Annotated in this window: 31 protein-coding genes, 2 tRNA genes and 1 riboswitch (1 of these 34 running past the window's edge); of the genes, 10 read left to right on the top strand and 23 right to left on the bottom strand. The window is 65.1% G+C overall.

What is annotated here, in order from left to right:
* Positions 1-3: 3 nt before the first annotated feature.
* Positions 4-76: transfer RNA gene (locus CXR03_RS15145), tRNA-Asn, on the bottom strand.
* 318 nt (positions 77-394) lie between these two features.
* Here CXR03_RS15145 and CXR03_RS18725 point away from each other — a divergent pair.
* Complete coding sequence (locus tag CXR03_RS18725; protein ID WP_258073676.1) at positions 395-3,382, top strand: endo-1,4-beta-xylanase; 2,988 nt, start codon at positions 395-397, stop codon at positions 3,380-3,382.
* 68 nt (positions 3,383-3,450) lie between these two features.
* Here the strand turns inward: CXR03_RS18725 and CXR03_RS15135 are convergent.
* The 5 genes from CXR03_RS15135 to dusB form a co-directional block, all read right to left on the bottom strand.
* A tRNA-Asn gene (locus CXR03_RS15135) sits at positions 3,451-3,523 on the bottom strand.
* A 63-nt stretch (positions 3,524-3,586) separates the two neighbouring features.
* On the bottom strand, positions 3,587-5,596 hold the full coding sequence (dnaG, locus tag CXR03_RS15130) for a DNA primase (protein WP_104055334.1): 2,010 nt from the start codon (positions 5,594-5,596) through the stop codon (positions 3,587-3,589).
* A gap of 143 nt (positions 5,597-5,739) precedes the next feature.
* Positions 5,740-9,444 carry a thioester domain-containing protein gene (locus tag CXR03_RS15125; RefSeq protein ID WP_104104545.1) on the bottom strand — a complete coding sequence of 1,235 codons (3,705 nt, stop codon included), beginning with the start codon at positions 9,442-9,444 and terminating at the stop codon, positions 5,740-5,742.
* 155 nt (positions 9,445-9,599) lie between these two features.
* The gene (locus CXR03_RS15120) at positions 9,600-10,883 is read right to left on the bottom strand and encodes a deoxyguanosinetriphosphate triphosphohydrolase (protein ID WP_104104544.1); all 1,284 of its coding nucleotides are present in this window, start codon (positions 10,881-10,883) and stop codon (positions 9,600-9,602) included.
* A gap of 6 nt (positions 10,884-10,889) precedes the next feature.
* Positions 10,890-12,062, bottom strand: coding sequence for a tRNA dihydrouridine synthase DusB (gene dusB / locus CXR03_RS15115; protein ID WP_104055331.1), 1,173 nt, complete (start codon positions 12,060-12,062; stop codon positions 10,890-10,892).
* A 229-nt stretch (positions 12,063-12,291) separates the two neighbouring features.
* On the opposite strand from dusB, the gene CXR03_RS15110 reads away from it, so the two are divergent.
* Positions 12,292-13,746, top strand: coding sequence for a short-chain fatty acid transporter (locus tag CXR03_RS15110; protein WP_104104543.1), 1,455 nt, complete (start codon positions 12,292-12,294; stop codon positions 13,744-13,746).
* Positions 13,747-13,761: 15 nt separating this feature from the next.
* Here the strand turns inward: CXR03_RS15110 and CXR03_RS15105 are convergent, their stop codons facing one another.
* Complete coding sequence (locus CXR03_RS15105; protein ID WP_104104542.1) at positions 13,762-15,126, bottom strand: YibE/F family protein; 1,365 nt, start codon at positions 15,124-15,126, stop codon at positions 13,762-13,764.
* Between the two features lie 218 nt (positions 15,127-15,344).
* On the opposite strand from CXR03_RS15105, the gene CXR03_RS15100 reads away from it, so the two are divergent.
* Positions 15,345-15,917, top strand: a complete 573-nt coding sequence (locus tag CXR03_RS15100) for a TetR/AcrR family transcriptional regulator (RefSeq protein WP_104104541.1) — start codon at positions 15,345-15,347, stop codon at positions 15,915-15,917.
* 233 nt (positions 15,918-16,150) lie between these two features.
* Here the strand turns inward: CXR03_RS15100 and CXR03_RS15095 are convergent, their stop codons facing one another.
* Both CXR03_RS15095 and CXR03_RS15090 read right to left on the bottom strand, forming a co-directional pair.
* Entirely contained in the window at positions 16,151-17,059 is a 909-nt protein-coding gene (locus tag CXR03_RS15095) for a GNAT family N-acetyltransferase (RefSeq protein WP_104104540.1), read from the bottom strand.
* Positions 17,059-18,447, bottom strand: coding sequence for a glycine--tRNA ligase (locus CXR03_RS15090; RefSeq protein ID WP_104055326.1), 1,389 nt, complete (start codon positions 18,445-18,447; stop codon positions 17,059-17,061). Before CXR03_RS15090 ends, CXR03_RS15095 begins: the two co-directional genes overlap by 1 nt.
* Before the next feature lie 440 nt (positions 18,448-18,887).
* Between CXR03_RS15090 and CXR03_RS15085 the strand changes: the two genes are divergently transcribed.
* Positions 18,888-20,270: a hypothetical protein gene (locus tag CXR03_RS15085; RefSeq protein WP_104104539.1), complete on the top strand. Its 1,383-nt coding sequence runs from the start codon at positions 18,888-18,890 to the stop codon at positions 20,268-20,270.
* 22 nt (positions 20,271-20,292) lie between these two features.
* Positions 20,293-22,248: an FG-GAP-like repeat-containing protein gene (locus tag CXR03_RS15080; RefSeq protein WP_104104538.1), complete on the top strand. Its 1,956-nt coding sequence runs from the start codon at positions 20,293-20,295 to the stop codon at positions 22,246-22,248.
* 148 nt (positions 22,249-22,396) lie between these two features.
* Here the strand turns inward: CXR03_RS15080 and efeB are convergent, their stop codons facing one another.
* From efeB to CXR03_RS15060, 4 genes are all read right to left on the bottom strand, one after another.
* A complete protein-coding gene (gene efeB / locus CXR03_RS15075; protein WP_104104537.1) occupies positions 22,397-23,668 on the bottom strand; it encodes an iron uptake transporter deferrochelatase/peroxidase subunit in 1,272 nt (423 codons plus the stop codon).
* 12 nt (positions 23,669-23,680) lie between these two features.
* Positions 23,681-24,835, bottom strand: coding sequence for an iron uptake system protein EfeO (gene efeO / locus CXR03_RS15070; protein WP_104104536.1), 1,155 nt, complete (start codon positions 24,833-24,835; stop codon positions 23,681-23,683).
* 32 nt (positions 24,836-24,867) lie between these two features.
* On the bottom strand, positions 24,868-25,716 hold the full coding sequence (gene efeU / locus CXR03_RS15065; protein WP_104104535.1) for an iron uptake transporter permease EfeU: 849 nt from the start codon (positions 25,714-25,716) through the stop codon (positions 24,868-24,870).
* Between the two features lie 162 nt (positions 25,717-25,878).
* On the bottom strand, positions 25,879-26,850 hold the full coding sequence (locus tag CXR03_RS15060; protein WP_104104534.1) for a DMT family transporter: 972 nt from the start codon (positions 26,848-26,850) through the stop codon (positions 25,879-25,881).
* 70 nt (positions 26,851-26,920) lie between these two features.
* Here CXR03_RS15060 and CXR03_RS15055 point away from each other — a divergent pair, with 70 nt between their 5' ends.
* Positions 26,921-27,151, top strand: coding sequence for an RNA-binding S4 domain-containing protein (locus CXR03_RS15055; RefSeq protein WP_104055319.1), 231 nt, complete (start codon positions 26,921-26,923; stop codon positions 27,149-27,151).
* A 39-nt stretch (positions 27,152-27,190) separates the two neighbouring features.
* Here the strand turns inward: CXR03_RS15055 and CXR03_RS15050 are convergent, their stop codons facing one another.
* The gene (locus tag CXR03_RS15050; protein WP_104104710.1) at positions 27,191-27,841 is read right to left on the bottom strand and encodes an alpha/beta hydrolase; all 651 of its coding nucleotides are present in this window, start codon (positions 27,839-27,841) and stop codon (positions 27,191-27,193) included.
* A 188-nt stretch (positions 27,842-28,029) separates the two neighbouring features.
* Here CXR03_RS15050 and CXR03_RS15045 point away from each other — a divergent pair, with 188 nt between their 5' ends.
* Complete coding sequence (locus tag CXR03_RS15045) at positions 28,030-28,806, top strand: SGNH/GDSL hydrolase family protein (protein ID WP_258073704.1); 777 nt, start codon at positions 28,030-28,032, stop codon at positions 28,804-28,806.
* Between the two features lie 43 nt (positions 28,807-28,849).
* On the opposite strand, the gene CXR03_RS15040 is transcribed toward CXR03_RS15045, so the two are convergent.
* From CXR03_RS15040 to CXR03_RS15030, 3 genes are all read right to left on the bottom strand, one after another.
* The gene (locus CXR03_RS15040) at positions 28,850-29,281 is read right to left on the bottom strand and encodes an SRPBCC domain-containing protein (protein ID WP_104104533.1); all 432 of its coding nucleotides are present in this window, start codon (positions 29,279-29,281) and stop codon (positions 28,850-28,852) included.
* A gap of 56 nt (positions 29,282-29,337) precedes the next feature.
* The gene (locus tag CXR03_RS15035; protein ID WP_258073703.1) at positions 29,338-30,417 is read right to left on the bottom strand and encodes a homoserine O-acetyltransferase; all 1,080 of its coding nucleotides are present in this window, start codon (positions 30,415-30,417) and stop codon (positions 29,338-29,340) included.
* 89 nt (positions 30,418-30,506) lie between these two features.
* A complete protein-coding gene (locus CXR03_RS15030; protein WP_104104531.1) occupies positions 30,507-31,823 on the bottom strand; it encodes a bifunctional o-acetylhomoserine/o-acetylserine sulfhydrylase in 1,317 nt (438 codons plus the stop codon).
* A gap of 71 nt (positions 31,824-31,894) precedes the next feature.
* Positions 31,895-32,010: riboswitch (SAM riboswitch) on the bottom strand.
* Positions 32,011-32,178: 168 nt separating this feature from the next.
* Here CXR03_RS15030 and CXR03_RS15025 point away from each other — a divergent pair.
* On the top strand, positions 32,179-32,838 hold the full coding sequence (locus CXR03_RS15025) for a VOC family protein (RefSeq protein WP_258073675.1): 660 nt from the start codon (positions 32,179-32,181) through the stop codon (positions 32,836-32,838).
* A gap of 573 nt (positions 32,839-33,411) precedes the next feature.
* Entirely contained in the window at positions 33,412-34,389 is a 978-nt protein-coding gene (locus CXR03_RS15020; protein WP_104104530.1) for a hypothetical protein, read from the top strand.
* A 5-nt stretch (positions 34,390-34,394) separates the two neighbouring features.
* Here the strand turns inward: CXR03_RS15020 and CXR03_RS15015 are convergent, their stop codons facing one another.
* From CXR03_RS15015 to CXR03_RS15005, 3 genes are all read right to left on the bottom strand, one after another.
* Positions 34,395-36,188 carry a glycoside hydrolase family 2 protein gene (locus CXR03_RS15015; protein ID WP_104104529.1) on the bottom strand — a complete coding sequence of 598 codons (1,794 nt, stop codon included), beginning with the start codon at positions 36,186-36,188 and terminating at the stop codon, positions 34,395-34,397.
* A gap of 72 nt (positions 36,189-36,260) precedes the next feature.
* Positions 36,261-36,503, bottom strand: coding sequence for a hypothetical protein (locus CXR03_RS15010; RefSeq protein ID WP_146070539.1), 243 nt, complete (start codon positions 36,501-36,503; stop codon positions 36,261-36,263).
* Positions 36,500-36,859, bottom strand: coding sequence for a primase-like DNA-binding domain-containing protein (locus tag CXR03_RS15005; RefSeq protein WP_104104527.1), 360 nt, complete (start codon positions 36,857-36,859; stop codon positions 36,500-36,502). Before CXR03_RS15005 ends, CXR03_RS15010 begins: the two co-directional genes overlap by 4 nt.
* A 185-nt stretch (positions 36,860-37,044) precedes the next feature.
* Between CXR03_RS15005 and CXR03_RS15000 the strand changes: the two genes are divergently transcribed.
* On the top strand, positions 37,045-37,752 hold the full coding sequence (locus CXR03_RS15000) for a TetR/AcrR family transcriptional regulator C-terminal domain-containing protein (protein ID WP_104104526.1): 708 nt from the start codon (positions 37,045-37,047) through the stop codon (positions 37,750-37,752).
* A gap of 46 nt (positions 37,753-37,798) precedes the next feature.
* Here the strand turns inward: CXR03_RS15000 and CXR03_RS14995 are convergent, their stop codons facing one another.
* The 3 genes in view from CXR03_RS14995 to CXR03_RS14985 are tightly spaced (at most 55 nt apart) and all read right to left on the bottom strand, a layout consistent with a single transcriptional unit that may run on beyond the window.
* Positions 37,799-38,587: a CPBP family intramembrane glutamic endopeptidase gene (locus CXR03_RS14995; protein WP_104104525.1), complete on the bottom strand. Its 789-nt coding sequence runs from the start codon at positions 38,585-38,587 to the stop codon at positions 37,799-37,801.
* Between the two features lie 55 nt (positions 38,588-38,642).
* Complete coding sequence (gene hutI, locus CXR03_RS14990; protein ID WP_104104524.1) at positions 38,643-39,914, bottom strand: imidazolonepropionase; 1,272 nt, start codon at positions 39,912-39,914, stop codon at positions 38,643-38,645.
* Positions 39,911-40,704 carry the 3' portion of a formimidoylglutamate deiminase gene (locus CXR03_RS14985; RefSeq protein WP_258073674.1) on the bottom strand. Its footprint extends 631 nt past the window's final position, so the window shows 794 of its 1,425 coding nt (coding positions 632-1,425); its start codon lies beyond the right edge, outside the window — the gene reads right to left on this strand; its stop codon occupies positions 39,911-39,913. The genes hutI and CXR03_RS14985 overlap by 4 nt, the downstream gene beginning before the upstream one ends.

Genomic DNA, 40,704 nt, shown 5'->3' with positions numbered 1-40,704 from the left:
TTGCTCCTCCGACTGGACTTGAACCAGTAACCCTTCGATTAACAGTCGAATGCTCTGCCAATTGAGCTACGGAGGAAAGCGCGAGTTCTACTATACAGGGTTTTTGGTGTGTATATGCACATCCAGGTGTGTTCCGGATCTCATCACCCCGTTCCCCCGACCGGCGATCGACACTGCGCCCAAACACCGGCGCGGGCCAACAACCGCCATATCAGTCCCGCCGGTGGAAGTGCAATGGGAAGCCTGGATTTACCCGTCAACAGCAGCTATTGCTGTTGACCCCGTCCGGGGACGTTCATACCGTTCCCCACGCCGCTTCGGGCATGCTTCGAACCCAAGCGCCAACTTTGGCTGCCGTCTTGGTGGCCCCGCAATGTACTCAAGGGAGAGTTCCATGAAGGTACCGCGTTTACTCACCGCTCTTTTTCTGACCTCGGCGCTGGTCCTGCCGACGGTTCCGGCGGTGGCCGTGCAGCAGGATGGAAAGCGTCCACCGGGACAGTCCAAACAAGACACCCTGCGCCGAGCCGCACCGAAGGACTTCAACATTGGTTCAGCCGTTGCCGGCGGCGGTCACCACGAGACCCAGGACTACCCCGATCCCTTTACCTTCGACAAGGAATACCGCAGGCAGCTTGCCGCTGAGTTCAATTCAGTGTCACCGGAGAACCAGGCGAAGTGGGAATTCATCCATCCGGAAAAGGATGTCTACCGCTTCGCCGAAATGGATTCGATTGTTCGGTTCGCCCAAAAGAACAAGCAGGCAGTGCGCGGCCACACTCTCTTCTGGCACAGCCAGAATCCGGAGTGGCTGGAGCAGGGAAACTTTTCGAAAGAGGAGCTCCGCGGGATCCTCAAGGACCATGTGCAGACCGTGGTGGGCAGGTATGCCGGAAAAATCCAGCAATGGGACGTAGCCAATGAGATCTTCAACGACGACGGAACCCTGCGCACCACTGAAAACATCTGGCTCCGGGAGCTGGGACCGGACATCATTGCCGACGTCTTCCAATGGGCACATGAGGCCGACCCTTCGGCGAAGCTCTTCTTCAACGACTTCGGTGTCGAGGACATCAACCCGAAGAGCAACGCCTACCTTGAACTCATCCCCCGGCTGCAGGCACAGGGCGTGCAGGTTGACGGCTTCGCCATCCAGGGGCATCTAAGCACCCGGTACGGCTTCCCCGACGCCCTTCAGGCCAACCTGCAGCGCTTTGATGATTTGGGCCTCGAAACGGCCATTACGGAAATCGATGTCCGCATGGACATTGTTGCCGGCACCGAGCCAACCCCTGAGCAGCTCGCGCAGCAGGCGGACTACTACCAGCGTGCCCTCAAGGCCTGCCTGTCAGTCGAGGACTGCAACTCATTTACCATTTGGGGCTTCACGGACAAGTACTCCTGGGTTCCGGTGTTCTTCGCCGGTGAGGGTGAGGCAACAGTCATGGAGGAGGACTTCACGCGGAAGCCCGCGTACTATGCCCTGCGGAAAACCTTGAAGGATCCCTCTTCGGTCCCTGACGATGGAGGCGGGTCGCAGCCGCCGCCCACCGGCGAAACTCCCGGCGGCGTGTCATCCGGCTTCGAGACGGGGACCGACGGATGGGCGGCCCGCGGGGACGGCGTGCTGATTGAACAAGGCTCTGATGCCCGCACCGGGACCGGTAACCTGCTGGTCACGAACCGCTCCCAGGACTGGCACGGTGCCGCACTCGACGTCACCGGCGCCCTGCCTGTCGGCGCCGCCGTTCGGATCTCCGTGTGGGCCAAACTCGCCCCCGGACAGGAGCCGGCTTCGCTGAAGATCTCCGTTCAGCGTGACAACGGCGGCGGCAGCGCCTACGAGGGCGTTGCCGGCGCGTCCGCCTCTGTCACCGCCGACGGCTGGACCGAGCTCACGGGCACATACACCCTCGGTGCGGCTGCGGACAAAGCACAGGTGTACGTCGAAGGAACGGCCGGAGTGGATTATTTGCTCGATGACTTCAGTCTCGCTGAGGTTCCGGAGATCCCCATCCAAACCAATGTCCCCGCGTTGAAGGATGTCCTCGGTGCGCAGGGAATTGAACATGTGGGAGCAGCGATCGACGCGCGCGAGACAGCAGGCAGCGCAGCTAACCTCATGCGGAAGCATTTCAACGCCTTTACGCCCGAGAACGCCGGCAAGCCCGAGAGTGTGCAGCCCGTCGAAGGACAGTTCACCTTCACCCAACTTGACCAGCTGCTGGATTTCGCGGACGCCAACAATGTCCAGGTGTACGGGCATGTGCTGGTTTGGCATTCCCAAACCCCGGAATGGTTCTTCAAGGACGGTTCCCGGGACCTGACCGGCAATCCAGCCGACCGGGCCCTGTTGAAGGCGCGCATGGAGGCCCACATCAAGGGCATCGCGGATCACATCGACGCCCGCTACCCGAACGGGGACAGCCCCATCTGGGCCTGGGATGTTGTCAACGAGACGATCGCTGACGGTGACACCGCCAACCCGCACGATATGCGGGACAGCCGCTGGTTCCAGATCCTTGGGGAGCGCTATGTCGACGAGGCGTTCCGTCTCGCCGACCGGTACTTCCCGGAGGCCAAGCTCTTCATCAACGACTACAACACCGAAATGCCCGCAAAACGGGCGGACTATCTCGACCTGATCCGTGCATTGGAAGCCCGCGGCGTGCCCATCGACGGTGTGGGGCATCAGGCCCACGTCGACGTCGCCCGTCCGGTCCAGTGGCTCGAGGACTCAATACGGGCTGTTGAGAAGGTCAATCCGGACCTCCTTCAGGCGATCACTGAGCTCGACGTAAACGCCTCCACCGAGAACCAGGGCGCGGACGTCGGCGGAGCACCCGTGGACCCCTACAGTCCGGCTTTCGAGAACGACGCCGATGCCGCAGCCGAAGTGGGCTATTACTACCGCGACTTGTTCGCCATGCTGCGCAGGCAAAGTTCGGCGATCGATTCGGTAACGTTCTGGGGCATCAGCAACGCACGCAGCTGGCTGCGGACCTGGCCGATGGCCCGGCCGTGGGAGCAGCCGCTCCCGTTCGACGATGACCTGCAGGTCACACCGGCTTACTGGGGCATCGTGGATCCCGCGAAACTACCGGCTCGGCCCGCCGACGTCCTGGCTCCGCGGATCGCCGACCAGCCGGACGTGGTGGCTTACGCGAAGCGTGCCGGCCGGGTAAAAGTGTCCTACCCGCTGCCCTCGGCAATCGACACCCTTGACGGAAAGGTGCCGGTGAACTGCTCTCCGCGACGCGGCGGCTCCTTCGCCGTGGGGACAACCACGGTCACCTGCACAGCCACGGATGCAGCCGGGAACACGAGGACCAACAGCTTCGACGTGGTGGTGAAGAAGCACAGGCACTCCGGAAGGCACTGACCGCTGCATCACCCGCATAAAAAAATGAGGCCCGAACCGGTATTCCCGGTTCGGGCCTCATTCATTTGCTCCTCCGACTGGACTTGAACCAGTAACCCTTCGATTAACAGTCGAATGCTCTGCCAATTGAGCTACGGAGGAAAGCGCGAGTACTACTCTACAGAGGTTTTGCGGGGAAGCGAAATCGGTGCCTGTCAGGGGCCCTTACTGGTCTCCCCGCAACGCCCTGCGCTGCATTTCCAGCTCCATCAGCTCACGGTTCAACTGTTGGAACAGGGCCGGGTCCGCCGACGGATCGAGCCGCTGCAGCTGGCCCAGTTTCTCGGCTTTCAGATGTGTCACCTGAAGTTCGAACAGCCGGTTGAGGATGTCCCGGCAGTACCGCTGCAGGGCATCGTTGTCCCGGGCGTGCAGCGGTGTTACGGCAAGTTCGCTGACGAAGTCGCGGAGGGTGTCCGGCAGTTCCTGACGGACCTGTTCCACCCATTGTGCCGGGGCGGTGCCGGCATGCCCGGCGGCAATGATGGCGTTGTGCACGGCAAGGTAGGCCGGAACGGAGAAGCGGGCCGCCTTGAAGCGTTCCCACTGCCCCTCATCCAGCAGTCCCGGCTGCTGCAGGGCCACTTCCAATGCCTGCCGCTCCATGCGGGCGGCGGGATCCCTCGGGTCCGGCCGGGAAAAGACCGGTTCCTCCAGTACCGGTTCCGGCACGGACTGACCGTAACCGCCGCCGTTGTCCTGAGGCTGCTGGTAGCTTTGGCGGCTCCCCTGCTGGGCCTGTTGCTGGCCGCGGCGGTCCCGGGACTCGTGCTGGGAGCCGCGGGCGTCGTCGCGCCCACCAGCGGACGGAGCGGACTTGCCGTGCGTACCGCCTTCCCGCAGGCGTTTGGCAGCCGACGAGACGGCGCGCGTGACATCGTCGACGTCGGTGCCCAGCCAGCCGGCGAGCTCGCGGGCGTAGGCCGGGCGCATGGCGGGATCGCGGATTTCCGCCACCACCGGTGCTGCGGCACGCAGGGCCTGCACGCGGCCTTCAACTGTATTGAGATCGAATTTGCGCAGCGTGGAGCGGATGGAAAACTCGAACAGCGGCCGCCGGGAGCGGATAAGCTCGGCGACGGCGGTGTCTCCGTGTTTCTGCCGGATGTCGCAGGGGTCCATGCCCTCCGGGTCTACGGCCACATAGGTCTGTGCCGTGAAGCGCTGGTCCAGATCGAAGGCTTTCAGCGCAGCCTTCTGTCCCGCGGCGTCCCCGTCAAAGGTGAAGATCACCTCTCCCCCGGAACCGTCATCGGAGAGCAGCCTGCGGGCAATCTTGACGTGGTCCTCGCCAAAGGCGGTGCCGCAGGTGGCGACGGCGGTGGTGATGCCCGCGAGGTGGCAGGCCATAACGTCCGTATAGCCTTCGACGACGACGATCTGCCGGTCCTTGGCGATGGACCGCTTGGCCAGATCAATGCCGTAGAGGACCTGGGACTTCTTGTAGAGCGCGGTCTCGGGGGTGTTCAGGTATTTGGGTCCCTGGTCATCCTCGTAGAGTTTGCGGGCGCCGAACCCGATCACGGCTCCGGTCAGGTCGCGGATGGGCCAGATCAGCCGGCCGCGGAACCGGTCGTAGAAGCGGGAGGCGTCGGACCCGGTGGAGAACATGCCGGTGCCGGCCAGTTCCTCTCGGGTGAAGCCCTTGTCCGTGAGGTGTTTGAGCAGGGTGTCCCAGCCCTGCTGTGCATAGCCCACGCCGAAGTGGGCTGCGGCTGCCGGGTCAAAGCCGCGTTCCTGCAGGAAGTCCCGGGCGGCCTGCGCTCCGGGGGTGCGAAGCTGGGCGGCGAAAAACTCGGCGGCGATCTTGTGGGCATCGAGCAGGCGCTGCCGCTTGCCGACGTCTTCGCGGCGCGGTCCGGTTCCGCCGTCTTCATAGTGCAGTTCATAGCCGAGCCGCGCGGCGAGCTTCTCCACCGTCTCCGAGAACGTTCCGTGGTCCATCTTCTGGACAAAGGAGATAACGTCGCCGCTCTCGCCGCAGCCAAAGCAATGGTAGGTGCCCACCTGGGGCCGGACGTGGAAGGACGGCGAGCGCTCGTCGTGGAACGGGCACAGCCCCTTGTAGGATCCGATGCCGGCGGACTTCAACGTCACGTAGCCGTCAATCACGGCCTTGATGTCGGTGCGGGAGCGTACTTCGTCAATGTCTTCGCGTTTAATCAGGCCGGCCATGCCTCCAGTCTATTCTTCCTGCCCTAACCGCCGTGGCTGGTGACGCGCGGCACGCCCAGGGATCCAGTGCACCAAGGTCCCGCACACAGAGGATCCCGCCCGGCCATCGGCTGAGCGGGATCCTCTTGGATAACTACATCGGGTTACTGCTGATCCGTGCTGCCATCCTCCGCGCTGTCTGCCCTGCGGCGGCTGGCAGCCATTGCGAGGCCACCGACCAGGAGCAGTCCGGCCCCGGCGGCGAGGAAGCCGGCGGTTCCGTTGGCACCGGTGGAGGGCAGATCCGGACGGGCCGGCTTGACCGGTGCCGGGGTGGGTTTCGGCGTCGGAGCGACAACCGGGCTGTAGGTGTTGATGACGGTTGACTCAACTCCGCCGCCGGCCGGAATCATGACCGGTTCCGGAAGCTCCGCTGCCACGTTGACGGTACTGGTTCCGCCGCCGGCAGGTTCGGTCACCGTGCACTCGGTATCGGTGGGCAGGCCCTCGAATCCGGTGCTGACGTTTCCCGTGGTCCCTGCCGGGATACTCACCGTTTCATCCAGGACCGTGCCGTCCGGTCCGCACCGAACCCGCAGGACGACTTCGCCCTGTGCACCCGCCGCGTCGCCGGTAATGACCTTGGTGACCACCAGGGTTCCCGGCGTGAAGGAGTAGGTGTTGGCGACCGTGGCCGCAATGGAGCCGCCTGCCGGAACCGTCACCGGATCAGGAATCTCGGTAACCACGGAAACCTCAGTGGTAGCGCCGCTGGTAGGTTCAGTGACCGCGCATTCAGTCCCGGCCGGAAGGTCCTCAAACGTGGTGGTCACGTCATCCTGTGTCCCGGCCGGAATCGTCACCGTCTCATTGAGCACCGACCCGTCCGGACCGCACAGCACCTGCAGGACGACTTCGCCCTGCTGACCTGCCGCTTCACCCGCAATGGACTTGGTAACAGTCAAAGAGCCGGGAGCGACGGTGTAGGTGTTGGTTACCGCCGCTTCGGTCCCTCCGCCGGCAGGAACAGTCACCGGATCCGGCAGGACCGTGCTGACCTGGACCGTCTCCGTAGCACCTGTTGTGGGCTCCGTGATCGTGCACTCCGTACCGGCAGGCAGATCCTCGAAGACTGCAGGCTCCGGAACAACCGTCCCTGCCGGGATCGTCACCGTCTCATCCAGCACCGACCCGTCCGGTCCGCACTGGACCTGCAGGACAATCTCTCCGTGCTCAAGCGCAGCCTCCCCGTCGATGATCTTTGTGACCGTCAACGTCCCAGGAGCGAAGGTATAGGTGTTGGTCAGAGTGGAGTCAACAGTCTCACCGGCAAGAATCGTCACCGGGTCCGGCAGGATGGTTTCCACCAGGACTGACTCGGTTTCGCCGGTCTGAGGCTCCGTAACGTCGCAGGACGCTCCGGCGGGAATGTTGGTGTACCTGCCCGAGCCCTGTCCGGTGGCTCCGGCAGGTGCCTGGAACACCTCGTCCAGTACCGTAGCCCCCTCCGAGGTGCAGATGACACGGACCTGGATTACGTCCTGGTTGCCGGCTGCTTCGCCCCCGATCACCTTGGTGACTACCAATATGCCGGGCTTCAGCGAGTAGGTATTGGTCACCGTTGCCGTGGCCGTGGCCCCTGCCGCAATGACGACGGCGGTGGGCAAGTCAACGGAGACCTCTATGGTCTCGGTCTCTCCGGTGACGGGTTCCGTGACGGCGCAGGTGCTGCCTTCCGGAATGTCGATAATGGGGGTGGCGATGGTGCCGGTGGCCTGCGCATCGATGGTGACAGTCTGCTCCACGGTGGTGGCGCCGTCCAGGGTGCAGGTCACGAGAATCTCCACCTGGCCCTGCTGCCCTGCGGAAGCCCCGGCGATCACCTTGTTCAGTGTGAGCGCGCCGGGATTGACCGTGTAGGTGTCGGTGACCGTCACTTCCACGCCGTCGCCCGCCGGTATGGTGACGGTTCCACCGGCGGGATCGATAACTGTGGTGACGCTGACCTCAGCGTTGGTTCCGTCCGAGGTTTCCGTGACCGTGCAGCTGGTTCCGGCCGGCAGATTCTCATATTCCTCGGTTGTCGGTTCAGTGGTTCCCGCAGGAATGGTGATGGTCTCGCTGAGACCGGAGGTGCAGGTAACCGTCAGGACCACTTCACCCTGGCGTCCGGCGCCGTCCCCGGCGATGTCCTTGCGGACCGCGAATGTTCCGGGGCGGAACTCGTAGGTATCGGTAATGGTGGCTTCCACACTGCCGCCGGCGGGGACAGTTACTGTGCCCTCCCCGGAGACAGTGACGCTAACCGCTTCTGTTTCACCGTTCACAGTTTCCGTCACCGAGCACTCCGTGCCCGCGGCGAGGCCGGGAAACTCCGAGGCTTCCGGCTCTGTCTCACCGGCGGCAATGGTCACGGTGGTGTCCAGGACCGTAGCGCCGTCCGAGGTGCACACTACTGAGATCTGTACTTCGCCCTGGGCTCCTGCTGCAGTTCCGGTCACGATCTTGCGGACTGCCAGGGTTCCGGGCGTAAAGGTGTAGGTATCAGTGACGGTCGCTGTGACGGTGTCGCCCGAAGTAATGGTCTGAGGCCCCGGAAGGTCGGTGATGACCGAGACGCTGGTGCTGGAGCCGTTGGTTGGCTCGGTAATGGTGCAGACGGTGTCCACCGGGATGTCGGTGAACGTGTCGGAGGTCAAGGATCCGGTGCTTCCGGCCGGCACGGTGAAGGTGAACTGGTAGTCCGGGCCGCAGTCAATGTTGATGACCACATCACCTTGGCTGCCGGCAGCGGCACCGGCGATGGTTTTGGTGACCTGGAGGGAACCGGTTTCGAAGAATTCGGCCGACGCCGTGGCGTTTGCGCTCAGAACCTGAGTGTCAGCCAGGATCAGTTTTTGGGCGGCGGCTGTGCCCGGTGTAGCTCCGTCATAGAGGAACACGTTTCCCGTGGGCACTGTCACCGCCGCCCGCGCCGTGATTTCAGCAGGCCCGGTGCTCCCCGAGTCGCTGCGAACCCAGACCTGAGTACCGCTGGGAACAGTCTCCGGAAGCGGATCGTTGCCTGCCGCATCAGAATAAAGGCTGAACCCGTCATCCACGATGACCGTCACCTCAGCGGCATTCTCTGCGGCCACCGTATACGGGCCGGCAACTCCGTTGACTGGGCCTACGGCGCTGGCGGGGGTAATGGTGACGTCGGGGGCTGGCGGTTCGGGCTGCACCCCGCCGGCAATAGTCTCGGCAACGATGTTGGACACGGTGTTGTAGAGCGGGTGCCGCGGGTTGACGACGAAGCCGTCCGTGAAGAACCAGATGGCGGCCTGCACGGCGGCAGCCTTCTGATTGATGTCCAGGCCTGCAGGAGCATCAGTAGTCGGATAGTACGTGTTCAGGATCCTTTCCACGTACCCGATGTTCGGCACATTGGATTCATCCCACGTGCCGTTCGTGTATCCCAGCCCCACCCGGGTTTCCGTCCGCAAATCTATGCAGTACATCTGCGCCGTGTTTTCGCCCGTGACATCTTGGGTATTGATGATTCCGGCGAAGGACACGTCCTCCCGCTCATAGGTTGGAGGGATGACGGTCGGGTATTCCGTGACCGGCCAATCGGTTCCCAACGGGGGCAATGCCCCGTTGACAGCTTGTCCTTCACCGGTTGAGCTGATGCTGATGTCCGTCACATCGGACGTGGCCGCGCCTCGCAACGGGCCGCCAGGCTTCAGGGTGGCGTTGGCCGGAGCTCCCAGCGGGGCTGCCACAAGCAGCAGAGCGAGCAGGATCCCCGCCCAGTTCCGCATACGGGAAGGCTGCGGGGGCGATCCACGGCGACGGCGGCGGACGTTGACGTGTGGCTGGTCGCTCATGAAGAGTCCCCCGTGAGAGTTGTCCGGTAGAGGTGCTCCTGCGGCCAGTGGTAACCGAAGGGGTGAATGTTACACCTCAGATCCGAAACACTAACGAGACACTCCGGGCTCCGCCAGAGTCAACAGGGCTTTTTATCCGAGACAACCAGATGTTTTTACCAGAGCGCCGGAACCGGACCCACCAGCCGCTCGTGCAGTGCCAGCGCGGACCCGTCAGTGAGTGAGGCGACCTGGTCCACGACCACGCGCAGCCGGGCGCCGTCGTCGGCCGCTTCCCGCCAATCGGCAGCGAACATGGGTTCCAGATGCCGATCCCCCGTGGCGGCCAGCTGGGCTACCAGGGCTGTGAGGATCTCGCGCTGGCGTTCATACAACGGCTGGCGCTGGTCAGTGGTCATCACAAAGGTGGTGGCCAGGCCCTTCATGACCGCGATCTCCAGCTGGGTCTCCTCCGGAACCACCATTTCGGCGTTGTACCGGGTCAGCGGATCAGTGCCGTAGATAAGGCGGGTGGCTTCCAATGCACTGTTGCAGAACCGCCCGATCAGCTGGCTGGTCATGTCCTTGAGCGCGGCCATGGACTTGCGGCTGCCGTCGGACTCGCGGACCCACACCGGATCAGTTTCGAGCCGCTTGAGGGCCTCCTCAATCGCCGCTCCCTCGGTGCCGGGCAGGTACCACTGCTGGGTGTAACCGATGACCCGGGCGCGCTGGTCCGGGTTGTCCAGCCACTTGAGCTGCACGTGGCCGGCCACTATGGCGTCCTCAACGTCATGCACGGAGTAGGAAATGTCATCGGCAAGGTCCATGACCTGCGCCTCCAGGCAGGAGCGGCCGGCGGGGGCGCCGTCGCGCAGCCAGCTGAAGACAGGAAGGTCATCTTCATAGACGCCGAATTTGGTGGTCCGGTGGCCGTTCACCAGCGGCGCATCAGCGATGGACCACGGGTACTTGCAGGCAGCATCCAGGGAGGCCCGGGTGAGGTTCAGGCCGGCCGGGCTGCCGTCCGGTGCGATGATCTTGGGTTCCAGCCGGGTCAGCAGGCGCAGGGTCTGCGCATTGCCCTCGAACCCGCCGATGGCATGGGCAATGTCGTTCAACGCCGTCTCGCCGTTGTGTCCGAACGGCGGGTGCCCGAGGTCATGCGAGAGGCAGGCGGCGTCGACGACGTCGGGGTCACACCCGAGCGCGTTGCCCAGTTCGCGGCCCACCTGAGCCACTTCCAGGGAGTGTGTCAGGCGGGTGCGGACAAAGTCGTCAGTGTCCGGAGCCACCACCTGGGTTTTGGCGCCGAGCCGGCGCAGCGCCGAGGAGTGCAGCACCCGGGCACGGTCCCGGCCAAACTGGGTGCGGTTGGTGTTCTTGGCAGGCTCGGTGACCCAGCGTGCAAGGTCAACATCGGTATAGCCTGCGGTTTGGAAAGCCTGCGGAAAGGTCATGGGTGTTTAGCCGCCTGAGATGTTGAGTTCCGCTGCGGAGATGATGGACTTTTGCGCGGCGTTGAGCTCCCGCGATTCCAGCCAGTTCTCCGGCAGCGCTGTCTTTTTGGGTGAGCCCGCACGGCCGCGGGGGCCTTCGGCGTCAACGCCGGGATACGGGGCCTCGGGGTCCAGCTGGTCCAGCAGTTCGCGCAGGACTTCGAGCGTGGGGACGGTGGCGAGCTGGGCGCGGAGATCGCCGCCCACCACGTAGCCCTTGAAGTACCAGGCCATGTGCTTGCGGATGTCCCGCAGCGCCATCATTTCGCCGCCGAAGGTTTCCACCAGCAGTTCGGCGTGCCGGTAGACGCTCTCGGAAACTTCCTTCAGTCCCGGGCGGTGCCGGGTGTCGCTGCCCTCAAAGGCCGCCTGCAGGTCCCCGAAGAGCCACGGCCGGCCCTGGCAGCCGCGGCCGATGACGACGCCGTCGACGCCGGTCTGGCGCACCATGGCGATGGCGTCCTCAGCGGACCAGATGTCCCCGTTGCCCAGTACCGGCACATCCGGCAGGGCTTCGCGCAGCTCGGCGATGGCGTTCCAGTCGGCTTTGCCGGAGTAGAACTGGGATGCGGTGCGGCCGTGGAGGGCGACGGCGGCAACACCCGAGTCGCGGGCGATGCGGCCGGCCTCAAGGAAGGTCAGGTGATCCTCGTCGATGCCTTTGCGCATCTTGATGGTGAGCGGGATGTTGCCCTTGGAGGCTTCCCTCACCGCGGTCTGCACGATGGCCGTGAACAGGTCCAGCTTCCAAGGCAGGGCCGATCCGCCGCCCTTGCGGGTGACCTTGGGGACGGGGCAGCCGAAGTTCAGGTCAATGTGGTCGGCGCGGTCTTCCTCCACGAGGATGCGGATGGCGGCACCGACGGTAACAGGGTCCACGCCGTAGAGCTGGACGGAGCGGACCAATTCGTCGTCGTCGTGCTCGATGATGCGCAGGGACTCCGGCGAGCGCTCGACGAGGGCACGCGAGGTGACCATCTCCGAGACGTACAGGCCGCCGCCGTATTCGCGGCAGAGCCGCCGGAAAGCCTTGTTGGTAATGCCGGCCATGGGTGCCAGGATCACCGGCGTGTCCACGGTAATGGGGCCCAGCTGCAGCGGCGGCAGCTCGAGCTTGAGTTCTGGGGATGAAACAGTCACACCCCCATTCTCGCAAGCCGGTGCAAATCCTGCTGAGGGTTGTGGGGAACCTTCCGGCAGCGTGTCGCGGATGAGGACTGTTGTGCCTGCTCAGGAAGCTGATTGACATCTCTGCACTGACACCCCTAGCGTTCGGGTGGCCTGCATCACATTGACCCCTTTCCGCCGCTGCAGGCCGTCCATCCGCACCCTTCGGTTTCACTGCCGCAACCAGAATGAGGTCTTTGTCATGTCTACCGCCACCACCCGCTCGGCCGGCTCCGAGAAAGGCCTGGCCAGAGTTGCCCAGGCCCTGGCCCGCTGGACCGAGAAGTGGTTTCCCGATGCGTACATCTTCGCCCTGGCCGGAGTGGTCATTGTTGCCCTGGCGGCCCTGCTCAACGGATCCACGCCGCAGGACGTGGCGGACTCCTTCGGCAACGGCTTTTGGGACCTGACCGCCTTCACCCTGCAGATGTCCATGGTGGTCCTGACCGGCTATGTCGTGGCCACCTCTCCCCCGGTGGCGAAGCTCATCGCCCGGCTGGCCCGGGTTCCGCAGACCGCCACCACCGCCGTCAGTTTCGTGGCGTTCCTGTCCATGTCCGTGTCCTTCCTGAACTGGGGCCTGAGCATTGTCTTCGGCGGGCTGCTGGCACGTGCCATTGCCCGGCGCACGGACCTTCGCGTCGATTACCGGGCGCTGGGCGCGGCCGCCTTCATGGGCCTTGGTGCCGTGTGGGCTTTGGGTTTGTCTTCCTCGGCCGCACAGCTGCAAGCCACTGCGGCGTCGCTGCCACCGGCCCTGCTGGAAGTCACCGGCGTCCTGGACTTCGGCAAGACCATTTTCACCTGGCAGTCGCTGCTCACATGCGCCATCCTCATTGTCCTGACCACCGTGATCGCGCATCTATCAGCCCCCAAGGGCGAAGCCATCCGCACCGCTACGGAACTGGGCGTGGACCTGGACGACACGCCCGAGCCTGCCGCCACCCGGGAGCGTCCCGGAGAATGGCTGGAGTACAGCCCCATCCTGCCGATGCTCATGGGCTTGTTGACCGCCGGGTGGCTGGTCTCACAGTTCGTGACCAAACCGTTCCTCAGCGTGATCTCCAGCCTTAACGGCTATCTGCTGGTGTTCCTGATCCTGGGTCTGGTGCTGCACCGCACGCCGAGGAACTTCCTGCAGGCGGTCACCAAGGCAGTTCCCGCCACCGCCGGCATCCTGGTGCAGTTTCCGCTCTACGCCGCAATGGCTGCGATCCTCACAAAAGCCGAAGGCGGCAGCGGGACCACCCTCTCCGAGCATCTGGCCACGTTCTTCACCAACATTGGCGCCGGCGGAGCATTCGCCGTCGTCATTGCGCTCTACACAGTCATTCTGGGCATCTTTGTGCCCTCCGGCGGCGGCAAGTGGCTGGTGGAAGCTCCCTATGTGATGCAGTCCGCCACCGATGTGGAGATGAACCTTGGCTGGACGGTGCAGATTTACAACATTGCCGAGGCGCTGCCCAACCTGATCAATCCGTTCTTCATGCTCCCCCTCCTGGCCGTACTGAAGCTGCGGGCAAGGGACCTGGTGGGATTCACCTTCCTGCAGTTCATCATCCACCTGCCCGTCGTCCTGCTGCTGGTCTGGCTGCTCGGCATGACGTTCACCTTCGAGCCGCCGGTTATTCCTGCCCCGGCTCCGACAGCGCCGTAGGTTACGTCGGCAAGGTCAGGGCCGGTTGCGCAGCGAGCGCCGCGTTGGCGGTGCATCGACGGCGGGACGGGAAGGCGTCCCGCCGTCGTCGTGCGTTGCGTGCGCCGGAAGCGTCCCGCCGGCGTCATGCGTTGCCTCCGTACCGTGCGCAATCCCCTTGATACCCACCGCCTTGACCACCAGAACGGCGATGGCCGTGGTTACCGGGATCGCAAGCACCAGCCCTACGGAGCCGACCAGCGTCCGGATTACTTCCTCGGCCAGTTCACCGCTGGTGATGCTGTCCAGGAAGGGCCGGTCGTAGAGCGAGACGAGGATCAGCACCGGAAGCGCCGCTCCCGCATAGGCGAAGGCAATGGTGTAGACGGTGGAGGCAATGTGGTCCCGGCCCACCCGCATGGCCCCGGAGAAGAGCCGCCTGGCGCTCGCTCCGGGCGCCAGCTCGTACATCTCCCACACGGCGGAGGACTGCGTGATGGTGACGTCGTTCAGCACACCGAGGCCCGAAATGATCAGCCCGCACAGGATGATCCCGGACACGGAGATATTGTCCGAGGAGTTGATGAGTGTGTACGCGTTTTCGTCGTCGACCCCCACCAGGTGTGCTGCATCGGTCGCCCAGGCCGCCAGGCAGGCCGTGATCGACAGTCCGAACAGCGTCCCCAGGAGCGCCGTCGACGTCCGCGCCGTAAAGCCGTGCGCAAAGTACAGGACACCGAACATGATCACGCTTGAACCGATCAGCCCCAGCAGCAGCGGCGGCTTGCCCTCCACCAGCCCGGGCAGGATGAATCCGGCGAGCACCGCGTAGGCGCCGGCGAGCCCAACCAGGGCACGCAGCCCCCGCCAGCGCGCGACGGCGATCACCACGCCCGCGTAGAGCACTGTCAGCGCTGCCATGGGAATGGAGCGGACAAAGTCCACGAAAACGTAGGGCGGTGCGCCTCCGCCCTGCGCCATGATTGCTTCAAGATTCAGGTAGCGGATGGTGTCGCCTGCCTCGACGGCGCCTCCCTTGGCGACCTCAGGCGGAACTTCCACCTGGATGGTGGTGCCCCCGGAGTTCGGAACCGTGTACGCCACCAGGCACTGCTGGGCTGTTCCTCCGGCATTGACCAGGGCCTGCGACGACGGACAGTTCTCCTCGCTGACGCGCTGGACCTTGCCGGTTTCGAAGGTGACGCCGTCTGCGGTGGCGTAGGGATCGGACACCGTGATGCCGGTGCGGTCCCCGGAAGGCCAGAGCAGGACCATGCCGATAACGGCCAGCAGCCCCAGCGGAACCAGGATCCAGGTCAGCAGGAGGTTGGCGCGGCGCCGGGCGGCCAGTGCTGCCGGGGACGGCGGCTCATCGGAGTGCGGGGAATGACTGTGTCCCATGGGAGGGTCCTTCGGCTCTGGCACGGACATGCAACGGAGGTGGCGCGGGGTTGCAGCCCGGAGGACGGGCGCAGGAAACTCGGATCGGCATCATTGTCCCAAGTCCGGACGTTTTCTCCCAAGTTGGGCTTCCCCGGCCTGCCGGGTGCTGAAATGCCGCGGCCGGCCCGGACCTCTAAGATCGAAGCAGGCCATCACAAAGAAGAAGGAACGTTTCCATGCCACGCCAGTCAGGTACCAAGCGCGCAATCCTCGAGGCCGCGTTGGAGCTGGCGGCGGACAACGGCATCACCGGAACCACCATGGAGAACGTTGCCGAGCGGGCCGGCGTCGCCAAGGGCAGCGTCTATTACAACTTCACGTCCAAGGACCGGTTGTTCGAGGAGCTGCTGCTGGAGGGCGTGGGGGTGCTGGCGGAAACGGTGCGCAGTGCCCGCTCCGCACTCACGGGGTGGCCGGCCCTGCAGGCCATGGTCCGCGCCCTGCTGGAAACGGTGGCCGACAACCGCGCCCTGGCCCGGCTCCTGGCCGCCGAGATCTTCCGGACCGACCGCGCCTGGCAGCCCTCCCTGGAACTGCTTCGCCGTGAAGTCCTGGGCGAGTTCATCATCCCCATCCGGGAGACCTCTCCCCCGGCGGAGATGGACGGCCGCCTGGAGCTGGTGGCCGGCAGCGTGTTTGGTGCGGCTTTGATCGGCGGACTTGATTGGCTGGTGTTCAATCCGGAGCGTTCACTGGATGAAGTCACTGAATCGGTGCTGTACGGGATCTCCGGCCGGCTGGCTGCCTAGGCTTGTTTTGCCCAAGTGTGTAGATGGAACATCTGCATGCATCCCTAGTACAGATACGGGGGCTAAACGTCGCTTGTAAGCCCGTTAGGTGTTCCAGGGACGCCGGCCACGGACCGGACGCACTGCACGGCGCCGGCTCCCTCACGCACAACGACGGCGGGCGCCGATCCCGAAGGAACCGGCGCCCGCCGTCGTCGTTATGCCCCGGCAGAGGCAAAGACCACAGAGACTCTCTAGCTGCTGACGATCTCCGTAGCCGGACCGACCTCGCGGGCCGCGCCCTTTTCCAACAGCGCCTGGATGATCCGGGCCACGGGAGCCATGGACTCGTCCACCTCCAGCTGCACCGGATACTGATAGGTCAGCATGGCCAGCAGCGATTCCAGTGCCGCTTCCTGCTCGGACCGTTCCAGCTTGGTGTCGTAGCCCAGGAACACGTCGGCGGGCTCATCGGTGCGGTTGTGCGTGTAGCTCACGGCAAACGCAGCGATCTTTCCACCCTTAGCCTTCGGCGCATCGCGCAGCACCACGGCGCCGGCGGCACCGGTGGCGTCATTGAGCAGCATCTGCTGGGCGCGGCCCAGCGTCATGTCTGCCCGGTCCCAGCCGTGCACGCTGTTGTAGAACTCGGCCACAGCCTGCGTCAGCTCCACCGAACCGGTGGCGGCTTCCTCCAGCTGCGGACCGGCGTCGTCGGAGAACACGGGCAGGCTGATCCGGCCCGGTTCCACCACTACAACCCGCGAACGCTGGATCCGCGAGAATCCGGCGGCTTCGGCAAACGCCGCGCCGGAAGTGCCCGGCTCCACCTTCGCCCGCAGGGCGGTAACTCCCGACGGCGCCGTCTCGGCTTCCTTGCGCAGCATGGCCAACAGGGTGGATCCGAGCCCGGAGCGCCGGTTTTCCCGGGCCACCTCCACGTAGATCCACAACCGGTCCGGATGCAGCGAGGTTTCGTAGACGACGCCGGCGGCCACCGGAACGCCGTCATCCTCGGCCACGATGCAGCGGCTCCAGGGCTCGTTGGAGGACGGCCGCAGCACAGCCCGGAACTGGCCGGACTGCACCGTTTCCGGATCGCCCCAGAGCTGATTCAAGGCCAGGTCGTCATCTTCGCGCCATTCGCGGAAAGTCAGTGCCATTACGCTCCGATCAGCCTCTGCGCGAGGTAACCCTCAACCTTGTCCAGGCTCACGCGTTCCTGCGCCATCGAGTCGCGTTCGCGCACGGTGACGGCCTGGTCTTCGAGCGTGTCGAAGTCCACGGTGATGCAGAACGGGGTGCCGATTTCGTCCTGGCGGCGGTAGCGGCGGCCAATGGCGCCGGCATCGTCAAAGTCGATGTTCCAGTTCCGGCGCAGCTGTGCAGCGAGGTCCTTGGCCTTGGGAGAGAGGTCCTCGTTGCGGCTCAGCGGCAGCACGGCGGCCTTGACCGGCGCCAGGCGCGGGTCAAGCTTCAGGACGGTGCGCTTGTCGACGCCGCCCTTGGCATTGGGGGCTTCGTCCTCGGTGTAGGAGTCCACGAGGAACGCCATGAAGGAACGGGTCAAACCGGCGGCGGGCTCAATTACATACGGGGTGAAGCGCTCGTTGGTGGCCTGGTTGAAGTAGCTCAGGTCCGTGCCGGAGTGCTTGGAGTGTGTACCGAGGTCGAAGTCGGTGCGGTTGGCAATGCCTTCCAGCTCGCCCCACTCGGACCCCTGGAAGCCGAAGCGGTATTCGACGTCGGTGGTGCCCTTGGAATAGTGGCTCAGCTTTTCCAGCGGGTGCTCGAACAGGCGCAGGTTCTCCGGATCGATGCCCAGGTTCACGTACCAGTTGAACCGGTTTTCGATCCAGTACTTGTGCCATTCCTCGTCCGTGCCCGGCTCGACGAAGAACTCCATTTCCATCTGCTCGAACTCGCGGGTGCGGAAGATGAAGTTGCCCGGCGTGATCTCGTTGCGGAAGCTCTTGCCGATCTGGCCGATACCGAACGGCGGCTTCTTCCGCGACGTGGTCAGCACGTTGTTGAAGTTCACGAAGATGCCCTGCGCGGTTTCGGGGCGCAGGTAGTGCATGCCCTCTTCATTGGCCACCGGACCCAGGAAGGTCTTCAGCAGGCCGGAGAATTCCTGCGGCTCGGTCCACTGACCCTTGGTGCCGCAGTTGGCGCAGGCAATGTCCGCCAGGCCGTTCTCGGGGGCGTGGCCCTTCTTTTCCTCGTAGGCCTCTTCGAGGTGGTCCGCACGGTAGCGCTTGTGGCAGCTCAGGCATTCAACCAGCGGATCGGAGAAGACCTCAACGTGGCCGGAGGCCTCCCAGACCTGGCGCGGGAGGATGACGGCGGAATCCAGCCCGACGACGTCGTCGCGCCCGCGGACCATGTGCTGCCACCACTGCTTCTTGATGTTTTCCTTGAGTTCGACACCCAGGGGGCCGTAATCCCATGCAGAGCGGGACCCGCCGTAAATCTCACCCGACTGGAAGACGAACCCCCGGCGCTTGGCGAGGGAGATGATCGGATCCAGTTTGGATTTGGTCGAAGCCATGGAATGGTACCGCCGTTCTTTCGTGTCTGCGCAGGCCGCTGGGTGCGGTCCGCTTATGGTCCCGCTGCAGTGTGCACCGGCAGGTTGCGCGGCGAGGAACTGCAAAGGGCAAAAAGCTACAACTACCAGCTTAAGGTCACTGCGGCCAAAGCCGGGCACGCGGCACGGTGGGCACAGTGCGCGGGTGAGGGACAGGCCACGGGAACGTGACGGGAACCATAAATAAGCCTGCGGTAATAATTAGGTCACATATTTGTTGCGTAACCCCCTGACTTCATACGATTCAGGAGCCTTGCTTAGGATTCCCTTACCTAAGCCGGCGCACTTCCACTCCACTCAACAAGAAGCCGGACGGTACGTTCCGGCTGGATTAGGTTGCCTTGAAAAACCAACAGAAGAGCCACCGTGACCCTGCCGTCGGGAGGCGGACTTGGCGCCCAATGGCGGGCGCCCTCGCGGCAGCGGCACTCGCGGCCGGAGGCCTGGCCGCCTTCTCCTTCACCGCCGCGCCGGCCGAGGCGATGGACCACACCGCGCCAGAGCACACCACGCCGGATATGACCGTGCCGGAGCCCACCGCCCCAACGGATCCGGGGCACGAGCACGGCGGCGACCCGCAGTACTCCACCGCCTATCTCGAGCGGAACTGGAAGCCCACCGCCTATGACACATGCTCGGCGGAACTTCACGCCGAGTACACCGCGCTCGGTCCGGACGGAAAGATCTATCCGACCTGGCACCCGGCACAGGTCATTGATCCGGCCACAGGCAGCATGTGCACGTTTGGGCACGAGCACGGCGCGGACCCGGCCACCTCGGACATCTACGACTGGGTGGTGGATTACCTGACTCCGGCAGAGGCCGACGGGAAGACCGGCATACCGTTCGGCTACGCCAGCGAGGCGCTGATGATGTACGGCGCCGAGCATGAAGGCATGGCCATGCGCCACGAAGACAATGCCGGCCACAAAATCTTCCTGCAAAACAACGTTGAACTCATCGATGAGAACCGCGAATGGGTACTGGACGCTCAGGGAGCGGTTGTCACCTGCGATTTCCTCATCAAACAGCATCAGGGCAGCTGGTCCCCTGATGCCACATCGAACAATGCCCATGAAGCCATTTACGCGTCCAAGTGCTCTGACGGCACCGAAATCATTTCGACGACGCTGAGCAAGTTCGGCAATTCCAACGAATTCCACAAGAACTGCGGCGCACTTGAAGCCGTGGCCACCATGGGCAGCAAGCTGCCGGCGGGCTACGGCGGATCCCGGCAAATCCCCGATGCCGCGTGCGTTGCGGAGCATGCCACCGGCGAGGCCGCCTCGCTGTGGGGAATCTATGAGCTGTGGAAGGGCGAAAACCGGATCACAGCAGCTGACGGCACTCTGCTGGCGCATTTCGACCCGTGGTTCGGCGTGCGAAACCCCAGCCGCTACTACGATCCGGCGAACAGCGACGCCGCGCAGAACAAAAACGGCATCTCACGCCCGGTGGACCTGGCCTGGGGAGAAAACGCCGCCGCCGGATTCCCCTGGAGCACCGTGAATTCGCTGGCACCGCTTGACTGGCAGGATCCGGCCTCTCCGTTCGACGGCGCGCAGCGCGACTTCTATCTGAACCAGAACTCAGTCACCCCCGGAACCCCGTCCGCTGTGTACACCGACCCCTACGGAACGGGCGGCTCCGAAACTGCGTTCACCGGCAGCATCCGGCAGCATCTCGTCGCCGGAACCGCCACAGGTGCAGTGTCCCTGAGCACGCAGAAGTTCGACACTGCAGCCGACTTTGGAAAGAACAACGGCGTTCACGCCCCCAACTAAGCCCGGAACGAGCCAAATTAACATGTTGTATGAAAATTCATCACCGCGGCGCCGCCTCCTGGCGGGCGCCGCAGCACTGGCCGTTGGCGTTGGTTCGCTGACCGTTGCCTGGCCGCTGGCCGCAGCCGCCGAAGAAACGGATCCGCTGCTGGCGGGCAAGAGCGTCTGGCAGGGTGAGGCCAACGGCACCCTGGGGTTTAGCGTGAGCAGCTCCTCCTGCGACGTCAACGGTGACGGGATGGATGACACCATCCTGGGTGACTGGGGCTGGGACCGCCCCGGCTACGTCAACACCGGCGCCGCCTATGTTGCTCTCGGCACCGGAACGCCGTCAGGCGGCGACGTTGCTGATCCTGACGCTTCAGGCACCATCCGCATCGACGGGCCCTCCGTCACCGTTCCGGCCGGCGCATGGGTTGGCTGGGCTGTGTCCTGTCTGGGCGACACCAACGGCGACGGCATTGACGACTTTGTCCTGGGGGCGGGCAGCCGCGGTTACCAGCAGGCCACCGTGATCTTCGGTGCGCGGGACTTCTCCCCCGTGGATCTGGACTTCCTCGGCACGCGGGGATTCGTCATTGAGGATTCCGGCGCAGCTGACAAGGCCACAGCGGACAACTCCACCGATAACTTCGGTTACTCCGTGGCAGCAGTGGGCGACCTCGACGGCGACGGACTGGACGATATTGCGGTTGGCGACATTCTGGCCGACTACAACGGCCGGACCAACAGCGGTCGGGTTTGGATCGTCAAGGGACAAACCTCCGTGCGCACGGTCAACGTCCAGACGGATGCCGGCCGCGTAATCCGCACCATTGACGGTGCAGCCGCCCAGGACCGCCTGGGTACGGTCAGCGGTGCGGGGGACGTGAACGGTGACGGAGCCGCAGACCTGCTGGTGTCCGCCTACACCGCCGCTCCCTGGGGTGCGGAAGTCTCATCCTCCGGTGCCGCCTACGCCCTGTGGGGCGGCCGGACCGGTGCCCTGGACCTCGCCGCGATGACCGATGACGGCTTTATGATCTACGGCCCGCAGCGCCAGCGGGACCGGCTGGGCGCATCCATTGCCGGTGTCGGCGACATCAACAATGACGGGTTCGCCGACATCGCAGTGGGAGCCGACGGCGCGTCCCGGCCGGATGCACCCCGTAACGGCGGAGCTGCCGTGATCTTCGGATCGGCGTCGTCTGCCCCTGTCATGACGGCTCCGGAAGCCTCCGCCGCCACCGTCTTCAGCTGCAGCTCAGGCTCGGCGGATGCCACGTGCACCGACGGCGAGACGCAGGAACGCGGCTACTGGATTGAGGGGGCCGCCGACGGAGGCCGGACCGGCGCTTCCGTGGCGGGCATCCCGGACCTCAACGGCGACGGAACACCTGAGGTGCTTCTGGGCTCGGCCGCAAACGGTGAACTCTGGGCGGTGAACGGCCTGCCGAACGGCTCGGGCCGCCTTGGCCTGGCCGGGCTGCCTGCTGAGTCAGGACAGCTGCTGGGAGCAGACGGCGGAACGTCTGTCGGCGTGGCCGGAGATTTCAACGGTGACGGCAGCCCGGATGTGGTGGCAGGCGGAGGGAACGCGGTTTCGCTCTACCTCCTCTCGGCGGCCCCGGCAGCACCGGCACCTGAACCGACGACAGATCCGGCACCGGCGCCCACCGACGAACCGACGCCGGAACCGTCAGCTGAACCTACGGCTCCCGCACCGGAACCGTCTGCTGAACCCACAACGGAACCGTCAGCAAAACCCACGGCGGCCCCGTCACCGGGCACCGGCAGCACTCCGCCCCCGGGGGGTTCAGACTCCGACGGGAGCACGGAGGAGCCGGATGGAGCCGCAGCCGAGGCAACGCCGGACACCGGTTCGAAGGCTCCGCTGGCGGAAACCGGCGTGGGCAAGAGTTTGCCCTGGATCGGCGGAGCGGCAGTTCTGCTCCTGGCCGCCGGAACCTGGCTCCTCATGAAGAGGCGCAGGGCGTAACAACCCGCTGCAGGAACAAATAAGCAGACCGTCCGGCGGAATCCGCCGGACGGTCTGCTTGCATGTGGGGCACTGACTGCTTACCTATGGGGCTTACCGCGCCGATGGCCAATCAGTTCAACCCCATCAGCTGAACTTCAAAACCACATCAGCTGAACAACGACTGCCCGATGTACTCCCCTGCCTGAATCCCCGGCGGGACCGCAAACAACCCGCTGCCGGTGTGCCGCAGGTATTCCGCCATGAGGTCATTCTTGGCCATGGCCGACTGCATCGGGACGTAGTGCGAGCGCGGATCCACCAGATAGGCCACGAAAAACTGTCCGGCGTCGAACCGGCCCAGGTCATCCGTGCCGTCGGCATAGTTGTAACCGCGGCGCAGCATGTGCACTCCGCCGTTGTGGTCCGGATGGGCCAGCGCCAGGTGTGACGCTGCGTCGATCAGCGGCCCGTTTCTGCCCGGCAGCGAAAAATCGGGTGCCGTGAATTCGTCCCCTCCGGACAGCGGGGCACCCTCTCGCTTGGTGCGTCCCACGACCAGTTCCTGCTCGCGCAGGGTGGTCCGGTCCCAGGTCTCCACGTGCATTCGGATCCGGCGCATCACCGCGTAGGTGCCGCCGTCGAGCCATGCTTCAGCAGCCGGGCTGCCTCCCACCCACACGTGTTTGTCCAGCAGGTCCCGATCCTGCGCCATGATGTTGGCGGTGCCGTCCTTGAAGCCAAACAGGTTGCGCGGCGTCACCTGGCCCGTCGAGGTGGAGGCAGTCCGCCCAAAGCCGAGCTGCGACCACCGCACCCGCGCCCGCCCGAAGGCAATCCGGGAGAGGTTCCGCACCGCATGCACCGCCACCTGGGGATCGTCGGCGCAGGCCTGGACCATCAGGTCCCCGCCGGTCCGGTTCGGCTCAAGGGCATCCCCGGAAAAGAGCGGAAGATCGATCAGCGCAGCGGGCAGGCGGGAGCGGACTCCGTAACGGTCCTCGCCGTCCTTCTCGAACAGCGTCCGGCCGAACCCGAAGGTAATTGTCAGGTGCGCCGCGTGCAGATCCTGTGCTTCGCCGGTGTCTTCGGGCGGTGCGTCGTAGGCACCGCCCGAAGCTCCGGTGGCACCGACGTCGCGGCCCGCCGTCATGGCTTCCGCGGCTTCGGTCCAGTCCCGCAGCAGCGAAATGACCGATTGCCGCGTGGACGCCGTCAGATCGAAGGCCGCGGTGTGCATGTGGTCCTGGGCGTCCGTAGTGATGCCCGCCTGATGCGCGCCGTAAAGGGGCACGACGTCGTTGACCGGCGAACTGCGCTCCCTTCCCGCTGCGAACGCCCCGGCAGCACCGGCGGCAAGTCCGATGCCTCCGGCTCCGGCCGCAGTGAACAATCCCCTGCGGCTCAGGCCTCCCCTGCCGCGCGATTCTTGCGGACACATGTGTTTGCCGCCCTACTTAACGACCGCTGCCGTCAGCTTGGACAGGGGCTCGCTGAGCGAGTCCACGGCCGCACTGAGTTCCTGGATCTGCTCGTCCGTCAGCTCGGTGTAGAGCTTGAAACCGTCGTCCACCCGGTACTGGTCCAGCAGTTCCTGGAGCGCTGCAAAGTTCTCCTCGAGCGCTGCGTCGAGGTCGCCGTCGTTCTCGGCCAGCAGCGGCTTCAGATCCTCGTAGGCAATCCGGGCGCCGTCCACGTTGGCCTGGAAATCCCAAAGGTCGGTATGGGAGAAGAACTCCTCTTCACCGGTCACCTTGCCGGTGGCCACTTCATCCAGCAGCTCTTTGGCGCCGTTGGCCAGCTTGTCCGCCGTAAAGGTCAGTTCCTGGGTGCGGCTGAACAGCTCCTCCGTGTCCGCCACCATCTTGTCCGCAATGTAGCTGCGCTCTTCCGCGGTCATCTTGGTGTAATCAGCGGGGGCCCAGAGGTCCTTTTCGGCCCGGTGCCAGCCGGTGAATTCATCGCCCTCTTCAAGATCGGCTTCCCGTGCGTCCAGGATCGGGTCCAGGTCTCCGAAGGATTCCGCCACGGGTTCGATGCGCTCCCAGTGCATGCGGACCTGCGGGTAGAGGGCGCGCGCCGTCTCTTCCTCGCCGGCTGCAAATGCGGCTGCAAACTCCCGGGTACCTTCCACGAGCTGGGCCGCCTGGTCCTTGACGTATGCCGCGTACAGGTTGACGGCGGTGTCCTGCAGTTCTGCGCGGTCGGCACTGATTTCCTGTCCCGCCGGTGCTTCCGTGACGGTGAAGGCGGAACGGATGCCATCCCCCACCATCCCGGGCTTGCACGCAGTGAAGTACTTGCCTTCGGGTGCCATGACCACCAGATCGCGGGTGAGGCCGGGGCCGATGTTTTCCACTTCACCGACGATCCGCAGCCCGTCCTCTGCCAGGAGATAGAACTCGGTGACTTCATCGCCGTCGTTGGTGACATCGAAGCGGATGGTTCCGCCGGGGGCGGTATCCGTTGCGACCGAGCAGTCATCGGCGGTGCTGCTCACGGCGATGCCGCCGCCGTCAGCGGCAGCAGTGTTATCGGTGCAGCCGCTGAGTGCCAGGGCGGCAACGGCCAGCAGCACGGCCGGCGCAAGTGAGGGGTGTGCCTTCATGGTTATTCCTTAGGGTGCTGTCGGCAGCGGGATCAGGCTGCCGTCACGGGCCGGGACGCGGTCGTGTCCCGGCGGGAACCGCTGCGGTGAACGCTGCGGAAGTAAAGCCACATCACCGGGATGACGTACAGCGTCCATGCCGTTGCTTCAAGCCAGGTGGTGGCGGGAGAGAAGTTGAAGACGCCCTTGAGCAGCGTGGCCAGCCAGCCGCTGGGAGCGATGATGTGCGAAACATCGAAGGCCAGGGAGTTCAGCCCGGGCAGCACGCGTGCTTCCTGCAGGTCATGGACGCCATAGGCCAGGACGCCGCCGGCAACGATGATGAGGGCCGCTCCGGTCCAGGTGAAGAAGCGGCTGAGGTTGATGCGCAGAGCGCCTTTATGCAGGAGCACGCCCAGGGCAACCGCCACGGCAAGGCCAAGGAAGGCGCCGAGGATCGGCTCCCAGGTTTGCCCGGTGGCGCGGGCTGCCGCCCAAATGAACAGTGCGGTTTCCAGTCCTTCACGGCCAACGGCCAGCGCCGCCACCAGGACCAGCCCCCAGGCTTTGCCGTCTGATGCGCGGTCCACCTGGGTCCGCAGTTCGGTGCCGAGCGACCGTGAGGCTTTGGCCATCCAGAAGACCATCCAGGTCACAAATCCCACGGCCACGATGGACAGGCTGCCGCCGATGATTTCCTGTGCCTCAAACGTCAGCCCCCGGGGTCCGAAGGTCAGAAGCGCACCGAAGCCCAGGGACACCGCCACGGCGACGGCGATCCCGGCGTAAATGCGGGGAATCAGCGCCGTACGGCCGCTCTTCTTTAGATAGGCGAGGAGCAGGACAACAATGAGGACAGCCTCAAGTCCTTCACGGAGTCCGATGAGGAAATTACCGGTCATTGCGCACCTTGGTCAGGGCCAGCGCAGCCGTCTGTCCAACCGCTGCGGAGGCAAAATAATTACGCAACGGAAGTGTGCGCTATTAGACCTTAGCTTAGGCTTGGCTAAGTTACGCTTTTATTTCGAAGGGGCCCCGCAGGGTGCACCGGGCCCGCCGCAGCGTCACCGCCGGCGCAGCACTCCGGGCATGTTCCAGGGCAGCGTGGCAACCACAATGGCGGCCAGCGTCAGCGCGGTGCCCAGCACCGTGGCCGCGACGACGACGGAGCCCGGCGCCGGAAGGAAGATGTCCAGCAGCAGCGAACCCACCAACTGCCCGCCGATCATGCCCAGGCTGGTCAGCAGCACGCCCAGACTGCGCACCAGCAGGGCGCTGAGCCCAATGAAAACGCAGCCCAGCGGACCGCCCAGATACAGGTACCACTCCCCCGGCAGCGGATTTCCAAAACCGGACACGGCCACCTTTACCAGCCAGCAGACCAGCAGGACGGCAGCACCGGAGATGAAGTTCACCAGGGTTGCGGTGATCGGCGTTCCGTAATGCATGCCCGTGGTGCCGTTCATGGCCTGCTGGAAACTCATCAGCATGCCCGCGGTCAGAGGCAGCAGCACCGGCAGCAGCAGGTCCGAGGCCGAGGATGTTCCGCTGAGCTTTGGGCTCACGGCCCACGCGACGGCGGCGATGGTCAGCACAGCACCAACCACCCGCATCACCGTCAGGGCTTTCTTTCCCGCCGGTCCAATGCCCAGGCGGTCCACCACCAGCCCGGTCATGGTTTGGCCGGCGACGGCGGCAACGGTGAACACGGCAACGCCCAGCACCGCCACGGTGAGGGTTTGGGACAGCACGAAATAACCGCCAATGGCTCCGGCCAGCACGTAATAGCGCGGAAAGCGGCGCTCGCGCAGGGCCGGAAGGAGCTGCGCGGCACCGGCGCGCCCCCGCGGCAGCAGCGCCGAAATCAGGATCATGACTACGAGCCCCACGGAGAAGCTGATGAGGGCTGCAGCCAGCCCGTCGTCGATCCTTTCGCGCAGCGCACCGTTGACGCGCGCCTGCGCGGGAATGGCCGTCCCGGCCAGGACAGCAAGGGGAAGACCGATCAGCGGATTGATTCGCACAGCGTTTGGCACGGACTTACCCTACGGCAGGGCGGGCGCAAGGCCGGAATCGGGCCCGGACAATATCCGGCAGAATGGACACATGAGTAATACCGATCCCCAAGACCTTCCCATCCGCGACGAAATGATCCGCCTGGGCCAGCTGCTCAAGCTCGCCAGCCTGGCCGAAGACGGCATCCAGGCCAAGCAGCTGATTGAAGACGGCCTGGTGAAGGTCAACGGCGAGATCGAGGAGCGCCGGGGCCGCCAGCTGCACCCCGGCGACGTCATCTCCGTCAACGGCGAAGCCATCCGGATCGTCACCGAAGACTAACCCGTCTCCGGCGGGCCGGCCGGCCCGCTCCGGTGCGGATCAGCCCTTGAGCACCAGGTGGGTGAGGAACTCCTTCACATGCCCCAGTTCCTGCATGTTGATGCCGTGTCCCATGTTCGAATAGAGGATCTTGGTCAGCGCCGTGTGCTCGTTCAGCCAGGCGTGGGTGAATTCGATGCGCGGCGCGTCGATCACCGGATCGGCCTGGTCCCGGCCCCAGAAGAACGGCACGCCGCCGGCGGTGAGCTCGTCGTCGTGGAAGAACGGATTTCCTTCAGCGGGAACCACAAAGCCGGAGAGCCCGACGACGGCGGCAAAGTCCGCGGGCCGGTGGCGCAGCAGCGTGCTGGCCACGGCCATGCCCATGGAAAAGCCCAGCAGGGAAACACTGCTGTGCACGTCCTTGACGCTGTCCAGCCAGCCGGCGACGTCGTCGACCGCGTCCACCACGCGCTCCACGGAGAAGTCCGCGTCGTTCATCAGCGGAAACCAGGTGTAGCCGGGGCCAAGGGCCTGCGGTGCGCGGACCGAGGCGATGGTGAACTTTGAGGGCAGGTAATCCGCCAGTCCCATCAGGTCTTCCTCGTTGGCGAGGTAACCGTGGAAGAGGACCAGCAGCGGCGTACCGGGCCGCTCGGCTTCCGGCTTGGACCAAAGGACAGTGGGATTCCAGGGAGCAGTTTTAGGCATGATAATCATTCTGGCACGGCCTGTTCGCGAACCTACGGTCGCGTAGCCAGCCCCCTCCTTGGCAGGATGAACTGGTGACTTCTCCTTCGATCCCCGAAATTTCGTCCACGCCGGCAGCCGGAACGTCCGCCCCTGCCCCGGAACCCGCTGCAGGCGGGGAATCCGCGGTTCATCCCTGGACCCGTTATGTGGCCATCGGTGACTCCTTTACCGAGGGAATCGGCGACCCCAATCCCCAGAGCCCCGGCGGGCACCGCGGCTGGGCGGACCGGGTGGCCGAGGAACTGGCACGCACCCGCGACGGCTTCGCCTACGCCAACCTGGCCATTCGGGGGCGGCTGCTGAACAAGATCATAGAGGAACAGCTGGAGCCGGCGATCGAACTACATCCGGATTTGATCACCATTTGCGCCGGCGGAAATGACGTCATCCGCCCCGGCGGCGACCCCGACAAGCTGGCCGAGAAGATGGATGCTGCAGTGGGCCGGCTCGTCTCCAGCGGCGCCACGGTGGTGCTCTTCACCGGGCCGGATCTTGGTGCCACGCCGGTGATCGGCAGTGTTCGCGGCCGCGTGGCCGTCTACAACGAGAACCTCCGGACCGTTGCCGCCAGGCACGACGCCGTGATCGCTGACATGTGGGCACTGCGCCAGCTGAGCAACCGGGAGATGTGGGCGCCGGACCGGCTGCATTTTTCACCGCTGGGCCATCACACGATCGCGGCGATGGTGCTGGAAACTCTCGCCGTTCCGCACACGCTGGAGCCCCTGGAGCCCAAGCCCATGCCGGTGAAGAACTGGCGTACGGCCCGCACCGAGGACCTGACCTGGGCCCGTGAGTACTTCATGCCGTGGGTGGTCCGGCGCGTGCGCCACCAGTCCTCCGGCGACGGCATTTCCGCCAAGCGCCCCGACGCCGGACCCATGTTTGGCGGTCCCGGCATGCCTCCGGGTTCGGCCGACTAAGCGGACGCCCGACGGGCCAGGCACTTTGGGCGAGCCGGCTCATTCAGCCCGCCAAGCCCCTTTCGGCCAGCGAAATCAGGTTCGCCAAATGGTCGGCCCATTCCTCGGTGTGGGTGCGGGCCACGTCGGCGCCCCCTGCCAGAGTGCCCAAACCGCTTTCGGTGACAACGACGTCGGTGTAGTCCGTTTCCGGGTCCGGTCCCGGTGATGCGGCCAGCTGTATGCTCACCACCGTGTGCGCATTCCAGTCGGGCATTCTCCAGCGGAAGGACAGCAGCCGGTCCCGCGCCACCGCCAACACGGTGCCCGAAGCGCGCTGCTCGCCGTCATCGGCCGCCCGTTCCGCCAGCGGCGACCCGGGGCTGGCCGTGAACTCCATTTCCGGCCACCACGCCGCACGGTTGTCCACCAGCGTGTGCCAGAGCTGCGCCGGGGAACACTGTGCCTGCGCCGCCACGCGAATCGAATCACCCATGGGGTTGTTTCTTCCACGTTCAGGCGGCCTTCGCAAGGGTAGGCACCCCGCCGCCGCTAGGGCGCTCCGAAGAACCGGTCCCGCAGCGGAACGCCGATCTGTTCAACGTCGGTGAGGAACCCGTCGTGGCCGATCGGCGCACTGATCATGTGCACACCGGTCTTCCGGGGCAGAGCCGCTGCCAGTTCGTAGGAGTGCTGCGGAAGGTAGAGCCGGTCCGAATCCACGGCGGCTATGAAGAATTCGGCACCGGCGTTGGCCAGCGCCTGGCGCACCGATCCGCGGCCGCGGGCCACATCGTGGCTCATCAGGGCCTCGGTCAGCAGCAGGTAGCTGTTGGCGTCGAACCGGTCTGCGAGCTTCCGCGCCTGATGGTCCAGGTAGCTCTCCACCGCATAACGCCCGCGTGCCGCCGGCAGCGCGGACCCCAGCGGGTCCTCCTGCAGCTGCGCTCCGTTGCCAAAGCGGTACTCCAACTCAGCTTCGGAGCGGTAGGTAATGTGGGCGATCCGGCGGGCGAGGCCAAGACCGGCAACGGGAGCCCTGCCGTTGTAATAGTCGCCGCCGTTGAAATCCGGATCCAGGCGGATGGCTTCCAGCTGCGCCTGGCCAAAGGCAATTTGCTCCGCGGAACTGGCAGCGGTGCACGCAATGACGGCGCAGCGCTGCACTCGGCCGGGCTCGGTGGCGGCCCATTCCAGGGCACGGGCGCCGCCCAGGGAACCGCCGAGCACGGTGTGCCAGACGCGGATTCCCAGCTGGTCGGCCAGGCGCGCCTCGGCGCGAACGGAGTCCCGGATCGTGACAAAGGGAAACCGCGACCCCCAGGGGAGCCCCTGCGGATCCGGCGACGATGGTCCGGAGGATCCGTAGCAGCCGCCGAGCATGTTGATGCAGACGACAAAGTACCGGTCAGTGTCCACCGTCTTGCCCGGACCCACCAGTGCGTCCCACCAGCCGTCCTCGCCGCTGCTGCCCCTGGCCACATGGGTGCTGCCGGTGAGGGCGTGGGCCACCAGCACGGCATTGTTTGCATCCGCGTTGAGGGTCCCCCACGTCTCGTAGGCAAGGGAAACGTCCGGCAGGTAGCCTCCTGTTTCCAGATGCAGGCTGCCGATGCGCGCATGCCGCAGCACCCCGTCCCCGGCGGGGGCGGAGTGCTGCGGTACGGTACCGCCGGCGGTTCCGGCAGCGTTTGAGGTAGAAGGAAGTGTCACGCTGCCCGCTACGCTCCCTTGGCTGCCCGGAACCCGGCGTCGAGGTCCGCAATAATGTCGTCAATGTGCTCAATGCCTACGGACAGCCGGACCAGCCCGGGGCTGACTCCCGCTGCCAGCTGCGCCTCGGCCCCCAGCTGGCTGTGGGTGGTCGACGCCGGATGAATGACCAGGGAGCGCACGTCGCCCACGTTCGCCACATGGGAGTGCAGGTCCAGGGCATCCACGAACCGCTTGCCGGCGTCGATGCCGCCGTTGATCTCGAAGGAGACAATGGCGCCCGTTCCGCGCGGCCCGTAATGGCGTCCGCGCTCGAACCACGGGCTGGATTCCAGGCCCGCATAGGCGACGGAGACGACGTCGTCGTGCCCTTCCAGCCAGTTGGCCACCGCGACGGCGTTGCTCACGTGCCGCTCCATGCGCAGGCTCAGGGTTTCCAGGCCCTGGGCAATGAGGAACGCGTTGAACGGGGACACGGAGGAGCCAAGATCGCGGAGCAGCTGGACCCGCGCCTTGAGGATGTAGGCGAGGTTGGCACCCAGAATGCCGCTGGCACCCAGGTCACGGGCATAGACGAGCCCGTTGTAGCTCTCATCCGGGGTGTTGAAGCCGGGGAATTTCTCCGGATCGGCACCGAAGTCAAAGTTGCCCGAATCCACGATGACGCCCGCAATGGCGGTACCGTGCCCGCCGAGGTACTTGGTGGCCGAGTGCACCACAATGTCCGCGCCCCACTCGATGGGCCGGATCAGGTACGGGGTGGAGAGCGTGTTGTCCACGATCAGGGGAATGCCGGCCTCATGCGCCACCGCACTGATGCCCTCGATGTCCAGCACGTCCTGGCGGGGGTTGGAGACCACCTCGCCGAAGAAGGCCTTGGTGTTGGGCTGCACCGCCGCCCGCCACTGCTCCAGATTGTCCGGATCGGCCACGAACGTTGTGGTGATGCCGAACTTCTTCAGCGTGTGCTTGAACAGGTTGTACGTTCCGCCGTAAAGGCTGGGGCTGGCAACGATGTGGTCCCCGGCTTCGGCCACGTTGAGGATGGCGAAGGTTTCCGCGGCCTGCCCGGAGGCGAGCAGCAGTGCCCCGATCCCGCCTTCAAGGGAAGCGATCCGGTTTTCCACCGCTTCCTGGGTGGGGTTGCCGATGCGGGTGTAGATGGGGGCAAGCTCAGCCAAGGCGAACCGGTTGGCTGCTGCTTCCGCACTGGGAAAGACAAAGGACGATGTCTGGTAAATAGGCAGGGCGCGGGCGCCGGTAACGGCGTCGGGCTCCTGGCCGGCATGGATGGAACGGGTTTCAAAGGACCAGTTTTCTGACACTGCTTAGCTCCCATAACCTAAGGGCCGCACAGAGACTTCCGGCCGGAACAAGGTAACCGGCAGCCACGTGGGACCCGCGCTTGCCCTGCATCCGTTGAGGCAGGGCCAGGTCTTCACCCGGGGCACCCCACCGCGGTTGGAGGGTTGCCGGCCAGCAAGCCGGGGCTATCTGCTGGCACTCATGACCTATCCCCTATGAAAACGGATAAGTCCGGCGCCTGCAAGGAGTGTGACGGATCATTTCCCGGGCGTCGGCGGCACGGATGGGCGCGTACCTTTTCCCGGCGGCTGCGGGGAAAGCGTCTTCGGCGCCTTAGGTGGCCCTAAGTCGAGACGCGGGTCACAACGTGCCATTATGGGCCGCATGCGCTTGGACCATGTATCTTATGCCAGTGAATCCGACGGTCTTTTGGCCACGACAGAGAGGATCGCAGACGCTCTGGGAGCGGACTTCGTCAAGGGCGGCGTCCATCCGCGTTTTGGTACGCGGAACATGATCCTTCCCCTGGCCAACCATCAGTACGTCGAGGTGGTGGAAGCCCTCAACCACCCGGCCTCGGACAAGGCTCCCTTCGGCCAGGCAGTGCGCCAGCGCTCGGAGTGCGGCGGCGGCTGGATGGGCTGGTGCGTGGCTGTGGATGACCTCACCCCCTTTGAAGAACGGCTTGGACGGCTCTCCGTTCCGGGTAACCGGAAGTTCCCCGACGGCCAGGAACTGACCTGGCGGCAGATCGGCATCAACGGCCTGATCGCCGACCCCCAGGTGCCGTACATGCTGCGCTGGGATGACGGAACCGAGGAACTGCACCCCTCGGCTGCCCTGCCCGGCATGCCCGGTGCCGTGAAGCTGGACTCGCTGACCATTGCCGGCTCCGCTGACCGTGTGGCGCAGTGGCTGGGCACCCCGGCCGAGGAACCGCTGGAGAACGTGGGCGTCACGTGGATTTCCCCCAAGGGAACTCCCGGCATCATGTCCGTCACGTTCAACACGGCCAAGGGCCTCGTCGAGATCTAGTTCTGCTGCCGCTTTGGGGGATCCGCGCACCTTTCTGGGCGGGCCGGACCCCTGATCCGCTGCCGCTTTGGGCATCCGCGCACCTTTCGGGAAATCGCTGCCGGTCCGCACCGGCAGCAGAATCCCAATCCGGATGCGCCTGCCCAAAGTGGTCGCCTTTCCCGCCGGCGGCGGAACCAGTTGGGTAAATGCTGCCGCTGTGGGCATCCGCGCACCTTTCGGGCGGGCTGGACCCTGAACCGCTGCCGCTTTGGGCATCCGCGCACTTTCTGGGCGAGCCGGACCCCTGAGCCGCTGCCGCTTTGGGCATCCGCGCACCTTTTGGGCGGGCCGGACCCTGAATCGCTGCCGCTGTGGGCATCCGCGCACCTTTTGGGCGGGCCGGACCCCTGAACCGCTGCCGTTTTGGGCATCCGCGCACCTTTCGGGAAATCACTGCCGGTCCGCACCGGCAGCAAATTCCCAATCCGGATGCGCCTGCCCAAAGTGGCGGTCTTCCCTCAGGCGGGGTTTTTATCCACAGACCGCTCCCGGTCCATCTAGTGAAGCAAGCCCAGGATTCACGCTTGTCTCATGGATCCGGAGTTTCTTTATGCAGCCGACGCCGATCGCGACGGCTCCGGCAGACGTTCCCTGGCCCGGAGATGTCAGGCGGGCGAGCTGGTCCGGGTGCGGGCAGGGGTCTACATCGAAGCCGCCCAGTGGCAGAAGATGCCGCAGTGGGACCGGGACCGTGCCTCGATTACCGCTGCCGTGGATCAGGCACAGGCACCTCGGATCCTGATCCAGCAGTCGGCCGCCGTCATCTGGGGTTTACCGGTCATCGGCAGAACCTCTGAAATCCTGCTGCTGGCACCGGGCACTTCGCATGGAAGGCGCCGCGGCAGTCTCCGCTGGACACCTCGGAGATTACTCGAACCGACCACGACAAGGGACGGCCTTACCCTCACCTCACGTGCTCAAACAGTCCTCGACATGGCCGCTCGGCTGCGCTTCGAGCGTGCTGTTCCCGCCATGGACCACGTTCTGCGTCCGGATGCGGCACGCAGCCTTCCCGCTTTGGAGAAGGATGCCCTGCTGATCCTTTGCGAAAACCTTCCGGACGAGGTCAAACGCACCAGGGCGAGAAGCGTAATCTCCTTCGCGGACAGCCGTTCCGAATCCCCCGGCGAGTCCTATTCCCGTGCCGTTTTGCACCTGTACGGATTTCCGCCGCCGGAGCTCCAATATGAGTTCCGGTCTGCCGGCGGACAATTCATTGGAAGAACCGACTTTTTCTGGAAGGACTACGCGCTGGTCGGCGAGTTCGACGGAGCGGTGAAATACGGAACCGCGGCATCAAGCCAAAGCCCCGGCGCCAACCGACAGGTTGGCACGGCTTCCCGGGAAGCCCTCATCCTCGAGAAGCGGCGGGAAGATGCAATTCGGGCGACCGGCGTTGGGTTTGTCCGCTGGTCCTGGGCCGACCTCATCAAACCCCGGAACGATCCGGACGGGCTGGTGAGCATGTTGCTTCGAGCCGGGCTGCCCAGGCAACGCCGCCGCCGCTGAAACGGTCAGGAGGCCCCCGCCGCGCGGGCCAGCCCGGCATTGGTCTCCCGCACCGTGTCGGCATCGATCTTCACCACGCGCCGGTCATAGCTGAGCAGCCCGTTCACTTCGTCCTCCACATCGGTCAGCTGCGTGTACACGGTCGCAGCCAGGCCCTGAGCCACCGCCGGCTCAATCTGCTGCCGGTGCAGCTTAATCCATGCCCGCCGCAGGGCCTCCGGCGTCTTGAATTTCCGGTAGCCGAACTCCTTCTCATTGAATGTGTGGCCCGGAACGCGCAGGCTGTAGCCGCCGTACTCGGACAGGACGACGGCGCGCCCGTCCCGCAGCCAGCCCTTCCGGAGCACAAACGGAACAAAGTACACGTGCACGCTCTTTAGGTCTCCCCCGCCTTGGTCATGCCAGCCGCTGGCATGGTCGATGCTGCGGGTCGGATCCAGCGAGCCCAGCAGGTCGGTGACGGCGTTCGCGTCAAACTGGCCCCAGCCTTCGTTAAACGGAACCCACACTGCCAGCGAGGTGCTGTTACGCAGCAGGTTCACGGTGTCACGCAGCTCCGTCAGGAACTCGTCCCGGCCCGCTTCATCAGCACGCCCGAACGCAGCGTGGTCGCTGTCATCACGGTGGGGCAGCCCCACTGCCGGAGCCGTCACCACTGAGTGCCGATAGGAACGGCCGCCGCTGACCAGGTCCTGCCACACCAGCATGCCGAGGCGGTCGCAGTGGTAGTACCACCGCAGCGGTTCCACCTTGATGTGCTTGCGCAGCATGGTGAAACCTAAATCCTTGGCGGTTTGGATGTCGTACACCAGAGCGGCATCCGACGGCGCCGTGTACAGTCCGTCCGGCCAGTACCCCTGATCCAGCAGCCCGGCGTGGAAGTACGGTGTGCCGTTGAGCAGGAGCCGGGTATGACCGGATGCATCCGGTCCCGTCCCAAAGGTCCGCAGCCCGGTGTAGCTGCGGACCTTGTCGATCTCCCGGCCCCCCGAAAGCAGCCGCACGTCCAGGTCATACAGGAACGGGTCCTCGGGGGTCCACAGGTGCGGATCCGGCACCGGGATGTTGACGGCTTCCCCGGGAACGACGACGGCGTCCGCAACAGTGCGTCCGTCGGCGGACAAAGTGATCGCTGCTGACAGTTCGCCGCCGTCGTCGTTCTCGGCGTCCAGCAGCACAGTCACCGAGACGGATTCCAGATCCGGCACCAGGACCAGCTGCGAGATGCTCGTCCTCGGCACGGACTCCAGCCACACCGTCTGCCAGATGCCGGACTGAGCGGTGTACCAAATGCCGCCGCGGTCCAGGGTCTGCTTGCCGCGGCTGTGGTAGCCCGTGTCGCTGATGTCCCGGACCCGCACCACGATTTCCTGCTCTGCACCGGGCACCAGCGCGTCCGTGACATCCAGGGAAAACGGCAGGTAGCCGCCGTCGTGCCCGCCCACGTCCGCGCCGTTCACCGTAACCGTGCAGCTTTGGTCCACCGCGCCGAAGTGCAGCAGCACGCGCTCGCCGGCAAAACCCTCGGGCAGCCGGACCATGCGCCGGTACCAAAGGAACTGCTGGGGCTGGAGTTGCCGGTTCACCCCGGACAGCGGTGCCTCGGGTGAGAACGGTACGAGGATCCGGCCGTCCCAGTCACCCTCGGCTGGCGGCTGGTTCCGCTGGGTAGAGGTAATGGCGTACTCCCAATACCCGTTGAGGTTCAGGCAACTGTCGCGGACAAGCTGCGGACGGGGATATTCCTGCAGAACGGATTCCGGATCCAGGTCCGCTCCCCACGGGGTTGTCAGTGTCACAGGCGGGTGTGCTCCTTGATCAGCGTTCCGGGCGGGCATCACCGGCGGCGTTGTCCAACTCCTGCGGCACCTTCAGCGGGCGCGGCCTGAACGCTGCCTCGCCGCGATGATGTCCCGTGCAGTCGCGAGCAGTTCATCGGAACCAATGCCATGATCTGTGCCCCAATACCGCCGGATGCCCTGTTCCAGCTGCTCGGAGACGAGTTCGACACCGATCAGCGTAGCTTCTTCAGCTACGTCCTGCACGGCCAGCTTCAGTGCCTCAACGATAGTGCTGCAGTTTCTCTCCACGGGTACGGGGTTAGCGGGCATCACGCCGGAAGTGTCCCCAGCACGCTGTTGGGACCCGGAGCCTTATCAGTCTCCAGAATGTACTGGATGGGGATTTGGCCTGTGACCATGATGCCTTTGACCACTTTTTCCCTGCGCTGTTGCCCGACCTCGATTCCTTCGTCCCGCAGTACCTTCGAGAAGAGCTGGATGGACAGCGGATCTGTACTGTTTTGTTCACACCAGATGATGTACATGCCATAGAGGTCGGCAACAGGCAGGACTGCACTGTCATCGAGGTCCCGTACGGTGCATACGGTGAGGAACTGACGGACCCGGTCCTCGGCTGTCTTGGCGTTCCCGGTACGGGCAGCGGGGGTTGTGCCTGTCATTGCAGTCATGCGCTTCTCCTGATCGATCGGTGCGAGTGGCCACTACCGGCCGCGCAAACTCTGATCTCTCCGAAAACCATGTCGACTGCTCTACACTGTAGACTGTAGCCGTAGGCCTACACAGAAGCAACCATTATCATTAATGGAGAGCGAGCGATGTTCGCTCCCCAAGACGATCAGGACGGACCCCCCTCATGGCGGAAGCCCCGGAAACACCAGCCACTGCAGGTTCCCGAAAGGCTCGCCTGAGCAGGGAACTTGTCCTGGGAACGGCATTGGACCTGGTGGATGCCAACGGGCTGGAAGCTCTCAGCATGCGTCGGCTGGCACAGGAACTTCACTGCGATCCGATGAGCCTCTACCGTTACGCGGAAAACCGTGCTGCCCTGCTGGCCGGGGTTGAAGAACTGGTCTTCAATAAACTGACGATTTGTCTGGATGAATTGGACTGGCAGGCTCAGCTGCGACGCATCGCCCATGACGTCCGGGTGCTGGCCCTGCAGCACCCCAACACGGTCCCGCTGCTGGTCACCAGGCCCTTGTCCACTCCCCTGGGCCTGCGCCCCCGGGGAACGCTGCGGCCGCTTGAGCGGATTTTGGCGCTCCTCATGAAAGCCGGATTTTCCCCCGAGGATGCCCTGCACATCTATCGTGCCTTTTACTCGTTCCTCTACGGACACATCCTGAACGAGCTGCAGGAGCTCATCGCCGATCCCGAAGAAGATGAAGCCATTCTGCGTCTTGGCCTGCACCGGCTGCCCCCGAAGGAATTCCCCCGGCTCAGGTCCCTTGCACCGATTCTTGCGGACTATGACGGTGAAGTTGAGTTGGATCAGGGATTGAGCATCCTGCTCTCCGGACTAGCTGAACAACTGGGCGGCGGGTCTGTACTGCACAGCTGAGCGCCGGTGGCCGGCAGCCTGAAACGCAGGAGGGCAGGCGCCGGCATCAGTTGCCGATCCCGATGGCGGGACCAAACAGGGCAAACCCCACAAACCCGGTGATGTCCACCAGGGCATGGGCGATCACCAGCGGCATCACGCGGCGGGTCTTGACATACGCGTAGCCGAAGATCAGCCCCATCAAAAAGTTTCCAATGCCCGGCCCAATCCCCTGGTACAGGTGATAGCTGGCACGGACCAGGGCGCTGGTCAGGATGATCGCCGGCGTCCCCCAGCCCAGCTGCCGCAGCCGCAGGAACAGGTATCCCACCACAATGACTTCCTCGAGCACCGCATGCCGCACGGCCGAGAGAATCAGCACCGGCAGCGTCCACCAGTACGTGTCCAGCGCTGCGGGCACCAGCGCGGTGGTGATGCCCAGCGCCCGGCCGGCCGCGTATACGCCCAGGGTTCCCACACAGATCACCGCCGCCAGGCCCGCGCCCAGCCCGAAATCGCGCAGCGGTTTCTCGAAGGTGAAACCGATGCGCCGGAACGCCGATTTGCCGGGTTCGGTGAGCAAAAACAGGACCAGTGCCACGGGCAGCAGCGAGAAGAAAATCCCCAGCAGCTGATAGGTCAGGTCAAACCAGGGGTTCTCGTCCAGGACCGGGTTCAGCGTGGTGGTCTGCCCGGCCAGCGGTCCCTCGGTTGCCTTTTCCAGGAGTTCGACGACGGCGTAAACCCCCGAGCGGCCCAGGGACAGTCCCAGCACAATCAGGATTTCGAAGACGAGCATCTTCCGTGCCCGCGGATCAAGCGACTCGGCGGGGACGGAGGGGAAGGCAGCACGCATGCTTTCCATTGTGCAGGATGTGCAAGGAACCACACGGTTCCGGACTGCGGACCGCCTACCGGGCAGGCAACCTCAGCTGTTGTCCGGCCCGCCACACGGCACCGGTCAGCGGCATGCCGGGCCGGTAGGCCAGATGCGCAGCCGAGGGAGCGTTGAGCAGCTGCAGGTCCGCACGGTGCCCGACGGCGAGCGACCCCACTGCCCGCTGCCCGTCCCGGTCCTCGCCGGTGTGCACGCGCAGGGCCAGCGCGCCGCCGAACGTCGCAGCCCGCAGTGCTTCCTGAACCGTGAGGCCCATCTGCAGCACCGCCGTCGCCACACAGAAGTTCATGGAACTGGTGTAGGACGTCCCGGGGTTGCAGTTGGACGCCAGCGCCACCTGGACTCCGGCATCCAGCAGTTTCCGCGCCGGAGCCAGCAGCGCCCGGGTGGACAGGTCGCAGGCGGGCAGGCAGGTGGCCACGGTTCCTGCCACCCGGGCGGCTGCATCCGTTCCGTCCGCGTTCCATTCCTTCCAGGTGCCGGCGAGGGCGTCAATGTCGTCGGCGGTCAGGTGGTTCACGTGGTCGACGCTGGCCGCACCAAACTCCACGGCCAGGCGCACGCCGGCGCCGTGGCCCAGCTGGTTGCCGTGCACCCGCAGCCCCAGGCCGGCGTCGCGGCAGGCTTTCAGCACGCGCCGTGACTGGTCCTCGGTGAAGGCGCCCTCTTCGCAAAAGACGTCGGCCCACTGCACATACGGCAGCACCGCTTCGAGCATCTCGGTGCACACCAGGTCCGTGTAGTCGTCCGCGTCGGAGCCGGCCGGCACCAGGTGTGCCCCGAGGTAGGTCACCTGGTTCGCCACGGTGGAGGCAATGCGCGCGTGCCGCCGCTCTTCCTCCACGTTTAGCCCGTACCCGGTTTTGGTCTCAAGATAGGTGGTGCCGCCGGCCGCCGCCTCGGCAACACGTGCGAGCAGAAGCCGGGTCAGGTCATAATCCGAGGCAGCCCGGGTGGCATCGGTGGTGACGGCTATGCCGCCGGCAGCGTAGGACTCCCCCGCCATCCGGGCTTCGAACTCCGCGCCGCGGTCCCCGGCAAAGACCAGATGGGTATGCGAATCCACCCAGCCCGGCAGTCCCGCCCGCCCGCCGGCGTCAATCATCTCATCAGCGGCAGGCGCGTCGGAAGCCGCACCGATCCAGCTGATCCGTTCGCCCTCAAACACCACAGCCGCATCCTGCAGCACTGATCCGGTGCCGCAGGTTTCATCTTGGGTCGAAAGCTCGCCAATGTTGGTGATCAGGGTGGATACCGGGGTGCTGCGTGCGGTGGATGTGCTCATGGGTCTTCCGTCGTCGTGGCTGGCATCGTGCAGGCGGACATGGTGGAGGCTGGCAGCGGCGGGTTCTTCCCGTCCACGGCGGCGACGGCGGCCGACAGCAGCTCCGCCGGATCGCCCAGTACGGCATGCCGGCCGTGGCGGGCCAGGATGCGTCCGCCGACGACCACGGTGTGGACATCCGAGGCTGTGGCGGAAAGAGCCAGCTGCCCGGGGCGCGAGCCGGCCGTCCGAAGAGTTTCGGGATCCACTGACATTAGATCGCAGCTGTTCCCCGGGGACAACCCGGGAGCCGGACGCCCCTGGGCATCCGTTCCGGCAGCCGACGCCGCCGCATGCAGGTCCGCCGGGCTAAACCGGCCGCGTTCCCCGGAGCGGAGGCGTTCACCGTGTTCCAGCGCCCGCATCTCCAGCCAGGGATCGACGACGGCGTGCTGATCAGTGCCCAGCGCTATCCGGGCGCCGGCGGCCCGCAATTGTGCCGCCGGACCGATGCCGTCAGCCAGATCCGCCTCCGTGGTGGGGCACATCACCACAGTTGCCCCGGCAGCTCCCAGAACGCCGATGTCTTCTTCACTCAGATGGGTGGCGTGAACCGCTGAGAGCCGCCGGGTCACCAGGCCGTGCTTGGCCAGCAGCAGGGCCGGCGTGAGTCCGGTGGCTTCCCGGCAGGCCGCATTCTCGGCGGGCTGTTCGGAGAGATGGATGTGCAGCGGCAGGTCTGCGGGGAGTTTCCGGGCGATCAGCTCCAGCTCCTCCTCCGGCACCCCGCGCACAGAGTGCAGGGCCGCTC

The sequence above is a fragment of the Arthrobacter sp. 08Y14 genome (assembly GCF_002929455.1).
Taxonomy (GTDB): domain Bacteria; phylum Actinomycetota; class Actinomycetes; order Actinomycetales; family Micrococcaceae; genus Arthrobacter_B; species Arthrobacter_B sunyaminii.
This window is presented reverse-complemented; position numbering and strand designations above follow the sequence as displayed.

Bases quoted from the DNA above. Each gene is read 5' to 3' on its own strand.
- CXR03_RS15020 (WP_104104530.1), top strand. From the start codon at position 33,412: ATGGATCCGGAGTTTCTTTATGCAGCCGACGCCGATCGCGACGGCTCC.
- efeB (WP_104104537.1), bottom strand. From the start codon at position 23,668: ATGTGTCCGCAAGAATCGCGCGGCAGGGGAGGCCTGAGCCGCAGGGGA.
- CXR03_RS15110 (WP_104104543.1), top strand. From the start codon at position 12,292: ATGTCTACCGCCACCACCCGCTCGGCCGGCTCCGAGAAAGGCCTGGCC.
- CXR03_RS18725 (WP_258073676.1), top strand. From the start codon at position 395: ATGAAGGTACCGCGTTTACTCACCGCTCTTTTTCTGACCTCGGCGCTG.
- CXR03_RS15005 (WP_104104527.1), bottom strand. From the start codon at position 36,859: ATGACTGCAATGACAGGCACAACCCCCGCTGCCCGTACCGGGAACGCC.
- efeO (WP_104104536.1), bottom strand. From the start codon at position 24,835: ATGAAGGCACACCCCTCACTTGCGCCGGCCGTGCTGCTGGCCGTTGCC.
- CXR03_RS15055 (WP_104055319.1), top strand. From the start codon at position 26,921: ATGAGTAATACCGATCCCCAAGACCTTCCCATCCGCGACGAAATGATC.
- CXR03_RS15105 (WP_104104542.1), bottom strand. From the start codon at position 15,126: ATGGGACACAGTCATTCCCCGCACTCCGATGAGCCGCCGTCCCCGGCA.
- CXR03_RS14995 (WP_104104525.1), bottom strand. From the start codon at position 38,587: ATGCGTGCTGCCTTCCCCTCCGTCCCCGCCGAGTCGCTTGATCCGCGG.
- CXR03_RS15080 (WP_104104538.1), top strand. From the start codon at position 20,293: ATGTTGTATGAAAATTCATCACCGCGGCGCCGCCTCCTGGCGGGCGCC.
- CXR03_RS15120 (WP_104104544.1), bottom strand. From the start codon at position 10,883: ATGACCTTTCCGCAGGCTTTCCAAACCGCAGGCTATACCGATGTTGAC.
- CXR03_RS15125 (WP_104104545.1), bottom strand. From the start codon at position 9,444: ATGAGCGACCAGCCACACGTCAACGTCCGCCGCCGTCGCCGTGGATCG.
- CXR03_RS15000 (WP_104104526.1), top strand. From the start codon at position 37,045: ATGGCGGAAGCCCCGGAAACACCAGCCACTGCAGGTTCCCGAAAGGCT.
- CXR03_RS15090 (WP_104055326.1), bottom strand. From the start codon at position 18,447: ATGGCTTCGACCAAATCCAAACTGGATCCGATCATCTCCCTCGCCAAG.
- CXR03_RS15085 (WP_104104539.1), top strand. From the start codon at position 18,888: ATGGCGGGCGCCCTCGCGGCAGCGGCACTCGCGGCCGGAGGCCTGGCC.
- CXR03_RS15025 (WP_258073675.1), top strand. From the start codon at position 32,179: ATGGGCCGCATGCGCTTGGACCATGTATCTTATGCCAGTGAATCCGAC.
- CXR03_RS15040 (WP_104104533.1), bottom strand. From the start codon at position 29,281: ATGGGTGATTCGATTCGCGTGGCGGCGCAGGCACAGTGTTCCCCGGCG.
- dnaG (WP_104055334.1), bottom strand. From the start codon at position 5,596: ATGGCCGGCCTGATTAAACGCGAAGACATTGACGAAGTACGCTCCCGC.
- hutI (WP_104104524.1), bottom strand. From the start codon at position 39,914: ATGAGCACATCCACCGCACGCAGCACCCCGGTATCCACCCTGATCACC.
- CXR03_RS15100 (WP_104104541.1), top strand. From the start codon at position 15,345: ATGCCACGCCAGTCAGGTACCAAGCGCGCAATCCTCGAGGCCGCGTTG.
- efeU (WP_104104535.1), bottom strand. From the start codon at position 25,716: ATGACCGGTAATTTCCTCATCGGACTCCGTGAAGGACTTGAGGCTGTC.
- CXR03_RS15095 (WP_104104540.1), bottom strand. From the start codon at position 17,059: ATGGCACTGACTTTCCGCGAATGGCGCGAAGATGACGACCTGGCCTTG.
- CXR03_RS15050 (WP_104104710.1), bottom strand. From the start codon at position 27,841: ATGCCTAAAACTGCTCCCTGGAATCCCACTGTCCTTTGGTCCAAGCCG.